At 43.8% G+C, this 55300-nt stretch carries 65 protein-coding genes (2 of these 65 only partly in view); 49 read left to right on the forward strand and 16 right to left on the reverse strand.

Going from position 1 to position 55300, the window contains the following annotated elements; all coding sequences use genetic code 11:
* A protein-coding gene (locus R7E42_RS07315) for a PhzF family phenazine biosynthesis protein (RefSeq protein WP_154204411.1) crosses the window boundary here: on the forward strand, nt 1–129 show its 3' portion. Its footprint begins 672 nt before the window's first position; only the last 129 of its 801 coding nucleotides appear in the window; its start codon lies off the left edge, out of view; the stop codon is at nt 127–129.
* Nucleotides 130–268: 139 nt separating this feature from the next.
* Nucleotides 269–967 carry an aspartate/glutamate racemase family protein gene (locus tag R7E42_RS07320; protein ID WP_154204410.1) on the forward strand — a complete coding sequence of 233 codons (699 nt, stop codon included), beginning with the start codon at nt 269–271 and terminating at the stop codon, nt 965–967.
* A 67-nt stretch (nt 968–1034) separates the two neighbouring features.
* Here R7E42_RS07320 and R7E42_RS07325 read toward each other — a convergent pair whose 3' ends face one another.
* Nucleotides 1035–2738 (reverse strand): FAD-dependent oxidoreductase, encoded by a 1704-nt coding sequence (locus R7E42_RS07325; RefSeq protein WP_017820173.1) that lies wholly within the window; start codon nt 2736–2738, stop codon nt 1035–1037.
* Nucleotides 2739–2889: 151 nt separating this feature from the next.
* On the opposite strand from R7E42_RS07325, the gene R7E42_RS07330 reads away from it, so the two are divergent.
* Genes R7E42_RS07330 through R7E42_RS07340 form a run of 3 tightly spaced genes read left to right on the forward strand, consistent with a single transcriptional unit; the run spans nt 2890 to nt 4054 of the window.
* On the forward strand, nt 2890–3180 hold the full coding sequence (locus R7E42_RS07330) for an ArsR/SmtB family transcription factor (protein WP_005376206.1): 291 nt from the start codon (nt 2890–2892) through the stop codon (nt 3178–3180).
* A gap of 5 nt (nt 3181–3185) precedes the next feature.
* Nucleotides 3186–3599 carry a YeeE/YedE family protein gene (locus tag R7E42_RS07335; protein ID WP_372058356.1) on the forward strand — a complete coding sequence of 138 codons (414 nt, stop codon included), beginning with the start codon at nt 3186–3188 and terminating at the stop codon, nt 3597–3599.
* Nucleotides 3600–3613: 14 nt separating this feature from the next.
* Complete coding sequence (locus R7E42_RS07340) at nt 3614–4054, forward strand: YeeE/YedE family protein (protein WP_239932700.1); 441 nt, start codon at nt 3614–3616, stop codon at nt 4052–4054.
* 36 nt (nt 4055–4090) lie between these two features.
* Here the strand turns inward: R7E42_RS07340 and R7E42_RS07345 are convergent, their stop codons facing one another.
* Nucleotides 4091–4954, reverse strand: coding sequence for an endonuclease/exonuclease/phosphatase family protein (locus tag R7E42_RS07345; protein WP_318072545.1), 864 nt, complete (start codon nt 4952–4954; stop codon nt 4091–4093).
* 309 nt (nt 4955–5263) lie between these two features.
* On the opposite strand from R7E42_RS07345, the gene nrdD reads away from it, so the two are divergent.
* On the forward strand, nt 5264–7384 hold the full coding sequence (gene nrdD, locus R7E42_RS07350; protein WP_005388026.1) for an anaerobic ribonucleoside-triphosphate reductase: 2121 nt from the start codon (nt 5264–5266) through the stop codon (nt 7382–7384).
* Between the two features lie 83 nt (nt 7385–7467).
* Complete coding sequence (nrdG, locus tag R7E42_RS07355) at nt 7468–7938, forward strand: anaerobic ribonucleoside-triphosphate reductase-activating protein (RefSeq protein WP_005376213.1); 471 nt, start codon at nt 7468–7470, stop codon at nt 7936–7938.
* A gap of 84 nt (nt 7939–8022) precedes the next feature.
* Here nrdG and R7E42_RS07360 read toward each other — a convergent pair whose 3' ends face one another.
* Nucleotides 8023–9408, reverse strand: coding sequence for an MATE family efflux transporter (locus R7E42_RS07360; RefSeq protein ID WP_017634627.1), 1386 nt, complete (start codon nt 9406–9408; stop codon nt 8023–8025).
* A gap of 121 nt (nt 9409–9529) precedes the next feature.
* On the opposite strand from R7E42_RS07360, the gene R7E42_RS07365 reads away from it, so the two are divergent.
* The 3 genes from R7E42_RS07365 (at nt 9530) to R7E42_RS07375 (ending at nt 12425) form a co-directional block, all read left to right on the forward strand.
* Nucleotides 9530–10387, forward strand: a complete 858-nt coding sequence (locus R7E42_RS07365) for an AraC family transcriptional regulator (protein ID WP_017634626.1) — start codon at nt 9530–9532, stop codon at nt 10385–10387.
* Between the two features lie 155 nt (nt 10388–10542).
* Entirely contained in the window at nt 10543–11730 is a 1188-nt protein-coding gene (locus tag R7E42_RS07370; RefSeq protein ID WP_213961295.1) for an aromatic amino acid transaminase, read from the forward strand.
* 11 nt (nt 11731–11741) lie between these two features.
* A complete protein-coding gene (locus R7E42_RS07375; protein WP_005388032.1) occupies nt 11742–12425 on the forward strand; it encodes an ATP-dependent zinc protease in 684 nt (227 codons plus the stop codon).
* A 141-nt stretch (nt 12426–12566) separates the two neighbouring features.
* Here R7E42_RS07375 and R7E42_RS07380 read toward each other — a convergent pair whose 3' ends face one another.
* The gene (locus R7E42_RS07380; protein ID WP_017634623.1) at nt 12567–13103 is read right to left on the reverse strand and encodes a hypothetical protein; all 537 of its coding nucleotides are present in this window, start codon (nt 13101–13103) and stop codon (nt 12567–12569) included.
* A 154-nt stretch (nt 13104–13257) separates the two neighbouring features.
* Nucleotides 13258–13632 (reverse strand): YgiW/YdeI family stress tolerance OB fold protein, encoded by a 375-nt coding sequence (locus R7E42_RS07385; RefSeq protein ID WP_005376220.1) that lies wholly within the window; start codon nt 13630–13632, stop codon nt 13258–13260.
* Between the two features lie 155 nt (nt 13633–13787).
* Here R7E42_RS07385 and R7E42_RS07390 point away from each other — a divergent pair, with 155 nt between their 5' ends.
* The 4 genes from R7E42_RS07390 (at nt 13788) to modC (ending at nt 17884) form a co-directional block, all read left to right on the forward strand.
* Nucleotides 13788–15239 carry a cobyric acid synthase gene (locus tag R7E42_RS07390; RefSeq protein ID WP_318072546.1) on the forward strand — a complete coding sequence of 484 codons (1452 nt, stop codon included), beginning with the start codon at nt 13788–13790 and terminating at the stop codon, nt 15237–15239.
* 69 nt (nt 15240–15308) lie between these two features.
* A complete protein-coding gene (gene modA, locus R7E42_RS07395; protein ID WP_213866340.1) occupies nt 15309–16064 on the forward strand; it encodes a molybdate ABC transporter substrate-binding protein in 756 nt (251 codons plus the stop codon).
* Nucleotides 16065–16091: 27 nt separating this feature from the next.
* Entirely contained in the window at nt 16092–16781 is a 690-nt protein-coding gene (gene modB, locus R7E42_RS07400) for a molybdate ABC transporter permease subunit (protein ID WP_205391170.1), read from the forward strand.
* Nucleotides 16778–17884: a molybdenum ABC transporter ATP-binding protein ModC gene (gene modC, locus R7E42_RS07405; protein WP_318072547.1), complete on the forward strand. Its 1107-nt coding sequence runs from the start codon at nt 16778–16780 to the stop codon at nt 17882–17884. The genes modB and modC overlap by 4 nt, the downstream gene beginning before the upstream one ends.
* A gap of 76 nt (nt 17885–17960) precedes the next feature.
* Here modC and R7E42_RS07410 read toward each other — a convergent pair whose 3' ends face one another.
* A complete protein-coding gene (locus R7E42_RS07410) occupies nt 17961–18398 on the reverse strand; it encodes a DUF3069 domain-containing protein (RefSeq protein ID WP_005376232.1) in 438 nt (145 codons plus the stop codon).
* A gap of 273 nt (nt 18399–18671) precedes the next feature.
* On the opposite strand from R7E42_RS07410, the gene R7E42_RS07415 reads away from it, so the two are divergent.
* Nucleotides 18672–19631, forward strand: a complete 960-nt coding sequence (locus R7E42_RS07415) for a diguanylate cyclase (protein WP_171053575.1) — start codon at nt 18672–18674, stop codon at nt 19629–19631.
* A gap of 252 nt (nt 19632–19883) precedes the next feature.
* On the opposite strand, the gene R7E42_RS07420 is transcribed toward R7E42_RS07415, so the two are convergent.
* Nucleotides 19884–21122: a sensor domain-containing diguanylate cyclase gene (locus R7E42_RS07420; protein WP_065275318.1), complete on the reverse strand. Its 1239-nt coding sequence runs from the start codon at nt 21120–21122 to the stop codon at nt 19884–19886.
* A 253-nt stretch (nt 21123–21375) separates the two neighbouring features.
* Here R7E42_RS07420 and R7E42_RS07425 point away from each other — a divergent pair, with 253 nt between their 5' ends.
* The 10 genes from R7E42_RS07425 to R7E42_RS07470 all read left to right on the forward strand — a co-directional run bounded on the left by R7E42_RS07425 (nt 21376) and on the right by R7E42_RS07470 (nt 31225).
* A complete protein-coding gene (locus R7E42_RS07425; protein ID WP_318072548.1) occupies nt 21376–21744 on the forward strand; it encodes a late competence development ComFB family protein in 369 nt (122 codons plus the stop codon).
* 41 nt (nt 21745–21785) lie between these two features.
* Nucleotides 21786–22067, forward strand: coding sequence for an HlyU family transcriptional regulator (locus R7E42_RS07430; RefSeq protein WP_318072549.1), 282 nt, complete (start codon nt 21786–21788; stop codon nt 22065–22067).
* Nucleotides 22068–22500: 433 nt separating this feature from the next.
* The gene (locus R7E42_RS07435; RefSeq protein ID WP_054575447.1) at nt 22501–24057 is read left to right on the forward strand and encodes a Re/Si-specific NAD(P)(+) transhydrogenase subunit alpha; all 1557 of its coding nucleotides are present in this window, start codon (nt 22501–22503) and stop codon (nt 24055–24057) included.
* An 8-nt stretch (nt 24058–24065) separates the two neighbouring features.
* A complete protein-coding gene (gene pntB, locus R7E42_RS07440) occupies nt 24066–25442 on the forward strand; it encodes a Re/Si-specific NAD(P)(+) transhydrogenase subunit beta (RefSeq protein WP_005376248.1) in 1377 nt (458 codons plus the stop codon).
* A 155-nt stretch (nt 25443–25597) separates the two neighbouring features.
* Nucleotides 25598–27052, forward strand: a complete 1455-nt coding sequence (vxrA, locus tag R7E42_RS07445) for a sensor histidine kinase VxrA (protein ID WP_025767766.1) — start codon at nt 25598–25600, stop codon at nt 27050–27052.
* Nucleotides 27027–27689: a response regulator transcription factor VxrB gene (vxrB, locus tag R7E42_RS07450; RefSeq protein ID WP_005376251.1), complete on the forward strand. Its 663-nt coding sequence runs from the start codon at nt 27027–27029 to the stop codon at nt 27687–27689. Before vxrA ends, vxrB begins: the two co-directional genes overlap by 26 nt.
* A 6-nt stretch (nt 27690–27695) precedes the next feature.
* On the forward strand, nt 27696–28577 hold the full coding sequence (locus R7E42_RS07455) for a DUF2861 family protein (RefSeq protein WP_318072550.1): 882 nt from the start codon (nt 27696–27698) through the stop codon (nt 28575–28577).
* A gap of 60 nt (nt 28578–28637) precedes the next feature.
* Nucleotides 28638–29759 (forward strand): conjugal transfer protein TraF, encoded by a 1122-nt coding sequence (locus R7E42_RS07460; RefSeq protein WP_318072551.1) that lies wholly within the window; start codon nt 28638–28640, stop codon nt 29757–29759.
* A gap of 41 nt (nt 29760–29800) precedes the next feature.
* Nucleotides 29801–29962 carry a YoaH family protein gene (locus R7E42_RS07465; protein WP_005376257.1) on the forward strand — a complete coding sequence of 54 codons (162 nt, stop codon included), beginning with the start codon at nt 29801–29803 and terminating at the stop codon, nt 29960–29962.
* Nucleotides 29963–30835: 873 nt separating this feature from the next.
* On the forward strand, nt 30836–31225 hold the full coding sequence (locus tag R7E42_RS07470; RefSeq protein WP_017634770.1) for a universal stress protein: 390 nt from the start codon (nt 30836–30838) through the stop codon (nt 31223–31225).
* A 90-nt stretch (nt 31226–31315) separates the two neighbouring features.
* Here R7E42_RS07470 and R7E42_RS07475 read toward each other — a convergent pair whose 3' ends face one another.
* The 3 genes from R7E42_RS07475 to R7E42_RS07485 all read right to left on the reverse strand — a co-directional run bounded on the left by R7E42_RS07475 (nt 31316) and on the right by R7E42_RS07485 (nt 33835).
* On the reverse strand, nt 31316–31528 hold the full coding sequence (locus tag R7E42_RS07475) for a hypothetical protein (RefSeq protein WP_005376260.1): 213 nt from the start codon (nt 31526–31528) through the stop codon (nt 31316–31318).
* 296 nt (nt 31529–31824) lie between these two features.
* Entirely contained in the window at nt 31825–32664 is an 840-nt protein-coding gene (locus tag R7E42_RS07480) for a LysR family transcriptional regulator (RefSeq protein WP_053349988.1), read from the reverse strand.
* A gap of 904 nt (nt 32665–33568) precedes the next feature.
* On the reverse strand, nt 33569–33835 hold the full coding sequence (locus R7E42_RS07485; protein WP_005388732.1) for a helix-turn-helix domain-containing protein: 267 nt from the start codon (nt 33833–33835) through the stop codon (nt 33569–33571).
* A gap of 142 nt (nt 33836–33977) precedes the next feature.
* Between R7E42_RS07485 and R7E42_RS07490 the strand changes: the two genes are divergently transcribed.
* The 22 genes from R7E42_RS07490 to R7E42_RS07595 all read left to right on the forward strand — a co-directional run bounded on the left by R7E42_RS07490 (nt 33978) and on the right by R7E42_RS07595 (nt 46042).
* Nucleotides 33978–34169: a hypothetical protein gene (locus R7E42_RS07490; RefSeq protein WP_005457445.1), complete on the forward strand. Its 192-nt coding sequence runs from the start codon at nt 33978–33980 to the stop codon at nt 34167–34169.
* The gene (locus tag R7E42_RS07495) at nt 34166–34462 is read left to right on the forward strand and encodes a hypothetical protein (protein ID WP_274342561.1); all 297 of its coding nucleotides are present in this window, start codon (nt 34166–34168) and stop codon (nt 34460–34462) included. The genes R7E42_RS07490 and R7E42_RS07495 overlap by 4 nt, the downstream gene beginning before the upstream one ends.
* Nucleotides 34463–34475: 13 nt before the next feature.
* Nucleotides 34476–34826, forward strand: coding sequence for a zinc ribbon domain-containing protein (locus R7E42_RS07500; RefSeq protein ID WP_258626776.1), 351 nt, complete (start codon nt 34476–34478; stop codon nt 34824–34826).
* The gene (locus tag R7E42_RS07505) at nt 34823–36679 is read left to right on the forward strand and encodes a hypothetical protein (RefSeq protein ID WP_268844695.1); all 1857 of its coding nucleotides are present in this window, start codon (nt 34823–34825) and stop codon (nt 36677–36679) included. The genes R7E42_RS07500 and R7E42_RS07505 overlap by 4 nt, the downstream gene beginning before the upstream one ends.
* Nucleotides 36654–36890, forward strand: coding sequence for a hypothetical protein (locus tag R7E42_RS07510; protein ID WP_274342560.1), 237 nt, complete (start codon nt 36654–36656; stop codon nt 36888–36890). Before R7E42_RS07505 ends, R7E42_RS07510 begins: the two co-directional genes overlap by 26 nt.
* A 3-nt stretch (nt 36891–36893) precedes the next feature.
* Complete coding sequence (locus R7E42_RS07515; protein ID WP_005457413.1) at nt 36894–37205, forward strand: hypothetical protein; 312 nt, start codon at nt 36894–36896, stop codon at nt 37203–37205.
* Nucleotides 37198–37743 carry a hypothetical protein gene (locus tag R7E42_RS07520; protein ID WP_318072552.1) on the forward strand — a complete coding sequence of 182 codons (546 nt, stop codon included), beginning with the start codon at nt 37198–37200 and terminating at the stop codon, nt 37741–37743. Before R7E42_RS07515 ends, R7E42_RS07520 begins: the two co-directional genes overlap by 8 nt.
* The gene (locus R7E42_RS07525; RefSeq protein ID WP_318072553.1) at nt 37733–38188 is read left to right on the forward strand and encodes a hypothetical protein; all 456 of its coding nucleotides are present in this window, start codon (nt 37733–37735) and stop codon (nt 38186–38188) included. Before R7E42_RS07520 ends, R7E42_RS07525 begins: the two co-directional genes overlap by 11 nt.
* Nucleotides 38160–38918: a hypothetical protein gene (locus tag R7E42_RS07530; RefSeq protein WP_258475394.1), complete on the forward strand. Its 759-nt coding sequence runs from the start codon at nt 38160–38162 to the stop codon at nt 38916–38918. The genes R7E42_RS07525 and R7E42_RS07530 overlap by 29 nt, the downstream gene beginning before the upstream one ends.
* A gap of 123 nt (nt 38919–39041) precedes the next feature.
* Nucleotides 39042–39170 (forward strand): hypothetical protein, encoded by a 129-nt coding sequence (locus tag R7E42_RS07535; protein ID WP_005457441.1) that lies wholly within the window; start codon nt 39042–39044, stop codon nt 39168–39170.
* Nucleotides 39170–39997: a major capsid protein P2 gene (locus R7E42_RS07540; RefSeq protein ID WP_318072554.1), complete on the forward strand. Its 828-nt coding sequence runs from the start codon at nt 39170–39172 to the stop codon at nt 39995–39997. Before R7E42_RS07535 ends, R7E42_RS07540 begins: the two co-directional genes overlap by 1 nt.
* 9 nt (nt 39998–40006) lie before the next feature.
* On the forward strand, nt 40007–40315 hold the full coding sequence (locus R7E42_RS07545; RefSeq protein ID WP_199803950.1) for a hypothetical protein: 309 nt from the start codon (nt 40007–40009) through the stop codon (nt 40313–40315).
* Nucleotides 40315–40458 carry a hypothetical protein gene (locus tag R7E42_RS07550; protein ID WP_005457439.1) on the forward strand — a complete coding sequence of 48 codons (144 nt, stop codon included), beginning with the start codon at nt 40315–40317 and terminating at the stop codon, nt 40456–40458. The genes R7E42_RS07545 and R7E42_RS07550 overlap by 1 nt, the downstream gene beginning before the upstream one ends.
* Nucleotides 40455–40652, forward strand: a complete 198-nt coding sequence (locus R7E42_RS07555) for a hypothetical protein (protein ID WP_005457419.1) — start codon at nt 40455–40457, stop codon at nt 40650–40652. The genes R7E42_RS07550 and R7E42_RS07555 overlap by 4 nt, the downstream gene beginning before the upstream one ends.
* Nucleotides 40637–41023 carry a hypothetical protein gene (locus tag R7E42_RS07560; protein WP_053303629.1) on the forward strand — a complete coding sequence of 129 codons (387 nt, stop codon included), beginning with the start codon at nt 40637–40639 and terminating at the stop codon, nt 41021–41023. The genes R7E42_RS07555 and R7E42_RS07560 overlap by 16 nt, the downstream gene beginning before the upstream one ends.
* The gene (locus R7E42_RS07565) at nt 41024–41551 is read left to right on the forward strand and encodes a hypothetical protein (protein ID WP_017636232.1); all 528 of its coding nucleotides are present in this window, start codon (nt 41024–41026) and stop codon (nt 41549–41551) included.
* Nucleotides 41548–42312, forward strand: coding sequence for a hypothetical protein (locus tag R7E42_RS07570; RefSeq protein ID WP_318072555.1), 765 nt, complete (start codon nt 41548–41550; stop codon nt 42310–42312). Before R7E42_RS07565 ends, R7E42_RS07570 begins: the two co-directional genes overlap by 4 nt.
* Nucleotides 42313–42314: 2 nt before the next feature.
* Complete coding sequence (locus R7E42_RS07575; RefSeq protein WP_046876230.1) at nt 42315–42785, forward strand: structural protein; 471 nt, start codon at nt 42315–42317, stop codon at nt 42783–42785.
* 13 nt (nt 42786–42798) lie between these two features.
* The gene (locus tag R7E42_RS07580) at nt 42799–43026 is read left to right on the forward strand and encodes a hypothetical protein (RefSeq protein WP_017636136.1); all 228 of its coding nucleotides are present in this window, start codon (nt 42799–42801) and stop codon (nt 43024–43026) included.
* Nucleotides 43007–43186, forward strand: a complete 180-nt coding sequence (locus R7E42_RS07585) for a hypothetical protein (RefSeq protein ID WP_017636135.1) — start codon at nt 43007–43009, stop codon at nt 43184–43186. The genes R7E42_RS07580 and R7E42_RS07585 overlap by 20 nt, the downstream gene beginning before the upstream one ends.
* 12 nt (nt 43187–43198) lie before the next feature.
* Nucleotides 43199–44263, forward strand: coding sequence for a hypothetical protein (locus R7E42_RS07590; RefSeq protein ID WP_213906441.1), 1065 nt, complete (start codon nt 43199–43201; stop codon nt 44261–44263).
* Between the two features lie 279 nt (nt 44264–44542).
* The gene (locus R7E42_RS07595) at nt 44543–46042 is read left to right on the forward strand and encodes a KAP family NTPase (RefSeq protein WP_301947999.1); all 1500 of its coding nucleotides are present in this window, start codon (nt 44543–44545) and stop codon (nt 46040–46042) included.
* On the opposite strand, the gene R7E42_RS07600 is transcribed toward R7E42_RS07595, so the two are convergent.
* From R7E42_RS07600 to R7E42_RS07620, 5 genes are all read right to left on the reverse strand, one after another.
* Nucleotides 46043–46468 (reverse strand): phage protein, encoded by a 426-nt coding sequence (locus R7E42_RS07600; RefSeq protein WP_318072556.1) that lies wholly within the window; start codon nt 46466–46468, stop codon nt 46043–46045. It abuts the gene before it with no gap.
* Between the two features lie 495 nt (nt 46469–46963).
* The gene (gene yciH / locus R7E42_RS07605; protein ID WP_005376292.1) at nt 46964–47275 is read right to left on the reverse strand and encodes a stress response translation initiation inhibitor YciH; all 312 of its coding nucleotides are present in this window, start codon (nt 47273–47275) and stop codon (nt 46964–46966) included.
* 1 nt (nt 47276) lies between these two features.
* A complete protein-coding gene (locus R7E42_RS07610; RefSeq protein WP_005376294.1) occupies nt 47277–47663 on the reverse strand; it encodes a DUF3319 domain-containing protein in 387 nt (128 codons plus the stop codon).
* Between the two features lie 128 nt (nt 47664–47791).
* Nucleotides 47792–48781 carry a D-alanine--D-alanine ligase gene (locus R7E42_RS07615; protein WP_033907069.1) on the reverse strand — a complete coding sequence of 330 codons (990 nt, stop codon included), beginning with the start codon at nt 48779–48781 and terminating at the stop codon, nt 47792–47794.
* A gap of 149 nt (nt 48782–48930) precedes the next feature.
* Complete coding sequence (locus R7E42_RS07620) at nt 48931–49500, reverse strand: SPOR domain-containing protein (RefSeq protein WP_005390018.1); 570 nt, start codon at nt 49498–49500, stop codon at nt 48931–48933.
* Nucleotides 49501–49736: 236 nt separating this feature from the next.
* Between R7E42_RS07620 and R7E42_RS07625 the strand changes: the two genes are divergently transcribed.
* Entirely contained in the window at nt 49737–52370 is a 2634-nt protein-coding gene (locus R7E42_RS07625) for a bifunctional acetate--CoA ligase family protein/GNAT family N-acetyltransferase (protein ID WP_213960968.1), read from the forward strand.
* Between the two features lie 77 nt (nt 52371–52447).
* On the opposite strand, the gene R7E42_RS07630 is transcribed toward R7E42_RS07625, so the two are convergent.
* Nucleotides 52448–53335: a LysR family transcriptional regulator gene (locus tag R7E42_RS07630; RefSeq protein WP_017634152.1), complete on the reverse strand. Its 888-nt coding sequence runs from the start codon at nt 53333–53335 to the stop codon at nt 52448–52450.
* Nucleotides 53336–53566: 231 nt separating this feature from the next.
* On the opposite strand from R7E42_RS07630, the gene R7E42_RS07635 reads away from it, so the two are divergent.
* A protein-coding gene (locus R7E42_RS07635) for a TonB-dependent hemoglobin/transferrin/lactoferrin family receptor (RefSeq protein WP_005376305.1) crosses the window boundary here: on the forward strand, nt 53567–55300 show its 5' portion. 405 nt of this gene lie beyond the right edge of the window; 1734 of the gene's 2139 nt are visible here — the first part of the coding sequence; its start codon is at nt 53567–53569; its stop codon lies off the right edge, out of view.

Consider the following 55300-nt stretch of genomic DNA (forward strand, 5'->3'; position numbering starts at 1 on the left):
AAGCAACTGAAAGGCTTCCAAGCCTCCAAGAGAAGTGGGGTCGTCCATACAGAGTTGTTAAGCACTGAGCACGTTAAGCTTTCTGGAAATGCAGTAACGATATTGCGAGGATTTATGAGAATCGCGTAGCGGTCCCTGTGGGAATGATTTTATTTTCGTGTTACCCAATGCTCAATAGTGAAGACGCTTGAATGCTGCTTATTTAAGTGGCTGATTTTTTTTGTAAAAACACCCCTGGCACGGTGGTGTATAACGATTGGAGAGTTATATGAAAACTATCGGTCTTCTAGGTGGTATGAGCTGGGAGTCGACGCTTAGTTATTACAAATTGATCAACGAAGGAGTCAAAGAGGCGTTAGGCGGCCTAAATTCCGCAAAAATTTGTATGTATAGCGTGAATTTTTCGGAGATAGAGAAACTTCAACATCAAGGTAAATGGGAAGAAACGGCAAGCATTTTATCTGATGCTGCATCTTCAATAGAAAAAGGGGGCGCTGACTTCATTCTTATTTGTACTAACACAATGCACAAAGTTGCGCCTCAAATTGAAGCCAGTACTAATATCCCTATACTACATATCGCAGACGCGACTGCTGAGTTACTTCGTGAGAAAGGGGTTCAAAAGATCGGACTCCTTGGTACTCAATTCACAATGGAGCAAGACTTTTATAAAGGAAGGCTTTCAGACCTCTATGGGCTTGATGTCATCATTCCCGATCAAGACGACCGCTCTAAAGTACATAACATTATTTATAAAGAGTTATGCCAAGGTGAAATCAAAGAGGAGTCAAGGACGATATACTTGCAAATTATTGAAAAACTAAAAGAGCACGGAGCTGAAGCTGTGATTCTCGGGTGTACTGAAATTGCCTTACTTGTAAACCAAAGTCACACCGATGTTACACTACTCGATACCACTTCTATCCATGCTCAAGCAGCAGTCCGTTTGGCAATTGAAGGTGAATGATCTACGCTTTCTTTCCTGCAAAAAAAGAGAAAACCAAGCACGTGGTTTTCTCTTTTTTATTATCAAGTTATAAGCGAGCAAATTTGAGAGTTCTGTATCCACCAATCAAGTTGCGGGCTTTGTAACCATTGTTGACCAGCTGACGGTATGCTACGTTACCGCGTAACCCAACTTGACAGTAAATCACGATCTCTTTGTCTTTAGGAAGTTCGTGCATGCGACGACGTAGTTGATCGACAGGAATATTAATTGCACCTTCAAGATAACCAACGGACTCCAATTCACCAGGATTACGAACATCAAGTAACAGTTGGTCTTCTGTCAGTGAATCCATTTCATCATAATGAATCGCGGTCGCATCGCCTTTGATGATGTTATTTGCCACAAACGCCGCTTGGTTAATTACATCTTTAGCAGAGCCATAAGGTGGCGCGTAAGTTAGCTCGAGGTGTTGCAGTTGCTCTACCGTCATACCAGCACGCTGAGCAACTGCCATTACGTCGATACGTTTATCAACACCGTCTTTACCTACTGCTTGCGCACCTAATATTTTACCTGTTACTGGATCAAACAGCATTTTGAATGACACGGTTTCTGCACCTGGGTAGTAACTCGCGTGACTTGCTGTATGCACATACACTTTTTCATAAGCGATGTTTTCACGTTTCAGCTGTTTCTCGTTTTTACCAGTAGAAGCGACGGCTAAATCAAAAATCTTACAGATCGCCGTGCCTTGCGTACCTTGGTAAGTTTCTTGGCGGCCAAGCATGTTGTCTGCTGCCATTCGGCCTTGACGGTTTGCCGGGCCCGCAAGTGGCACTAGAGTTTGCTCGCCAGTCACGAAGTCTTTCTCTTCTACCGCGTCGCCGACAGCGTAGATCGAAGGATCGCTGGTTTGCATGTATTCATTGGTATAAATACCACCAAGAGCGCCGATTTCTAAGCCAGCTTCTTTTGCTAATTTGGTCTCGGGGCGAACACCAATTGCCATAATCAGAATATCGGTGGTGAGTCTTTCACCATTGTTTAGTGTTAATTCCAATTCACCTTCTAGATGTTGGTGTTTTTCGCTTTCACCAGAGTCGAAACTTGCCACGTGCTCGTTAGGTACGAATTTCACCGACTCAAGTGCGACGCCAAGTTTAAGGTCGATGCCTTTCTCACGAATTTCAGCATGTGCGAAGCCAGCCATTTCACGGTCAACGGGCGTCATCACTTGATCCGCCATTTCAACTAATGTGGTTTTTATGCCTAGCTGGTGGAAGGCTTCCATCATTTCCAAACCGATAAAACCACCACCAACGACCGTAGCGTGTTCAACTTTGTTGGTTTCGATCGTTTTAATGATGCGATCCATATCTGGAATATTGCGCAGCGAGTGTGTTAACGGGTTATCAATACCCGGAATAGGCGGCACAACTGGACCTGCGCCAGGGCTAAGTAGAAGAAAGTCGTAGCTCTCTTGGTATTCCGAGCCATCAAGCAAATTGTTAACCGTAACCGTTTTGTCTTGACGGTTAATAGAAACCACTTCGTTCATCACACGGACATCAACATTGAAACGCGCTAGAAAGCTCTCAGGCGTTTGAAGAAGCAGTTTGCTGCGCTCTTGGATATCGCCACCAATGTGATAGGGTAAGCCACAGTTTGCAAATGACACAAATGGACCGCGTTCAAACATAATGATTTCTGCGTCTTCACTAAGACGACGAGCGCGAGCTGCTGCAGATGCACCGCCAGCAACCCCACCAATAATCACGATTTTGCTCATGGATTTCTCCTGCTGAATGATCGAAAACGCCTACACCTTACTTAAATAAATTAGCTACGTCTAATGTTATTTAATCTACATTAGCATTGACTTAATAATATTAATTAGTAATATCTAATAAAATGTAATGTAGTAATGAAGAGGCATAAGAATGGGCGACAGTATGCTACAAAGTGCGACCGAAGCGAGTGAGCTGCTTAAAATTATGGCTCATCCAGAGCGCCTAATCGTGATGTGTAAGCTGATTGAAGGCGAGAAAGGGGTCGGTGAACTGTTTGAAGGTTCATCATTAAGCCAATCTGCTTTTTCACAACATCTCACCGTATTGAGAAAGCACGACATTATTAAAGCTAGAAAAGTTTCTCAGCAGGTATTTTATTCAATTTCTGATGAAAGAGTTGGTCCGCTGGTTGAGGCCTTTAAGCAAGTTTTCTGTAAGTAATTAGTTTGGCGGTTGCTATGTTTGAAGTTCCTTGGATGTCGCTGTTGGGCGGCATAATAGTTGGCGTATCAGCGATAACACTGATGCTATTTACTGGCAAGACTGCTGGGATCAGTGGGATCTTAAACGGTGCCGTTGAGAACGCAGATCGCGTTTGGCGCATTGTTTTTTTAATTGCGATGGTATTAGGTGGCGTGTTTGCTGTTTATGTTCTTGGCGGGCATGTACCAGAACAGTACAGCGGCTCTGTTGTTTTAGTTATCGTTGCTGGCTTGTTAGTCGGTGTCGGTACGCGTATCGGCAATGGTTGTACTAGTGGTCATGGCATTTGTGGGATAGGGCGTTTCTCAATCCGTTCTGTGGTCGCGACGTGTACTTTTATGGCCACAGCCATGTTAACCGTCTTGCTAGTATCGTGAGGAATAGTGCCGTTATGAAAACTCATGTAATGAAAAGTATTAAGCAAATGTCCGTTGTTGCATTTTCTGGTGTGCTCTTTGGTATTGGTATGGTGGTCTCTGGTATGGCTGAACCGGCAAAAGTGATTGGCTTTCTCGATATTACTGGAGCATGGGATCCAAGCTTAGCCTTTGTAATGGGCGGAGCACTTGCGGTGTTCGTTCCAGCTTATCTTTTATTAATAAAGCCAAGAAGCGAATCTGTGTTTGGTGATGAGATTGTACGCCCAACTTCTAAAGCGATAGACAAAAAGTTAGTCGGTGGTGCTGTACTGTTTGGTATTGGTTGGGGGTTACTGGGTGTGTGTCCTGGTCCTGCGGTTGCCAGCCTTTTCACTGGCAACACACAAGTTCTGCTCTTTATAGTGGCAATGTTGGCTGGGTCATTCACCGCTAAAAGAGTGGTTCGTCAATAAAGAAAGTACTTCAACGTTAAAAATAGTACTTAAACGCTAAAAAGTGAGTGTCGTAGAAACCGGGCAATGGTCACTCAGTTTGTAGTCGAGTACATCTTGTGTTTTGAAAACGGTTTGAACACCAGACGACGCCTTTAAATCACCACTCACAATAATGTGGTCTATCACCGAGCGGAATTGGTGGGTTTTATTCGGATTACGATTAGAACGCACTTTACATTCCGCTTTAGTCTCTTTAGTCACTAGCTTTGCACTAGTATTGTCCGATATCACGTCCCACAACCAATCTCCTTGATAACCCAAGTTGTGGTTAAAGTCGCCAAGCACGACATAATGTTGTTTGTTGTCCTCGCGCGCCTTTATCCACTTAGCTAGTGCCTGTCCTTGTTGTTTCACTATCTTACAATCGCGGTTATTACGATACGCGCCACTGCAACCCGCTTTCAGATGTACAGAGAGTAGGTGAGTCTCGTTTTCTTGGTTTGGATTTAAAACAAGGTAGCTCGCGAAGCGCAGCTTGCTGTTGCCTCGTGTGATAGAGAAGTCTGGCTTGTCTAATACGCTTACGCCATTGCGCACGGCAAAGCCTGTGTATTGGTTGGTGTCGTTAAACTGAAGGTGTCGGTTGGAGGCGTTTGAACGAGCGGAAAGATAGATAGTGAAGTCATTGCCAACAGCTTTTTGCATTGCAGCGACGCTTTCGACTTCTTGAAAAGCAAGAATGTCGGCTTGTGTTTTATCCACATAGTGGGTCAGTTTTTCAAAATCTTGTGGTGTTCTCGACACTTTTCCACCATCTATAGATAACCATTCTATGTTCCAACTGGTTAGATTGATGGAGTTTTGAGCAAATGAAAGAGAACTAAAAAGTAATATTAACGTAACAAAAAGTGATCGCATTTTGGCCTGTTGCACTCCTATCTTTTAGCGTATTCCTTTCCATCCTTTATCCTACAAGACCTCCAAAAATAGCAAGTAGATTTAGTACCAATTTTGCAATTTTCATGGTTTTCTTCGCAACTGAGATCAACGCCAATAAGATCGATTTCTTCTTGTTCGCTAGCCAATCTTTATTGATCAAAATCAATGTTTTCGAGTGGTGCTTCTCGTTAAATACGCCACAATATATTGTGTTGCCAGAATAAAAAATAACCCCATATAGTGTGTTTGTGGATAACTCTGTGAGTATGCTCGGGTAAGGAGAACAAAGTGAAACCAATCGTAATCAAACGCGACGGATCAAGAGCTCCGTTCAACAGGGATCGTATCCAAGCAGCAGTTGAAGCAGCAGCGGAAAACAAAGATAAAGATGTCGCTATTTATGCTCTTAATGTGGCTCTTGCTGTCGAGTTACAGTTAAGAGAACACGATGAAGTTCACATCCATGAGATTCAAGACTTAGTCGAAAATGAACTCATGCAAGGTCCTTACAAAGCCCTAGCGCGTTCTTACATTGAATATCGCCACGATCGCGACATCGCTCGTGAGAAGCAAAGTGCACTAACTCGCGAAATCGAAGGTTTGATTGAAGAAAGTAATCTGGATCTAATCAACGAGAACGCGAACAAAGACGGCAAAGTAATTCCGACTCAACGTGACTTGTTGGCTGGTATCGTAGCGAAACACTACGCGAAGACGCACATTCTTCCTCGCGATGTGGTTCAAGCGCACGAAGTGGGTGACATTCACTACCACGATTTAGACTACGCACCGTTCTTCCCAATGTTTAACTGTATGCTTATCGATCTTAAAGGCATGCTGACGCATGGTTTTAAAATGGGTAACGCTGAGATTGATACGCCAAAATCAATTTCGACTGCAACAGCGGTAACAGCACAAATCATTGCTCAAGTCGCGAGCCACATTTACGGCGGTACAACCATCAACCGTATTGATGAGGTTCTAGAACCGTACGTAATCACAAGCTACGAGAAACACCTAGAGATTGCAAAAGAGTGGAACATTGCTGAGCCAGAAGAGTTCGCAAAAGCGCGCACTGAGAAAGAGTGTTACGACGCATTTCAATCTCTAGAATACGAAGTAAACACGCTGCATACAGCGAACGGTCAAACCCCATTCGTTACGTTCGGTTTTGGTCTTGGTACAAGCTGGGCATCCCGCCTGATCCAGAAATCGATTCTGAAGAATCGTATTGCAGGTCTAGGCAAGAACCGTAAAACAGCGGTATTCCCTAAACTTGTATTCGGCATCAAAGATGGTTTGAACCACAAATCAGAAGATCCAAACTACGACATCAAGCAACTTGCGCTTGAGTGTGCGTCTAAGCGTATGTACCCAGACATTCTTAACTACGACAAAGTAGTGGAAGTAACCGGTTCATTCAAAACGCCAATGGGTTGCCGTAGCTTCCTTGGTACTTACGAAGAAAACGGTGAGCTGATTCACGAAGGTCGTAACAACCTTGGCGTCGTGAGCTTGAACCTTCCTCGTATCGCTATCCGTGCAAACGGAAGCGAAGAGAAATTCTACGAGCTTCTAAATGACCGCCTACGTCTTGCTCGTAAAGCACTAGAGACACGTATCTCTCGCCTTGAAAACGTGAAAGCACGTGTGGCCCCAATCCTATACATGGAAGGCGCATGTGGTGTTCGCTTGAAAGCAGACGACTCAATCGCAGATATCTTCAAGAACGGTCGTGCGTCTATTTCTCTTGGTTACATCGGTGTACACGAGACAATTAACGCGCTATTCGGTACAGAAGCGCACGTTTATGATGACGCTGTTTTGCGTGAAAAAGCGGTCGCGATCATCAAGCATCTAAAAGATGCTGTGAATCAATGGGCTGACGAAACAGGTTATGGCTTCAGCTTATATGCAACGCCAAGTGAAAACCTATGTAGCCGTTTCTGCCGCATCGATGCGAAAGAGTTCGGCGTAATTGAAGGCGTAACAGACAAAGGTTACTACACCAACAGCTTCCACCTAGATGTTGAGAAGAAGGTGAACCCATACGACAAGATCGACTTTGAGATGCCTTACCCAGAAATCTCAAGCGGCGGCTTTATCTGTTACGGCGAGTTCCCGAACATGCAACGTAACGTTGAAGCACTAGAAAACGTATGGGACTACAGTTACACCCGAGTGCCTTACTACGGAACTAACACGCCAATTGATGAGTGTTACGAGTGTGGTTACAACGGTGAGTTTGACTGTACAAGTAAAGGCTTCACTTGCCCAAGCTGTGGCAACCATGATTCAACCAAAGTGTCAGTGACACGTCGTGTTTGTGGCTACCTAGGCAGCCCAGATGCACGCCCGTTTAACTTCGGTAAGCAAGAAGAAGTGAAGCGCCGAGTTAAACACCTGTAAGGTTAACTACCACTCGTTTTACACTTTGAAAATCAACTTTAAACAGGTTGATTTTCTCTTTCTCGATAACACAGAGACGCATTATGAATTACCACCAATACTATCCAATTGACGTTGTTAACGGACCGGGTACGCGCTGCACGCTGTTTGTGTCGGGTTGTGTGCATCAGTGCCGTGGCTGTTATAACCAGTCGACGCAACGTTTGGATTCTGGTGTACTTTTCACGCAAGAAGCGGAAGACAAAATCATCGCTGACTTAAACGACACGCGTATCAAACGCCGTGGCTTGTCGTTGTCGGGTGGAGATCCGCTTCACCCTGCTAATGTGCCTCATATTTTGAAGATAGTGAAAAGGGTGAGAGAGGAGTGCCCAGGTAAAGACATTTGGGTTTGGACTGGCTACACGCTGACGGAACTGAATGACGCGCAAAGGGAAGTGGTGCAATACATCGATGTTTTGATTGATGGTAAGTTTGAACAAGACAAGAAAGACCTCAATCTCGAATGGCGTGGCAGTTCAAACCAAATCATTCATCGCTTTACGGACATCTAATCAAGTATTCTCCGCACATAAAAAGGGCTCACGCGTGCATAACGGGTGAGCCCTTTTGGTGTGAGTTCGTTAATGTCTTTTTGGTTACGCTGTCACCGATTGGTCATCTTCAACCATATTATTTATCCAACGTTTAGATTGAATACGGTAAGTCGTCAGTACGCCTTTCACTAACTCTTCCGCGAGCAGAGACATCAAGACAAAATGCAAAGGCAGCCCTAGCACCATGCCTGTGTAATAAGTAAGGGGGATGCCAATAGCCCACTGACCGAACGTGTCGATGAAAATGCTATAGCGAATATCAGCGCCACTCTTTAGTACGCCGCCAATCCCAACCATGTTAAACACCCTCAAAATCATACCTAGCGCCATGACTAAACATACGTTAAGTGCCATGTCTGCATCGGTTAACGGGCTCAGTACCAATAGGTGATGAATCATGGGCGAGCTCAACCACACTAGGAAAAACAGCAAGGTGGCTAAGATTGCGCTGGTTAACACATACCACCACGCCGTTTTCTCGACTCGGTCATAATGTTTTGCACCAATATCATTCCCAAGAAGAACGGATGCAGCGACCGCAAATCCCATAAAGGTTGAAATCAGTACCCCTTCAATCGGTGATAAGAATGAGATGATCGCCAGTTCTGAAACGCCCAATTGACCATAGATGATGCTGTAAACGATCAATCCACCAGTCCAAAGCGCATCGTGGACCAACATGGGTAAAGAAACCTTAAAGTACTTTTTTCGATACTGTTTTAAGCGGCCTTGTACCCAATCGAACTTAGTCGGAATTAGGTAAGCATATCGTTTGTAGAAAAAATAAATCAAGACGGCGGTTTGGAAAAATCGAGAAACAAAACTACCTACGGCTGCACCAAATACGCCCCATTGAGGGAAACCAAATAAACCAAAAATCAAAACATAATTAAGCGCGACGTTAACGACAATGGCGGAGATACTAACGTTGGTTGCCAGTTTGGTTTGGCCCACGGAGCGCAATACCGCTTCAATCGGTACTACTATCGCCGTAGCAATGAGGCTAAAGCCCGTAACCACAAGATAATCACGTGCATAAGTGACGTATTCAGGATCGTCTGACATAAAAGAGACGATCTCTTCATCAAAAATCGCATAAAGAACGATAAACGGCAGCGTCACCAAAATGGAAATAAACCAAGATTGCGCCAACGTTCTGCGAATTCCGGCTAGGTTTCCTGAGCCGTAGTATTGAGAAGCAAGTACGGTAACTGCACCGCATAGGCCAAAGACAACCGCTAGGTTGAAGAAAAAGATACGATTTCCAACTCCAACTGCTGCCGTTGCAGATTCACCGAGTAGGCTTACCATGAAAATATCCACGACGCCGAGCAAAGCAAAAAGCATGGACTGAAGTGAAACAGGTAGGCCAATCGTAATCAGTTTTTGCCAAAATACTTTATCGATGTATTCGCGTGTTAAGAGCATCGCATTTCTCCTTAAAGATTAATGCGAGTAGTTTATCCTCATGATTTGGCGGTGTATTTTTCAAAGGAATCCAAAACCTTTGTAAAACTCTCTACTAACAGCACATGTGAGCCAATAAATCATGGAAGATAAACAAGAACGCTACGCGATTTCAGAAAAAACTTATCAAGAGTTTATTGATCACAGTCGAGTATTAGCACTTGAGGAGAGAGGCATTGTGCAGTGCGGCATTGCCACTTGTCGTGACTTCTTCTCTGTTTATCGTAAAAACCAAAAGAAACACATGCTGCTCTATACGGTGCGTGGTAAAGGGTGGCTAGAGAGTGGGACTTATCGATACGATTTGGAACCGGGCTCGTTGATTACAGTACCCGCAGGTGTTGAAAACGGTTTTGGTATAGAAGAAGAACCTTGGCAGATCGCGTGGCTTTTTCTTGCTCCTGATAGAGAGTGGCCGATATTAGAATGCGATGTTCGCTACCAGCTTTCATCTACACCTGAAGTGATGTATGCATGTATCCAAACACTACTACGCAGCATTCACCTTCCAATCGATTATGGTGGTGCGGTAGGTGAGCATAGTGTGGCTCAGTTAGAGCTGATGTTAAACATGCCGCCCTCAGAGTCGATATCACGCAGCCAATTGAGGCTTCGGCGTGTATTTGACCTTGTCCAACGTCAGCTCCATAAGGATTGGAGCGTTGAGCAGGTGGCGGCTCTATATCCATGTTCGGAGCCTCATTTGCATCGACTGACTCAAAAGCAGTTTGGTCGAAGCCCAATGGCACATTTAACGCGTATGCGCATGGAATATGCTGCTAGGTTACTTCGTTCAACAGAATGGCCAATTCAGCATATTGGAGAAATAGTCGGATATCCGACAAGCGCTAACTTTAGTACACGTTTTAAAGCGTGGTCGACCATGACACCAAGAGAGTTTAGAAAAAACGGTAGAGTGGATTGGTACGACAAGGAGTGAATCGTTCTTTTTCTGAACGATAGAGCGCACAAAACTCACCGTAAGCCAGAATTTTGTTCTCTAATTGATGAAATAAGTGAAAAATCATTTCGTCATTTTTTGCGATGGTGTTAACGTGAGGTTCGGTACTTGAATTTCAAAGGGTTATGACTTTCATGTTTTCTAATCTCCCAACTCCCGTATTAGATCCTATTTTATCTCTATCCGTTGCATACCGTAACGATGAACGTCCAAACAAGGTTGACCTTGGCATTGGCGTATACAAAAACAGCGCAGGCGAAACGCCGATTATGAAAGCCATTCAAATGGCGCAGGATGTCGTTTTTGAAACTCAAAAAACCAAGTCTTACGTTGGTCTTGCGGGTTGCGAAGAATTTAATAAAAGCATGATCGATTTGCTGCTGACGGGAACGTCTGCAATGGATCGTGTTGCAGCAATTCAAACGCCAGGTGCAAGTGGTGCGCTGCGTATGCTCGGTGATCTGATGAAGATCGCACAGCCAGATACGACGGTTTGGATTTCCAACCCAAGCTACGTAAACCACAAGCCAGTAATGGAAGCAGCAGGCCTTAAAGTTAAGTTCTACCACTATTTCTCTTCGGAAACGAAACAAGTAGACACCGCAAAAATGATGGATGATCTTGCGAAAGCTGGGCCTTCAGATGTGGTACTTCTTCATGGTTGTTGCCACAATCCAACTGGTGCGGATATTGACTTATCTGCTTGGCAAGCCATTACAGAATTGTCGCAGAAGAACGGTTTCATCCCATTTGTGGACATTGCCTACCAAGGCTTCGGTGATGGCCTAGAAGAAGACGCAAAAGGTCTTCGTTTTATGGCAGATAACGTTGAAGAGATGTTGATTACTACTTCATGTTCGAAGAACTTTGGTTTGTACCGTGAACGAACTGGTGCAGCGATTGTGGTTGGTAAGAACATGCATGATGTAACCAATGCAAAAGGTAAACTCCTCACTCTAGCTCGCTCGACTTACACGATGCCACCCGACCATGGTGCAGCTTTAGTCAAGACCATTCTGCAAGATGACAAGCTCACTTCCGTTTGGAAGCAAGAATTGAGTGAAATGCAACATCGTTTGGTTAGCCTTCGTCAAAGTTTGTGTAACGAGTTGAGAAACAACCATAATACAGATCAATTTGATTTCATTGAGGGTCACAAAGGCATGTTTACTGTGCTAGGCTTTAGTGGAAACCAAATGGCGCAACTGCGTGAAGATTATGGCATTTATGGTGTTGGCGATGGTCGAATTAACATTGCCGGACTTACCGAAACTCATATTCCATACGTAGCGGACGCAATTAAGAAAGTATCTCAAGCTTAATTGGAGTGTGGATGAAAAACTGGAAACTGATTCTGCCGCTTATGATGAGCGGCAGTTTAATTGCTTGTACGTCAACTCAAACGACGCAGGAACCTGTTGAGCCAGAGTCGCCAAAGGTCGAAGAGCCCGTTAAAGTCGAGCCAGAAGTGAAACCTGATGTAGATCCAAAGCCAGAGGTGGAGCCCAAACCAGAAGCGAAACCTGAGAAAAAGCCGGAACCAAAGCCTAAGAAGCCAGTCAAGGTCACAAAAACACCCGATGGCATGTTAATTCTTGGTTCTGAAGAATGGGTTTATGTTCCTGAAATTGACCAGACTTTCAAGGCTAGAGTCGATACAGGTGCGACAACATCATCAATTAGTGCGACTGACATTGTTCCGTTTGAGCGTGATGGTAAAGACTGGGTTAAATTTAAGATAGATTTAGGTGACAAAGACACCAAAGAATTTAAAGTACCCGTTGAGCGCTGGGCTAAAGTTAAGCAGTCTTCGTCAGAAGAGGTGGATAAACGAGCGGTGGTAAAAGCCTACATTACCGTTGGGGATCACAAAGAAAAGACAGAGTTTACGTTAGCGGATCGCGGACATATGACGTTTCCAATTTTGCTTGGTCGAAGCTTTTTTAGAGATATCGCCGTTGTAGATGTATCGAAAAAATATGTGCAAGATAAACCTAAAAAAACCGCTAAAAACTGATGTATTACAGCTAGTTTCTGCTACAAGCTAATAATTCGTGATTAACAAAAAATGGCCTCCAAAATCGGAGGCTATTTTTATTGAATCATATGATTGCTTGTGATGCCCTGGTAGTCATAGTCATAGTCATAGTCATATCCACTAAAATGCAAAACGAGCAGACATTACAATTTGCTGGCCATAGACACCATTATTTTTAAAATCTGCACCAAGCGATAGTTGCTGAGTTGAGTGGAATCGTGCGCCTAGATTGTAAATGGTATTCGAATCGTCATTATCTATGATTTGGCCGATACGGCCATGTAGCTCAACATTTTGCATAAACCAAATACGAGTGCCAATATTCACTTCCGTGCGCCACTCGTCGCCCACTTTATCACTGCCGTTCTCTTTAATGTTGTGTACCAACATTTGGCCATAAATATCTGCAAATTGGCCTGCTGGCCCATTAAAGCCTATACCACCAGCAATGTCCCAGTCTCCGCTGAATTCACTGTCTGCGCGAGCAATGAAATGGGTATTCTCTGTAAAGTAGGTATTGAACTCGCCACCAAATGTACCAGGGCTAGTGCCCATGCGAAATTCCATCGTGTTGTAGTTGAAATTATTTGCATGTGCGGAAAGTGGCAAAATAGCACACAAACCAAAGGCTGCAACCTTTAGAGCTTTACCTAGCATGGTGTCTCCGGGCAAGATGAATAAAATGAACAAAAAAATGGTCTGCAAAAAGCAGACCAAGATTGATAAAGCTATCATTTTAAGTGCTTGCCGTCACTATTTAGCTGTAATCGTCACTACATCATGTTGATATGCACAGCAATCGGGGTTTGTTTTACATGACCACGAGTTGTTCGACTTCAATCTCTGGTTTGTTCCCGCCTTCAAATTCGCCAAACAGACGGACTTTAGTCGTGTGATCAATCGGAGTGTTTAGCTGAATATCGTCATCGAGTTCGACCATCACTTCACCGGAACCATCGCTAAAGACAAACTTATCCGCGCGAACTTGACGCAATAAGTTACCTTCAACGACCACATCTTTTTCAGTAAACATATTGGAGTCGTTTAGCAAGGCATCCAATTTTTCCACAGTGACAGGACCGTTAAACTGCAAGTTTGATTGGTTTTGAGCGTTATCTTTCGCGAACGCGATAGAAGGAGCAATAGCTAAGGCGGCGATTGTTGCGATAATTGTATTCTTTTTCATGTTACATCCTCATCGGTTTGTTTTGATGGGGTCATTAAAGCAGGGCTTGTTTGAACCAATGATGATTTCAACATTCATATTCTATTCATTTGCTTGAGTAAGTGGGGACGATGACGTTATGATTGTTCATCTTCCTCTATTCCTTACAAATGTTCATGAAATCAGCGATCCCATCTTTAATGGTTCAAGGCACCACTTCGGATGCCGGAAAAAGTGTCCTTGTGGCAGGTTTATGCCGTGTATTAGCACGAAAAGGGATAAATGTTGCCCCATTTAAGCCACAAAACATGGCACTAAATAGTGCGGTAACCAAAGATGGCGGTGAAATAGGTCGAGCACAGGCCGTTCAGGCACAGGCGTGTAATATTGAGCCAACTGTACATATGAATCCGGTTTTAATTAAACCTAACAGTGATACAGGTGCTCAGATCATTTTGCAGGGTAAGGCGATTTCCAATATGGATGCGGCTGGCTTTCATGATTACAAGAAAGTGGCGATGGACACGGTGTTAGATTCCTTCTCTCGTCTGACTCAAGAATTTGATTCGATCATTATCGAGGGCGCGGGGAGTCCTGCTGAAATCAATTTACGAGAAGGCGATATTGCAAACATGGGTTTTGCTGAGGCCGCTGATGTACCAGTGATCATTGTCGCTGATATTGATCGTGGTGGAGTGTTTGCACATTTGTACGGAACACTTGCGTTACTTTCTGAATCTGAACAAGCGCGAGTAAAAGGATTTGTTATCAACCGTTTTCGAGGTGATATTCGTTTATTGCAATCGGGCCTCGATTGGCTAGAAGAAAAAACAGGTAAACCTGTACTTGGTGTACTTCCTTTTCTTCATGGTTTGAATTTAGAAGCAGAAGACGCGATCACTGCGCAGCAAGAGTTGCACTCTGAGGTAAAACTGAATGTTGTTGTGCCTGTTTTAACCCGGATTAGTAATCATACTGATTTTGATGTGCTGCGATTGAATCCAGATATCAATCTACGTTATGTGGGTAAAGGCGAAAAAATAGATAAAGCCGACCTGGTTATTTTGCCTGGGACCAAATCAGTGAGAGACGACTTAGAGTATCTAAGAAGCCAAGAGTGGGATAAAGATATCTTGCGTCATATTCGTCTTGGTGGAAAAGTGATTGGTATCTGTGGCGGCTACCAGATGCTTGGAAACTTGATTGATGATTCAAACGGCGTCGAAGGCCAACCAGGTCAAAGCGAAGGGCTTGGCTTGCTTGATATCACTACGACGCTAACTAACAGCAAACAGCTTACAAACACACAAGCACAGCTTTCTCTTAACGGCAAAACAGCCAATGTAAAGGGTTATGAAATCCACGTAGGGCAAAGTGAAGTACGGGGCCTGCAACCTCTTACATTCAGTTCCGGTGAAGCGGAGGGGGCGATCAGCGAGTGTGGCCAAATCATGGGAACCTACCTTCACGGGTTCTTTGACGAGGCAGATGCCTTAAGCCTGGTATCAGAATGGGTAAACGGCACCCAAATCAAACAACAAGACTTTGAAGAGTTAAAGGAGCAAGGCATTAATCGCATCGCAGATGCGATAGAACAACATATGCGCCTTGATTTTTTGTTTAAATAGCACATTAACTGATTGAACTTTATATTCAAATAACCTGTTCTTTCGCTTGCCTTGTATTGGAGTATCTCTATGAAAGCATGGAAACAGCATGCTTGCCTTGCGGCAGTATTAAGCATTTCATTTTCAGCAAACGCAGCAACGAACCTAAAAGTGTATGCAGCCTCTTCTATGACGAATGCGATTAACGAGATCGCGCAAAACTTTGAAGAAAAGTATGACGTTTCTATCACTCCCGTTTATGGGGGTTCTTCTTCTATCGCTCGACAAATTATCAATGGCGCACCAGCGGATGTATTCATTTCTGCGAACACGAAATGGATGGATTATTTGGTCGATAAAGACGTCATTTATCGTGACAATGTCATAAATCTAGTGCGCAATAGCTTAGTGTTGATTGCTCCTCAGTCTTCAGAATTAACCTCATTTAACTTTTCTGATGCAAAGGCATGGGAGAAGGCATTGCATGGAAATCGTCTTGCGTTAGGCAATCCGACGTCAGTACCTGCTGGTATGTACGCGAAAGAGTCATTGACTACACTGGGTGTATGGAAAGCGGTTCAAACTCACGTCGCACCAGCAAAGAATGTGCGCTTAGCTTTGGCGTTGGTTGAACGTGGAGAAGCGCCTTTAGGTGTGGTCTACAAAACCGATGCTCAGTTAACTGATAAAGTCAAAATTGTCGGCGAATTTGCGAGTGATACGCATGCGGCTATTGTTTACCCGGCTGCAATTGTGAATGATTCTACTGAGTCGGAGCAGTTCTTCCAGTACCTAAAATCGGACGAAGCCGCACGCGTTTTTGCTCAATATGGCTTTCAGCAATAAACCGGCCTTCAATTATAGGAGCGAAGCGTGACAGAACTGGAATACCAAGCCTTAATGTTAAGCCTCAAAGTAGGCGCGTACGCAGTACTTTGGCTGATTCCTCTCGGCGTTTTTCTTGCTTGGCTACTTTCTCGAAAAACGTTCTTTGGTAAATCGATTCTCGATAGCTTAATTCATTTACCACTGGTATTGCCGCCAGTGGTAATCGGCTATTTATTGTTGATTTCTTTAGGACGACAAGGGGTCCTTGGAAAGTGGCTCTATGAAAACTTAGGGGTAGTCTTTAGCTTTAATTGGAAAGGGGCAGTAGTCGCTTGTATTGTCGTGGCTTTGCCTTTGATGGTTCGTTCAGTACGCTTAAGCTTAGATAGCGTCGACCCTAAATTGGAGCACGCAGCCTCTACGTTAGGCGCTTCTCCTTTAAAAGTGTTTCTCACCGTCACGTTACCACTGACCATTCCCGGAATTATTACGGGCACGATGCTGTCATTTGCTCGTAGTCTTGGCGAATTCGGGGCGACGATCAGTTTCGTCTCTAACATTCCGGGTGAGACCCAAACGATTCCGCTGGCGATGTACAACTTTATTGAAACGCCAGGTGCAGAAATGCAGGCGGCTCGTCTGTGTATCATTTCTATCGCGTTAGCCTTGTCTACATTAATGATCTCTGAATGGCTAAATCGTAAAGCGGCAAGCAGATTGGGTGCGAAGCAATGACGATTAAAGTCCAATTTAAACAAATGCTTGGTGAGACTGACTTCGACATCAAACTTAAGTTACCCTGTAACGGAATTAGTGCCTTGTTTGGACGATCTGGTGCAGGTAAAACGACGTTGATTAACATCATCAGCGGATTGGTCACTCCAAGGCAAGGGTATGTTGCGGTTGGTGAGCATGTTTTGTTTGACAGTGAACAGGGAATCAACCTACCAACGCACAAGCGTGGTATTGGTTATGTGTTTCAGGATTCACGTTTGTTTCCTCACTATTCGGTTCAAGGCAATTTGTTATATGGCGTTAAAGAAAAAGATGACGAGTATTTTGATGCAGTCACCGAACTCTTGTCTATCAAACCGTTACTAAAGCGCTTTCCGGTATCACTTTCTGGTGGTGAAAAGCAACGTGTTGCGATTGCGCGCGCATTGCTATCTAAGCCCAATTTGCTTTTGATGGATGAGCCACTTGCCTCACTCGATATGCCAAGAAAGCGTGAGGTAATGCCTTTTCTTGAGGAGTTGTCGGAGAAGGTAAATATTCCTATTATCTATGTCACACACAGTCTCCAGGAAATTTTAAGGCTTGCTCAGCACCTTGTAATTATTGACCAAGGTAAAATTTCGAGTTCAGGTAAGCTTGAGGAAGTGTGGGCTTCTCATGCTATGCGTCCATGGCAATCTTTCTCAGACCAAAGCAGCTTATTTGAAGGCCGGATTGCTGAACATCATGAACGTTATGCACTGACTTGTATCAACCTTGCACCTAATGTATTCCTGTGGGTGCAAAAGATTGACGGAACACCAGACACGCCAATACGCTTGCAAGTGCGTGCCAATGACGTTTCTATCACGCTCGAGCAGCCCAAGGCGACGTCGATTCGAAATATTCTGCCTGCTATTGTCGATTCCATCGAAGTGTTTAACGCAGCCGATGACAAACAGAGTATTAATGTATCACTCAAGCTAGACGAGAAATGTTATTTGTGGGCAACGATCACACCGTGGGCCCTTGACGATCTCAACCTAAAAGTTGGTAGCCGTGTTTTTGCACAAATTAAAGGTGTCAGTGTGACACAAAAAGATATGGCACTAGCGCCTCATTAACCGTTTAGACTGATTTACGCTTCATGATCAAAAAAGGCCGCAAAGTGCGGCCTTTTTTACTAGAAGAATGCCGGAATTACTTCGCGAATACTTCTTTGAATTCACGCTTAAGAAGTGGGTCACGACGTGCTTTCTTAAGTTGCTTAACCATGTCTTTCACACAGTTGTGAAGCACATTATCAAGTAGTTGAGCACGGTATTCTTCTTTATCTTCATCTGTCATGTTTTCTGGCAGATTAAGAGTAGGAAACTCTTCCATCACATTAATACCAGCGAATGCTTGGCCTACAGAAACTAGAGCATGAAACTGTTCAAAGTTGTCTAGAATGTTCTGTGCGCTTGCTGGCATTTCGTCCCATGATTCACGTACCGCTTCTTCAGACACTTCATGGATAGAGGTAACCATTTCGAACATTTGCTCTGGAACTTCGTCAAATTCGATAACTTTACGTAGCTCTGGAGAAATGCTGGCTAGATCGATTTTTTTGCTTTCGCTGTTAGTTGCTTCTGACATGGTGTGTCTCTCATTACAAAAAGGCGGGAATATTAATACCAAATGCATCAAATAGCTATACCCATTAATCCACAAGATGACCAAAGTGAATGAGTTTGTTGAACTTCTGCTCACAGGCCATGATTAGATAGGGTAACGTCCAGTCTAACTGCTTTATGCAATGGATTCCGTGATATTCAAACAAAAATATAGCACTTAATTATGAGTCGAATGCAACAACTCTATGAGTATGGTATATGTTTAATAAAGACATAATTAAAAATGGAACGCGTTATGCAACCGACAGGGACATCGATGCGAATCCTTCTGGTTGACGATGTTCAGCTAGACAGGATGCAGTTGGCTATTCGTCTAAAGCAACTTGGACATATTGTAAAAGCCGTAGGTAGTGGACTAGAGGCGTTAAATACCTACGAGAGTTTTGATCCGGAACTGGTGTTGCTCGATATATCAATGCCAGATATGAACGGTTTTGAAGTCTCTCTTCATATAAGAGAAACGTTTCCGGATTGGATCCCAATTATTTTCTTGAGTAGTCACGAAGAGCCAGAAATGATTGCTAAAGCCATAGATGCGGGCGGTGATGACTATTTAATTAAGCCGGTAGATAAACTGGTACTAAACTCTAAACTTATCGCAATGCAGCGTATTGCTCATATGAGACGAGAGCTTAAGCAAGCGACAGCTCAATTAGAGCAAGTTAATCAACTTTTGACTCAGCAAGCGAATGAAGATGGCCTAACCAAACTCTATAACCGCCGTTATATCGACCATAAGTTGGAATCGATGGTTGCATGGCATGGCCGTCACAACATGCCAATGGCTTTGATTCTATTGGACGTCGATTTCTTTAAACCGTTTAATGATAATTACGGTCATATTGAAGGCGACCGTTGCTTGCAAGCGATTGCGAATCAACTAAAGGCGACGTTTTGTCGCTCTGGGGAATATGTAGGTCGATATGGTGGAGAAGAGTTTGTTGTGTTGCTAGGGTGTACCGACACTCAAACAGCAGAAAGAGAAGCCGAGCGTATACAAGAGGCTATGTATTTTCTCGATTACCCACATGAGTATTCTAGTGTGTCAAGTAGAGTGACGGTGTCACAGGGTGTTTTTGTTTTTCAACCGACAGGGAAAGAAGTGCAATCAGATTTGTATGCAACCGTTGATAAAGCACTATATACATCAAAGTCTTTGGGAAGAAACACACATACTGTGGTCAATTCTTTTTAAAAACAAAATCTTATGAATGTCACTCTTTTTGTTGCGTTGTCACTTTTTGGTGGTTGTTTTAAAGCTAACTCAAAGTAAGATAGGCAACACAGTTCGAACGGAATGTCGCAATCGGGCGTATACCTTATACCTTTGATTAGATAGATAACATCGGGATAGTGGCAACGATGATTGCAGTTATTATGCTGATGGGGAAGTTCGGTTTTGTTGTAAACCCAGACAAGCTTGTTAACTTTCACGATTGGTGAGGGTCTAACGAAGCTTTATACAGTTACGTCCGGCCTTTTTCGCTTTGTAAAGTGCTTCGTCCGCTGATTTAATAACGTCCAGAGGAGCTTGCCCATTCCGGCTATCAGCAACTCCGAAACTTGCGGTAACAAAAACCGACTTTCTTTTCGAACTGTTGCTACCACGACGTTTTTGTCCTTGTTTATGGTTCTCAGGGCGAGATTCTTCATCGCGTAATATCATCTCGTATTCTGCAATCGATTTGCGAGCTTCTTCCAAAAAGTTCTTACATTCGTCAGCGTATTTGCCTTTAAAAACGATGGTAAATTCTTCTCCGCCAAATCGATAAACTTTTGCGCCGCCTGGGGTTTTAGTGAGGCGCGAAGCGACCATTTTTAGAACGTCATCACCAGTATCGTGACCGTAGGTGTCGTTAAACTTTTTAAAATGGTCAACATCAAGCATTGCGATCGTGAACTTCTTACCCATGTGTTTTAGATCGAGATCAAGTGCACGTCTGCTCGGAATCAGCGTTAGGCTATCGGTGAAAGCCAGTTGATGGCTAGCGGAAGCGGCATAAATAATGATAAGCAGCCCTGTTAGCGTAAACATGGTGCTTGATATGTACTGCACATCAAAGAAAATGAACGTCGCAGACGCCAATACCATGGCAGAGTAGGTCATCGCATGGATAATTTCATTCTTCTTTAAAACAAGGATTCCAAGAAAACAGACAATACCCACGCAATATAAAACAAGAATTAAAGGCAGTTTAGAGACCGTAGGTACAATAAATAAAATACCGCTTGTCCATTGTTCAAACCCTCCTTCAACGTAATATGCTAGCGTTAGATAAGACCAAAGAACGAACATTGCTAACATCAAGATGTAAGTCAACATGGCTCTAGAGTCAAAACCTTCTTTACTAAACAAAAATACCGTAAGAAACGAGACAGGAAGTAACGTGGCTAAAATGGTTAGCTCAAGTAAAGCGGTACCACTTTGAAGCGGGACTTGTAGGCGGTGCTGTATCACGAAGTAGGCTAGCAACATTGCCAAGCACACCATGGACTCTCTGCCTTGCTTAAATGAATAACAAAGGAGTAGCGCACAACCTAATAGTATGTACGGCAAGTTTGCGGCAATGCCCCAGTTTGCCTGAGTCATCTGAATAATGCTGTCCATGCCCGAACTCACTATGCCCAGTAGCAAAAAAGGGAATGAGAATCTGAAGCCTGATGAAGTCATTGACGATGAGGACATCTATTACAAACTGCCTGAAAATAGTTGACTATATAATTGGTTAGGTAAATCGTTTTATCAATATGGATATTTATCCGTTATTGAATTTCGAACTTTGAGAACTAGCAAGAATACGTCTATTTGTTCCTTTTCCCAAGTATTTTGGAAGACATTACCGCAAAAAGAGAGAGATTGATTAAATTAAGAGCAATCAATAAGTTGTTATAAACAAGTCGTTGCTATACTCATTTCATAGGAAAAAGGAGATTTACAGATGCAGATAAGCTCAGATGTGCACAACTACATGGAAACATTAGTAGGCCAGGTTCTCAGTTTGCCCGAATTTTTAGAACAGTATGACAACGAACAGTTAGCCGATATTGCTTGCCTTGCGCTTATCCAGCTCAAGCCTGTCTATATCCGTCATGATATTGATTTTTTGTCTTCACTTCCTGAACAAAAATTAAGCCAGTTTAAGCAAAGCGCGGATATAGCGGTGAAAAACGCCGCAGAAATGGTGAAAGAAGACAGGCGTAAGAACCGAGAGTATGATATGCCTGTAATTTTTTCCCATACTAGTTATGATGATGACAAAGAGTTGGATTGGTATGAAAAACCGATCCTTAACGTTAATATTAAGTAAGAGTCGCTCAGTTGACTAGTGAGCTGACCCAAGGAGGAATCGTGGGATTTTTTTCGCGTTTGTTTGGTGGTAGTGAGAAAACGGTTGAAGCCAAAAATATCGAATCAGTTGAATATAAAGGTTTCCTTATTTACCCAGAGAGCCTTTCAGAGGGCGGACAATATCGCATCGCTGGTCGAATAGAAAAGCATGACGATGATGAAGTGAAAACACATCGGTTTATTCGCTCCGATTTGCTTGGCTCAGAGCAAGATGCCAATGACCTTATGTTGAAGAAATCTCAAATGTTTATTGATCAAATGGGCGATAAAATCTTCGACTAGCAATTTACTGCAATTTGATTCCAGTCATCTTAAAAAGAGCCATTAGTGTATATGCTAGTGGCTCTTTCTTTTTAACGCTTAAATCTCTGTTAAGTCAGTATTTAATCGTTACCTGGTTAGACCTCAGTCTAGTACGGTGTTGCGTTGTTATTTTTCGTGCACAGAGCGACAATCATTCATTACTTAGCGTTATATGTAATGAAATTTAGTATTTAAATTACAAAACACTTGAAGTAATGAGACGCGTTCGATACAAACAGAATAATAACAGGGCTGTTAGTCAAGGTGTTTTGTGCAAATGGGTGTCCCCAAACACCATCTTTCGTTTGCAATTGTCTTGCGTGGTAAACAGATAGAAATAAAAAAGAATTAGAGTAGAGCGACGCTCTGTTTTGGGACTAATTTATTGATATGTATACAAGGAGTATGCGTTTTGCAAATCGGTGTACCTAAAGAGATACTCGCAGGTGAATCGCGAGTGGCTGCATCGCCGAAGTCGGTTGAGCAGTTAATAAAATTGGGATTCGATGTCGCGATTGAATCCCAAGCGGGGGTGCTAGCGAGTTTCGATGATGCCGCTTATGAAGCAGCTGGTGCGAAAATCGTTTCTAGTGAAGAAGTTTGGGCATCTGGCCTTATTTTAAAAGTTAATGCGCCAATTGTGGATGATGAGCAAGGCATTGACGAAATTGCGTTACTGCAAGATGGAGCAACACTGGTTAGCTTTATTTGGCCGGCTCAAAATGCTGAGTTGATGGAACAACTTTCAAGTAAGAACATTAACGTTCTTGCCATGGATTCCGTTCCTCGTATCTCACGTGCACAAGCCTTAGACGCGCTATCTTCGATGGCTAATATCGCTGGTTATCGTGCAGTGGTTGAGGCAGCTCATGAGTTTGGTCGTTTCTTTACAGGTCAAATTACGGCTGCCGGTAAAGTACCTCCAGCGAAAGTATTGGTTGCGGGTGCTGGCGTCGCTGGCTTGGCGGCTATCGGTGCTGCAGGTAGCTTAGGTGCCATTGTCCGTGCGTTTGACGTCCGCCCAGAAGTAAAAGAGCAAGTTGAATCGATGGGCGCTGAGTTCCTGACCGTTGACTTTCAAGAAGAGTCAGGCTCTGGGGATGGCTACGCAAAAGAAATGTCTGATGACTTCAACAAAAAAGCGGCAGAGTTATACGCAGAGCAAGCTAAAGATGTTGATATCATTATTACGACCGCGCTCATCCCTGGTAAACCTGCGCCGAAGTTGATCACCAAAGAAATGGTCGACAGCATGAAAGCGGGCAGTGTAATTGTCGACTTGGCAGCTGCTAATGGCGGTAACTGTGAATATACAGTGAAAGACCAAGTTATCATGACGGATAACGGCGTAAAAATTGTTGGTTACACTGACATGGTTGGTCGTTTGCCAACACAATCTTCTCAGCTTTACGCGACAAACCTTGTTAACCTTCTAAAACTGCTGTGTAAAGAGAAAGATGGCAACATCAATATTGATTTTGAAGATGTTGTTATCCGAGGCGTTACCGTGGTGAAAGAAGGTGAAGTTACTTGGCCAGCGCCACCAATTCAGGTTTCAGCTCAGCCGCAAGTGAAACAAGAACAGCCTGTGAAGCCAGAGCCTAAAGTAGAAGAACCTACGTCTCCAACGAAGAAAATTATTGGTGTGGCAGCGGCTGTTGGAGCCTTTGCATGGGTTGCATCGGTTGCTCCGGCAGCGTTTCTTTCTCACTTTACTGTATTTGTTCTAGCGTGTGTTGTCGGATACTACGTAGTATGGAATGTTACCCATGCACTTCATACTCCACTAATGTCAGTAACGAATGCTATCTCTGGCATTATTGTCGTTGGTGCATTACTGCAAATTGGACAAGGTAATGGCGTCGTTTCATTCCTATCTTTTATTGCCGTATTGATCGCGAGTATCAATATCTTCGGTGGTTTCACCGTCACCAAGCGTATGCTTGAAATGTTCCGCAAAGATAAATAGGAGTCACAATGTCTGCAGGATTAGTACAAGCAGCTTACATTGTTGCTGCATTATTTTTCATCATGAGTTTGGCGGGGCTTTCAAAGCAAGAGTCTGCTCGTAATGGTAACTACTACGGTATCGCTGGTATGACGATCGCGCTAATAGCGACGATCTTTAGCCCAGATGCGCAAGGTTTTGGTTGGATCATTATCGCGATGGCGATAGGTGGTGCGATCGGTATTTTCTATGCGAAGAAAGTAGAAATGACCGAGATGCCAGAACTGGTTGCGATTCTACACAGCTTTGTAGGTTTAGCTGCGGTTTTAGTTGGCTACAACAGTTACCTAGATGCGCCAGAAGCAGCAACACATGCTGAGCATGTTATCCACCTTGTAGAAGTATTCTTGGGTGTGTTCATCGGTGCCGTAACTTTCACCGGTTCAATTGTCGCATTTGGTAAGCTGCGTGGTGTGATTTCTTCGTCGCCACTTAACCTACCTCATAAGCACAAAATGAATCTCGCAGCGGTTGTTATCTCTACGCTTCTTATGATCTACTTCGTAAAAGCAGATGGCAGCATGTTCGCTCTTATTGTGATGACTTTGATTGCGTTCGCATTCGGCTACCATTTAGTCGCTTCAATTGGTGGTGCTGATATGCCAGTTGTTGTCTCTATGTTGAACTCATACTCAGGTTGGGCAGCAGCGGCAGCAGGTTTCATGCTAGCAAATGATCTATTGATTGTAACAGGTGCTTTGGTAGGTTCATCAGGTGCGATTCTTTCTTACATCATGTGTAAAGCAATGAACCGTTCGTTTATCAGTGTTATTGCCGGTGGTTTTGGTCAAGAGATAGTGATTTCAGGTGACGAAGAGCAGGGCGAATATCGTGAAACAACGGCTGAAGAAGTTGCAGAGATGTTGAAGAACTCAAAATCAGTAATCATCACTCCAGGATATGGCATGGCAGTAGCTCAGGCACAATACCCTGTTCATGAAATTACTGATGTACTTCGTTCACAAGGTATTGAAGTTCGCTTTGGGATTCACCCAGTAGCGGGTCGTCTACCGGGGCATATGAATGTGTTACTCGCTGAAGCAAAAGTACCGTATGATATCGTTCTTGAAATGGATGAAATCAATGATGACTTTGCAGAAACCGATACCGTATTGGTTATCGGTGCTAACGATACGGTCAACCCAGCCGCACTGGAAGATCCGAACAGCCCAATCGCTGGTATGCCCGTATTGGAGGTATGGAACGCGAAAAACGTAGTGGTATTCAAGCGCTCAATGAATACTGGTTACGCAGGAGTACAGAACCCACTGTTCTTCAAAGAAAATACATCAATGCTATTTGGTGATGCGAAAGAAAGTGTTGAGTCTATTTTTAAAGCACTTTAACCATTCTTGATTTAAAACTATACAGGGTCAGCAATCGCTGGCCCTTTTTTGTTCCGTTTCAATGTTATAGTAATGCAAATCCTTCTGTTAGCAGATGTCAATTGCTTGTAGATTGATGTATAGTTTTGGCTAATGTAACAAGTGACGGTAACAGTTTGATTAAAAAGTTTTTGCTCGGTTTTGCAACTGTATTGCCGCTTTTTTCGGCACCTGCATTTTCCGATTCACTACCAGAAAGAATAGATACGTTTACAGAGCTATTTAACTATGAAGTAGCTCTTAAGTCGTACGATATTCGTATTCTGCAATCAAATTATCCTACCAAGTTACTTGCGCCAGATTCGCTTCTGCCGCAAACGTCTGACTATCCGTTAAAAGATATCCAACAGCTTTACAGCTTGGCGAATACTTGTCGTGGCAAATTACCATTAAGTCCTTTAATTACTGAGCCTTTAGTATTTACAAGAGCGATTTGTAAAGGGACGCAGCTGACACCTCGTTGGTTCTCGCGTAGTGGTCTCATTCACCCTGGTGGTGGGACGTACGCGGCACGTTATGTGGATAAGTATCCAGAACTCAAACCCAAACTATCTCAGTACATGCATATAAAAGAGCGTGATAACGAGGAAGGGGATGAGTTGCTAGAAAGCTTGAAAAACATGGATGACGACGCCATTAATGCTTTGATTGCAGGCGCGAGCATGTTTATTGAAGGTAACGAACTTTGGCTAAGACGTGGTGACCGTTACTTTGTTTTCGAGAAAGATATCTGGCAAGAGAACGTAGCGAATGCGGGTCTGTCATACGCTCTAGCCTCTCAAAGCAAAAGTTGCTTTGTTAAACGAGGCAATATTTGTTGGGATGTAGAAGATCACTCGCAAGTTTTGCGGATCAGTATGATCATACTGGTAATCGCCAATATTCTTTTGGTGATTGGTTGGGCGGTGTACCGTTGGAATAGCAAGCGAGAAGAACTACGTAGTAGAATGCTCGTGTTGCAAATTTTAACGCATGAGCTCAGAACACCGATTGCATCTCTGTCACTAACGGTTGAAGGCTTTCGTCGAGAGTTCGAGCATTTGCCTGAAAGTGTGTATGACGAATTCCGCAGATTGTGTGAAGATACGCGCCGCCTGCGTCAATTGGCAGAAGCGAGTAAAGATTATTTGCAATCTGATAACCAAATGCTTGCAACAGACTGGGTACCATCCGTTGCAGATTGGTTAGAATTTAAGATCGAAGAAGAATTTGATAGTGCCGTGCTTTTTAACATCAATGAAGATGTGGCTGCTAAAGTTAATGTGTACTGGTTAGGAACTTGTATCGATAACTTGCTTCGTAATGCGCTTAAGTACGGTGTCGCACCGGTTGAATTGGATGTCTCAACTAGTGAAGAAAAAATAGTATTCCAAGTCCGAGATGCAGGAGGCCTAACGGCTAAAGATTGGGCAAATTTGAAGAAACCGTTCGTAAGTAAGAGCGGGTTAGGACTTGGATTAACAATCGTTGAATCTATGGTAGGCCGCATGGGCGGAAAAATGTCCTTAATGGGACCACCTACAACTTTTATATTGGAGATACCTTGTGAAACAGACACTGCTTCTCGTTGAGGACGATAAAAACTTGGCTGACGGCCTGTTAGTAAGCCTGGAACAAGCAGGATATGAGTGTTTACATGTGGAGCGTATTGCAGACGTAGAGCCACAATGGAAAAAAGCTGACTTGGTAATTCTCGATCGCCAACTCCCAGATGGTGACTCTGTACAATGTCTCCCAGAATGGAAACAGATTAAAGACGTACCAGTTATCTTGTTAACGGCACTTGTTACCGTAAAAGATAAAGTTGCAGGCCTGGATTCCGGCGCGAACGACTACTTAACAAAGCCTTTTGCTGAGGCGGAGCTTTTTGCGAGAATCCGTGCACAGCTACGAGCACCGGATTCAGCAGAACAAAGCAACGCTGATAAAGTGATTACAAAAGACTTAGAGATTGACCGCTCGACTCGTGAAGTGACTTATAAAGACGAGCTAATTACGCTTACTCGAACAGAGTTTGATTTGCTGCTATTTTTGGCGTCAAACTTAGGTCGCGTGTTTACTCGTGATGAGCTACTTGACCACGTTTGGGGTTACAATCACTTCCCGACAACACGTACGGTTGATACACATGTACTACAGCTTCGTCAAAAACTGCCAGGACTGGAAATTGAAACACTTCGTGGTGTTGGCTACAAGATGAAAGCATAAGTCGTAATGAAAATACTACTCCCTGTAGTTGTCTCATTAGCGTTAGTGAAACCAGTCCATGCGATGGACTGGTTTCAAACTAACACGCCTTTAACACAGGCACATCAACACTTACTTGAAGATGATCTTGCGGGTATGTTCAACTCTCTTGTTGAACTCTGGCAAACGGAACCAAGTAAAGATTTGACTCCTCACCTTAATGATCTTCTTGGTCAGTCACTATCCAAAAACTGTGGCAAGGCTCTCACTGGTGTAACGCTGCCTGATTGGATAAGTGGTGTGAACGTTATTCGTCAGACTATTCAAAGCCCTGGGCGAGATACATTTAGATTGGTGATCAAGCTAAGAGCTACAACTGACATCGAAAATATTTCATTTAATCGATGGGTGGATGAATCTATATCCGCGGACAGTTCATTCAGCTATGAACAACAGCCGAACGGGACAGAACTTGCCAACGAGCGTAGTTACTCGAAACGCTATAACTTAACAGGCAAGCTTGAAGCTGGTTTATATCACTTAACCGTTGTTTCTACTGATAAACAAGAGTATCGAACTTGGGTAATACTTGGAGATTCAAACTCTTCTCAATATGTTCGTTGGACATCTAAAGAGAATTGGAAAGTAGAAAAGAGCGCACTTCGTAATCCCCATTGTCCATTACCGCAACTTGAAGTTGGTTTGTATGACTACATTGATGGCCAGTACGAGCAAATGTGGAAAAAGACTTATGAGTCTAACTATCCAAATTCATTGGAGCTAGCGGGTGTCCCAAACGATAGATACGTATTGGCGGTAAGTATCAATAGTCGCCGTTGGCAGGGCGATATAATTGTTGAGCAGGCTCAAACTATTAGCCGAACCTATGATCTTTCCCAGGAAGAATAGTTAAAGAAATACTACTTGTGCCGATAAAGGTTCAGGACGAACTAAAATCACAAGTGTAGTATGAAAAACAAATATAAAATTCTTGCCACTTCTGTTGCTACTATTTTTTTCGCTAATGCTGCTTCTGCTGCTACTTATGCGATAGAGGCTCGTAGTGATGCAATGGGTGGCGTTGGTACCGTATCAGCAACTTATCTAACTGCGCCTTTTTTCAACCCCGCTCTTACTGCGATTTATCGCCGAAATGACGATGCAGGCATGATCGTGCCAAGTTTTGGTGGCAGCTACGATGATCAATATGATCTAGTTGATGAGATAGAACGCATCAGCAAATTGACAGACGTCGATGAAATCAAAAAATCGATGGATGCTATCGATGGGAAAAAGACAGACTTTGATCTTGGTGGTGTCGTTGCCATTGGTATCCCCAACAAATTCTTATCTGCAACTGCATACGGTAAGCTATACACTGAATCATTCGTACAACCAAATGTTGATACCTCAGGTACTAATCCATTAGATGATAGCTATGTACAAGGTGTTTCTATTGGCGTGGCTGAAGCTGGTATTTCACTTGCTAAATACACTAATTTCATGAACCAACACCTTTCTTTTGGTGTTACTCCTAAACTTCAGCGTATATACACATACTCATACGCCACGAGTTTTCAGAATTTTGATACTAAAGACTTACGTGAAAATGAGACCGCGGAAACGATGTTTAACTTAGACGCAGGCGCACTTTGGTTCTTTGGCCCATATCGTCTCGGTATTTCAGCGAAAAATTTGATCGGAAGAGACGTTAAAACAAAATCATTCCAATATGGCAGCGATACGATAAAATCATACGAATATAGCATGCGTCCTGTATACACCGTTGGGGCAGGGATTGTTGCCGATTACTTTACGATGAGTGTTGACTACGATCTTAACGAAGAAAAACGTTTTTCATCCTTTGATGATAATACGCAAATGATTCGAGCTGGTATTGAGTTTGATATTTTGCGTCAAATGGCATTACGAGCAGGGTATATGAAGAACTTAGCTCGAAGTAATGACGAAGGAACCATTACTGCTGGTATCGGGTTGTCCCCACTTAAGTTGTTCGAATTGGATATCGCAGCTCAGTACACAAACGAGAACGCTATGGGTGCATCCATTAATTTCCTTGCTACCTATTAATTGAATCGTTATAGTCAGCTCCTCAAAATGAGGAGCTTTTTATGTTTGACGATTTACCCCCTCTATCTCACCAAGAGCAACAACAAGCTGTAGAGAGAATTCAAGAATTGATGGCGAAGGGCACAAGTACTGCAGAAGCTATCAAAATTGTTGCCGAACGGATTCGTTCTGAGTACGCAGAAAAACAACAGCAACAAAACTAATCAATTCATGGACAGGGCATACGCCCTGTTTTTTGCCTTTCTATTTTCTATTCCTTTACACTCCCAAACACCACCCTGGTTACGCTGTAACTAAAATTTACTATACCTATATGATTTTAATCTTGTTCAATTGCCTTTAAGACTAAATAGCGAGTTGGTAAAATTTTACCTAATCGTGTTAACCTTAGTTTTCGTAGCACAGGTAATTAGGCATTTTTTAAAGAACTCATAAATTAAACTCAATAATATCAATTATTTACCGCGGGCATTTAATCTGCCAACCATATTGGTTGTGATTGATCTTGTAATTTAATTACAAAGCCCAAGAGAGCTTCGTTCTCAGACAGAAGATTATGCTAAAAAAAAGAAAAAAGAGACACCGTAACTTATAACGATAATTAAACTAGAGTTATTAAATAAGCGATATAAGAACAGTAAGCACTCGCAGACATATGTAATAGATGAATCGAAATTCATCTTATTGAGCTGCTTTTTTAGCCGAAATACGTCTCCTGGATTTGAGCGGAGCGTTACATATTGAATATGCTTAATCTAAAGTAGTTTTACTAAACTAGGCGACGTTGAAGTGGGTAATATGAATCCTCAAGAGTAGTAGAAATCAAGAGCAGTAACGCGCATTACAACGTAACGTTTTCTGGCATCCTTCCTGTTAAATAGTCCGATAATTAGAGAAGAAATTGGAAAAACATCGTTTATCTTTGGATGAGAGGAAGCAACAAGGTTGCAATGAAAACTATTTGCCTGTTTTAAACTAAACTCCTTTAACTATCATGTAGCAGTAGTTTTGATGTTGTGTTCGCTCTATGTGGACTAGACTTAATATGAGAACAAAAACTAACCTAGGGAGGAATGATGGGTTATAAGCACGTTTTGGTTGCTGTCGACTTATCTCAATCTAGCCAAGCCGTTATCGAAAAAGCAATAATGCAAGCAGATAACTCAAGCAGCAAACTCTCATTTGTTTACGTAGATGTTGATCGCATAGTCATGGAAGCGAAGGAAGAGCAAGAATTGGAAAGAAGGCTGCAAGAGCTCGCTGATAAATGCTTATATCCAGTAAACGAGACCATGGTAGTAATCGGCGATCTTCATATAAAACTATCGGGAATCGTCAAAAAAGAGGGGATAGACTTAGTTGTATGTGGTCATCATCACAACTTATTGAGTCGCTTTTTTTCATCGATACCAAAGGTTGTGAACGAAGTTGAAGCTGATTTATTAATCGTCTATTTAGACGAGTGATCGACAACTCTTGTTCGCACTCATCATTTTTTGTCACTAAAAAGCCGAACGTTTATGTTCGGCTTGGTGTATCGGTGATAATAAAAGTTTTTAGCCAGGAATGATTGATGCCTCATGAGATAAAACAGATGCAGACTCCGCGTTTGACTGCAGATCAAAATGTACGTTAACTTGCACGCCTTCTCGCTCAAAAGTGACATCATCAAAATCGGTCATAGCGATTTTGAATCCATTTCTAGCAAAAAAGCCAGTCACCATAGTTCGCTGCTTAATTTCTAATGCAGACGCGAGTAGCTTATCCATGGCATTCTCCTTGGTTATTGTGGGGATATGGGTAGAAGATACACATAGATTGGTATGAAATCAATTTTATATAAAGTTGCTTTTGATTAAAATTTTAATGTAAGTCAATCTATCGTTTACCCCACGTGATTTATTCCACGCAAAACCTTGATAACAAGACGGCAGAGCATCTCACATTGTGATAGCAAGCATAAAGATGGTGGTGTTAATAAATACCGCCGAAACAATATGTTACAAAGATTAGCGTTAGGCCTAGTTGAGTAGACAACGCAAAATTCTAAACCTGAACAACCGCCCTAAAATGACTCACTCTTCAATACTTGTGATAACTCAGACCTAATAAAAGTAGATATCTCAGCTAGCTTTCTTGGCAAAGGGTTTTGATAAGGGTAGGCAATATACATGGAACGTTCTATATCAAAAGTTTGCGATATTCGGATATTTTTGTCTATATAGTTACTTTTAATAAGATAGTTTGGAATGACACCAACCCCAACTCCCTCAGAAACAAAGTTTATTAAAATAGAGGTGTTATCAACTTCGATAACATCAGTATATTGATTTTTAATTGATTCCTTATTCGAATGATGTTTGTAGATTAATAGTGTTTTGTTGTTGGCATTACTTACCCTAGATATCAAAACATCACTATAATCACCAATTTTATGTGCAATAAGAGTGTCATCAATAACATTATTAAGCCTAATCGCTAAATCTACGTTGCTTTCTAATAAATTTTCCACATTGTTACTTGACGATATTTCAAAATCAACTTTTGGATATCGTTCTTTTAAGTCTTTAAGAACAGAACCAAAAATAGAAGAGGCTATAGAGTTGGGCATTGTGATTTTAAACTTTCCATCAATGCATTCACTCAACGAGCTAGCTCTGTAATTTAACTCGTGCAAACTCTCTAACGTCTTGATAGCAAGCTCTCTAATGCTTTCGCCATGATCAGTTAAAACGAGTTTCCTTGTTGTTCTGTGGACGAGTGTTACGCCAAGTTGTTTTTCTAATGCTGCTAGCTGCCTGCTGACTTGAGCTTTAGACTTTCCAAGTTCTTTTGATGCCTCTGTAAGAGAGAGGTGTTTACAAATGGCTGCAAAGCAGATCAGCTCATTGTTCATCAATTCCATGATTGTTACCTTTTTGCAACTCTGAGTCACGTTGTCTTTTAACTGGTGGGAAAGTATAACTTGCATCATCGGAGGGGGACAATGATATTTAAAAGCCGCCATGAAATAATGGCAGACTACTATCTTAATAAAACCATATTGGATATTAAGTTAAACCGATATCCTGAAGGAATTAACTCAATCGGATTAAATATATAAAATAAAGATTTAAAAATAAAAAGTTTGTCTCGTGAAATTACTAAGTTGGATTCGGGTGATTTAATTATTTATTGTGCATCATTGATAATGACTCATTCCATATCGGAAAAAGTAATAATAAACGTTGAAATTGATTCTTAAATTATAAAGTTAAACGTGTGAGGATATTTAAATATGAAGACTGCAATACAAAATTCGAAAAGATCTGTTTATCAGAAAGATACATTGTATAGAATAATAAATAATCTTAGTACTTTGTATACCAAATCACTAGTAAAATTATTTGGTGAAGAGTTGAGAATCCATCATTGCAAACATAAGATTAATGTAAGAACCACTAACGAGTTGAGTGAACATATGAAGAAAGATCTAGGTATAGATTGAAAAGTAGAGAGTTTACATCTGTTAGATTCCTTGTTCCTATAAAGATAATCTAGTACTTACACGTTAGGGTTAGGCAAACGCGTATCCATGTTGACTCATATTGAATGAGCAAGATGCAAAACCAACGTGCATGGTGTCGGACGTAACCAAAGATACAGTTCAAGTGGTCGCTGTGGTGGAATCGAAGTTCATGGCCCATACAAGACAGCTGATGAAGCTTGCAAGGAAGCAAAAGCCAAATACGGTGTAACTAAACTGACTTCACCAATGCTAATCTTCTAACCCTTAAGTTCGCATTATGTATAAGCTGGTAAATGAGAGGTTAGGCTGGCGCCCCTGCTTGTAAGGCATTGATTAGGCGGGGGTTTATAGACTTATCTTCGAGTAAACCGTATACCACATCTTGATCATCTAACCCCAATAAGTCGGCGATTTTAAAGGCAATTTCCCAATCAAGAACACTGCGACCATTGCGGTAATTGCTAATTCTACTTGTGCCAACGTCCAAAACTTTAGCTAACTGATAGTCAGAGGTAAGCTCTAACTGGGTTTTCAGTCTATCTAAAAGCACATTTGTGTAATTAGTCATGTTCCCGCATCCTTTCGCAATATTGTTAAATTTTAGTGGATAGTCTGGCTTCTTTCACTACCGCAAGCCACTTGCGTGCTTAAAAAGATTTCCTTAACGTTATTTTTGAGACAGGAAATCAATAGCTTGCGGAGGCTACAACATGGAACGTATCGTTACCGACCCAATTCACTTACCTTGCCCAGATATGGCAGGGTGTACCAATCCTGACCCAGCTAAAACAGCAAACTCACTTCTTAAGATTGCACAATTACGAGAAAAGTTCGCTGAACAATTCCCAAAGAAGAAGCAAACCTACATTCCTACACGTTTTCGTCAGGGGGTTGTAGCATGAATTTAAGTATCTGGAAAACGCGCCGCAATCAGCGCCAACTTGTTGCATCACAGTGCAACGGAACTCATATTTACTTCGACAGTTTTGAGCTTGAAGCCGTTGAAGCCTCTCTTTGGCTTTATCAGGGTATGACGCTTGTTGCTTGTATTAAAGCGAAAGACGCCACGCTCGCTGATATTACTATCGCCGCCCATCGCATGGAGACACTTGGTGCGCAAAACAACGGCGAACCACTACACGAAATCCGCAAGCAAGATGAAGCGCCCCAAGTGGGCGCGGATTCTTCCTTATAGGGAGACTTTGAGCATGAGTTTACCCCCTAAAGGATACCGCTACCTATGTTCTAGCTGCGGTCATGAGTTCCTCAAGCACATTAAGATTTTTGACATTGCACCATGTACAACGACTTGTACTCAGTGCGATAGAAAAGCGGCTGAACTTGTTTTCGACACCATTAAAGAAAAGCACGAAGCGCAACGCGTTAGTGTAAGGCGTGCAGGTAACTGCATTTCTGAAGCCTCGAAAGAAATAAGCGCTTGTATCTCAGTGGAGCAAGGCGCATTTGGGCAGAAAGTTCGTATTGATAAAATCAGTTTAGACATGGCACTAAGCAAACTTGCTCGCGCTGGTCAATCTTTGGAGAACTTACCAAAATGAGCCATCTTTATGACGTGCAATCGCCACGCGAATTTACCCAACTTTTAAGCCCGCATGATGTGGGCTTTATTACGGCGTTAGCGCAAGACGTTACCGTTACCGAGAAAAACATTGCCGCTGTCGAAAGCGGTTTTTTTAGTGCTCCAAACCGTGATTGGATGGAAAGTGAACTGCAAAAGTTCAAATCGTTTGACCAAATCCACCATTTACGCACCTTAAAAAGTGCTGAACTTGGGCGCGAAGCGCTGGACGAAGTCCAGAAAAGACTAGGCTCGTCAAAGGGCGCAAAAGTCGGACACGGAAAACGCAAGCAGATAGACCGCTTGATGACCCGTTCTCGACGTCTGCCGCCGCGCCATAAAACGGAATCGTTTTGTGGCGACAACGTGACCGATGAATATCGGGCACGCTCACAAGCGCAAACAGGTTGGATTCGCAACGAAAACAACCGCCTCGAATGGCAACCGATTGGCACTAGCCGAGCGTATTTGATGTCCCGTGGTTGGGCGCAACAGATGAAAATGCAGGTGAAATACCACCCAAGCCCGTCCGAAGCACCCGCGCCGCAAAGTGGTGAACGTTTCACTGACAAACTAAACCCTCGCGCTGTAAAGAAAATCTTTGAATCGGGCGCGTATGTCGCGGCGTGTCATGGTGGGTTTAGCACCTTTCTCACCCTGACGTTTACTCAAAAGCAACGCGACCGCATTTTTGGTGGCGAAGCGGTCACGGATGAGGGGCTGCCATATTGCCCAATCCAAACCACGATTGGTGCCGAGGTATCCCGTTTTCTAAATGGCCTCAAGAAAATGTACCAACGCGGGTTTGAATATTCCGCAAGCGAGGCGGGGTCACTTGGGTTAGATGGTGACAAAGTCAAAGTAAATGGCCGAATTGGCCGTCCACTTAAAGCCGCTTGGAAAGATGACGACGGCATCAAGCACGTTAAAGAAATTCATGGACCAACCGCCAACCCGTTTGATTTTCATTACATTTGGGTCGCGGAATCTCCGGCTAATGAAGATGGCGAACCTAATCCCCATGTGCATGTGCTGCTGAACTGGCGAGTGGAACAGCACCACTTTGCAGGATGGGCGAACCGCATCGAGCAGCTTTGGGGCAATGGCATGGCACATCTGGAGAAAATCAAATTCAGCGAAGCGGCGGCGGGCTACCTCATCAAAGCCGTAGGTTACGCGGCCAAGGGCGATAACGCCGACCAAGGACTGATAAAAGGCAATCGCTACAACATCGCACGCTGTAGCCGTGCCCCTGATTGGGATGTGTTGGCATCGTTCGAAGTAGACAACATGACGGGCATCATCAAAGAGTGCGGTTACATGTTGGAGCAATGGCGCAAGCCAATGCAGCGAGAAATCCGACGCAAGGAAACCAAAAAGCAAGATGCGATTCGCGCTATCGACATCAACCGCAAACAAGGCAATCACGATGCCGTTCAAAAGCTTAACCATTTGATTAAGAAGCTAGACCACGAAGCACGCCAGATTCGCAACCAAATCAAGAGTCGCGGCACGTTCGCCAGTAGCTTGAACCAATTTTCTATCGTGTTTGAGGGCGAAAAATCCAAACACAAGGCGGGGGCGTTTTTGTATTGGGCACGCGGTGCGCGTGGTTGGTCGATGAAGTGTACCGCCGAGCGTGATGGTAATGATTTGACGTTAACTCGTGACGACGCCACCGACCTTTACAAAGAACAGTTTGAACGATTTCAACTACGACAAGCTGACTGGAAAAATCAGTTAGCACAAGAGCGGCCGCCAGAGCCGGACATCAACATAATCAAGAGCAATGACATGGCGATTTACCATGATTATTGCCACTACGTTCATTAGCCCGTTTGGGCATTGCTTGCGACAACGATTTCAGCAACTAGGTAAGGACAACCCAATGAGCAACATCGACAAAATCACCCAAGAAATGGAAGCCGAAGTAAAGCGCGCTAAAGGCGGCGTGTTTTGGCGTCTATTGCTGGTCTGGATGAAGGAAGTCAACAAACAGATTCAGAAAAAACCGAACACCGATGAAGAACTAGCCGAGGCTTAAACAATGGAAATGCTATCTCTTAAAGAATGTCAGCAAGCAATGGCCGCGCTCGATGCGGCCGACAAACTCAACGCCAGTGTGGAAAAGGAGTTGAGCCAGTTTAAAAACATGGACACCAACGCGATTATCAAGCGCGCAAGCAAGATGCTCATGACGGGCAACTTTTCGCTTGAAGCGTTTGGTTTGAATCCGACGTTGTTCGACCAAATCGAGCAGCTCACCAAGCTCAACAACAAGGTGCGTGAAAAGTATCGCGGCTGTGTCAAAGGCAACATGCAGCAATTGGAAACCGTCGAGGCGGCCGCCGATGAGTAAACACCCAAACCCAATTCGCGGGCACGTATCGTGCCCCGTTTGTAGCTCGGCTTCAACCGTGCATCGTGTCGGTGAGGGTAAGCTGATTGCCGAGGGCGAACCCACCAAAAACGGGCGCAATTTAGGGCTGCTGTATTACAAGTGTCCGAGCTGTGGCAACAGCCCAATGAGCAAGAGCATTAACGCTTTTGTGGAAACCAACATGGTTGACTCGGTTGAACAGTTAGAAGTGAGTGACGCCGTCACAATTAAGGCTGAATCGCCAACGGTTGAACCAGTACCCGAAACAGTTGCAAGCACTGATACGCCTAGCGTTGAAGTAATTGAACAAGTGGAAGAGCCAAGCGTTGAAACCGAGCAAGCAACCGAACCGGAACCCGTTCCAACGCCCGTTAAAAAGCCGCCATTTCCGGTTAAAAAAGTCTTAGCGGGGATAGCCTTTGTCGCCTTGTTGATTTGGGCGATTCGTCAACTGATGCCAACCAAGAAACCAACCGAACCAGACACCGAACAAGGAGAGCCAATCAATGCAGGATGAAATGGAAAACCAACCAGAATTAGATGATTGGGGCGACTTTTCCGCGGTTATCAGTGGACTGGAACAAACCGAAGTCAGTGAACTAACCGACTTACCAACCGAAGCGGCCAACGACGACAACCACCAACCCGCGGGTGAAATGTTCGAGGGCGCATTGTCGGTGCTGTTCACCATTACCGAACAAGCCACGTCGATTATTTCCGGTGTCGATTTTGAGTTTGATGAAAAAGGCAAAGCGGCGGTGATTGATGCGGCGTTGCCTGTCTTGGAAAAACACAGTGATAGCGTGTCGTCGCTGTTTGGGGATTACATGCAAGAAGCCGTTCTCGGCTTGGCGGTGTTGTCGCTGGTCTACAGTGCCAAGAAAACCATGGCACACCAAAAAGAGCTATTGGCCATCGAGGAGGAAAAACAGCGTGAGCAAAAAGAAAAAGACGCCGCTTAAATTCCCCAATCCGGTCAACTCCAATCCGTCACACGATGCCGAACATGTCATCTACGTGGCGGGCACGGGCGGGGGTAAAACCTCCGCCGTTAAGCACTTAGGTTTGGTGCCAAAAGCCGCGCAAGCGGTTTTTTTTGACCCTTACCGCAACTACGCGGGGGCGAAATTCCGCGGCCAACAATGTCTTGAAACCAGTTCTCGCGTGGCGTTCGTCAAAGCTTTGGTGATGGCACGTAAACGCGGCAAGTCATTCAAGTTGGCGTATATCCCTAAAGATGGGGCTTGCTCGGAAGAATTGGAGTTCTTCAGTGCCGCGGTGTGGGCGGTGGGCAATGGCGACGCCCAACAACTGCATGTGATCATCGAAGAGCTTGCAAGCTGCGTGGAGACGTCCGGCAAACTCAAAGGCAAAGCGGGCGAATTGTGGCGCGGTGGGCGTCAATATGGGCTTGTGCTGCATTCGATTTTCCAACGCGGGCAAGAAGTGCCCAAGACCGTCACCGAGCAATCGCCTGTGTGGTGGATTGGTGCGGTGAACTCGATGGCCGATGCACGATGGCTCGCCGATAAAAAAGGCTTGTGCGTCGATACCTTAGCAGGATTGAAATCAGCCAAGAACAACAAAGCCGCGATTGGTAAGCCGATTGCCGAATATCTATTGGTTCGGGATGGTATCGGCAACGTGGAAAAGTCCTCATTTAACTGTCTGACGGGCACCATTCACCGTTAATTTCAACGCTCATTCAACCTATAGGTTAACCACTTAACCTATAGGTTGCGCCCGCTTTCGCTTCCTCTCAAATCCCTGTTTCATGAAATCACTTTTTAACCGTGTACAACCGAAAGGGACAACATGAAACAGCAACACAAAAACCTACTGATGGCACTGATTATCACGTTAATCGTGATTGCCGCTATCAACAACATCAGCGTACTCAACCCAGTGCGTGAAACTCTTAACGGCGAAAATGGGTGGTTCTAATGGAAGCACTAAAACAACCTTTTAACCCGCGTCCACGTGAGCTTGACCCTGTTGAGGGTGTGAACTGGGGCAACCAAGCCACCTTGCGCTTGGTATCGGGTCCAACTTACCAAAACATTGTACTGGTGACGGACATTCTCGATGCGGCAGACATTGAGCGCATCACGGTGAAAGTAAACGGCCGTGAAATCGTCAACGTGACGGGTCAAGACCTGTTCGATTTACAAGAGCACAAGAAAGAATACGTGCAAGCGGGTCGCTACGTGTTGAACTTCTCGGATTTGTCGATGCGTACCAAACTGGGTATCCGTACAGGTGAGCTTGTGACGCTGCAAGGCGAAATCTGGTTCATGTACATCCAGCTAAAAGCCAAAACGGGTGCCGCGGCACCAATGATTCGCGCTCGTGCTCATACCACGGCGGCGCAAAGCCAACGTATCTACATGCCGCGCATCTATTCCCAAACGTGGTACGCCGCATCGAGTGGTCGCACACCGTTTGACTTTGCCGAGCGTAGCGCGGCGCTGTCTATCAAGCGTTTGCACCTCAAAGACGACACGATTGAACGCGTTCGCGTCCTGCGTGATGAACGTGAAGAACTCAACGTGAATAAGACCGATAACGCCTACGACTTAGCCGCGGCAGGTCGTGAGCAGAATGCGGGCTTCTTCTCGATGGACTTCACGCGTTGCGGGTTTGGTAGCGAAGCGCGCTTGCCAACGGCGGCCATGAAACAACTGGCGTTTGAAGTGGAAAAAACGGCACCGGGTAGCATTCCGGTGCTGATTGAAGCCATCGAACAAGTGGCGGTGCCTACCGCGCAGTAAGGGGGCGTTATGGCGCAAGAGCAAAGCATGTGGGGGTCTATTTGGGACGGCGTCTTAGAAACGGGCGGCGAACTGATAACCGACGTTACCGACTTGGGCAAGGACTGGCTTGGTGTGAAGATTGAAAACGAAGCCGACCGCGTCCAGTCGAGTAACCCAGATGAACAGCGAAAGCACAATAACGACTACCAACAACCCACGGGTGAGCCTGTGTACACCTCCGCCTTTGCGGGGGTGACCACGACGCACCTCATGATGGGGATGCTGTTCGTACTGTTGTTATTGGCGATGTTCTACGTCGCTAAGGGGAAGAAGTAATGCCGTTTATTCCATACCTAATTGCAGGTGCGGTGGGCGTATGGGCGGGCATCAAAATCACGGGCGGTTTTGACCGCATCGGATGGGTGCTCGGTCTGCTTCTGGTGTGTTATGTCCTGTACAAGAAAGGATTCAAATTATGATTGGTGGGCTTCTAGGAAATTCCGGCTCGATGCCAATTAGCGCCAACGGTGGTCCCGCGGTCAGCGGTGCCGATGGTGAATCAAGTGGCAGCCTATCGGTAGGCAATATCAATATGGGCGGGGGCAATTCCACCACGTTGATGATTCTTGTAGTGATTGTGATTGCGGCGGTGTTGCTATGGAAAAAGAAGTAATTGAAGTCGTGACGCAATCGAAACGTGCGCTTGGTGAACTCAAGCCCGCGTTTCGCGCTTGCCCTGATGCGTACGTTGAATTGTGCAAAGCGGTCAAGGATGGCCGCGTGAGTCTGTATCGCCTAATCAGCAATGAAAATGATCTCATCATTGCGGGTGAGCGTGATGGGGATAACTACTTTTTGTGGGGCGTCGCGGGTCGCGGTCTGCGTTCAGGGATTATCCAGTTATGCAAAGTGGTGAAAGCGGCGGGCATGTCATCCATGACCGCCGACACCGCCTTTGATGGTGTCGCCCGCTTGGTGCGTTCGATTGGCGTCACTGCCAAGCAAGACGGTGACTTTATTCGTTTGGATTTGGGGGTGCTGTAGATGGGTAGTTCTAAATCAAAATCGAGTAATACCAGTAACACCACTAACGTCAGCGGTCAGAATGCCATTAGTGGCGATAACCTCGGTGTGGCGATTTCGGGTGTGAACAACTCGACCATCAACACCACTATGACCGACCACGGCGCAGTGAATGCCGCCATGGAGCTTGGCGAAAAGGCGTTTGATGAAGCCTTTGCGTTTGGCGGCGAAATGCTCAACAGCAATGAGCGTATTTCGCTTGAAGCGATGGACACCACGCACGACATTGCCGAAACCGCCATTGACGAAGTGGCTGATTTTGCGGGCGATTCCTTGGCAACGTATGCCTCAACCAACAGCGAAAACCTCGATATGTTGGCGGGACTGGCGGGCAACCAAGCGGCGCAGAACTCGAAGAATCTGCAAGCCATGATGGACTTGGCGAAATTCAAACAAGACGGCGGGCAAGTCGAAACAAGCAAGATGATGGTGATGCTAGCAATCGTGCTTGTGTTGGTGCTTGGCTACGTAATGGTGAAGAAACGATGAACACGCAACTAATCGCGGGTCAAGCCATCCCGCTGACGCCAGATGGCAATTGGCTGTATCTGAAATCGGCGCAAGCTGAGATTGAAGTCTATCGGGAATCGTCCGGTGAACGCGTCACGCTTGGTAAGTCATCGGTGTTTAACGTGGGCGAGGGTAAACACCTTGGGCGTTTGCTTATCTCAAGCCGTACCGATAACCAGATTGAAATTCAATTTGGCTTTGGGATGTTCACGCCGCCCGTTGAGGGGCAAAGCGTGGTGGTGCAAGCACTGCCGAATGTGGTGATTGAGCGCATGCCAGGGGTGACGGTGGAACACTTACCCGCGGTAGAAATCGCGCCCAATCAACAACTGGCGGTGAATCAACTGCCTGCTGTGAAAATCGCAGCGAATCAACAGCTCGGCGTCACGACGTTACCGCCTGTTGAGTTCAAAGCGCCGCAACCCGTGACGGTTCAATCGTTGCCATCGGTGGAAGTGTCTGCATTACCTGCGGTCACGCTCGAAGCTGCGCAAGTGGTGAAAGTGGATGAGCAAGTCAGTCGCAACCTCATCACCGAAGCGGTGAGCGTGTTCCCGCACAACATTGCACAAAACGCCACGCGTAAAGCCATCACGATTAAGGCAGCGAAAGCCAACACCGCCTCGGTGTTCATTGATGCGTTTGAACTGGAAGCGGGCGAGCGCATCACCATTGAAAGCACGGCTGACATGACCTTAACGGGCGCGGAGGGTGACAGCGTCACACTGTTGGAGGTGTAACCATGCCGTTGTTTATCTTAATTATTTTTGTTTTTGGAATTGGAGCGTTCACCATGACGACATCAACGACATCAAGCGTTCGCGGGATTCGCATTAATAACCCGCTCAACATTCGCATCGCACCAAATGCATGGCAAGGTAAGGTGACACCGTCACGTGATAAGGCCTTTGAAACCTTTCAAGCGCCCGAATGGGGCTTTCGTGCGGGCGCCATTTTGCTGCGTAACTATCAGCGCCGCCATGAGCTGCACACCTTGACGGAAATCATTCACCGCTTTGCGCCACCAAACGAAAACCACACGGCCAACTATGCACGCTTTGTCGCGGGTCGCGTTGGTGTGGGTATGGATGAGCGCATTGACTTGGTGAACAACAAGCCGCTGTTGGTCGAAGTGCTTCACGCGATGAGCATCATGGAAGTGGGTCGCCACTACAGCAAAAACACGGTGCTGAAAGGCGTCAATCTGGTTTAGGGAGAAACACAACATGTTTGAACGTTCAACATTAAAAGGTTTAACGCTTCTCGGTTCCGTTATCGCTGCGGCGACGGGCTACGGCCATTTATTTAGCGTGGAGCTGACTGATACGGGCGTGAATTTTGGCGGCGCGGTTGGCTTAGCCATTCCCGCCGTGATTGGTGCGTATGAGTCGTTGCCGGACAAGTGGAAACCAAGCAAAAAAGTAGGGGGCTTGGATGGAAAACGCCCTTATTAACGCCTTATCGGGTCTGGGGTTTTCGTCCGAGTCGCTGGTCATGTTTGTGCTTATCGGCATGAATCTGAAGTACCAAATCGCCATCAATAAACAGCTTACCCAAGGGCTGCAAGATGTACGCGAAAGCGTGTTGGTGCTCACGGCCAAACAGACAGATTAAAGAGTATTTATCATGACAGATTCAGTTAAACCGCTTCCAACGGGAAGCACGGATAAAAAAGTCGAGCACATTGCCGACTACCTAGAGCGCGCCATGGCAGAAGTGGCGCTTGCTGGCAATGCGCCTGACAACCTATTGCGAAATCCAAGCTTTGCGGAGTATTACAGCGCAACGCTTTCGAATGATATTTTGTATGGCCACGCGGTAGACAAAGCCAAATCTTTTAACTTCATGAAAGGCATTGCAAAACCCATTTGTCCATCGTGGAGCATTGAGGTTCAACACGGCGGCAGTATCAGTTATTGCAAAGTGAAATCCGGCCGATATAGCAAAGCCGACCTGCACCAAAACAAGGATGGTAATGCCGTTATGTTTGGTGGTCTTGGTATGACGGGTAACGGTGCCAATGCGGTGTTGTTCCAAGAGTTTGATACACCAACGCTGATTGAAGATGGTGAGCAAAACTACTACGCCTATGTGCGCTGTTGTCAGGCAGGTGGCCCGCAAAAGATTCGCTTTGGTATTTGTGATTTGGACGGAGACGGCAACGCAACCAGTATCCGAGCGTCACGCACCATTGAACTTCCGGCGGGTTTGTACGACGTAAAAGAGTTCTGGCTTGAAATCCCAAGTCTGGCCGAAGGTGGCGCGACCATTAACTATCGTAAACGTGCGTTTTTCATCGAAAGCGCCGCGCGGGGCGTGTTGTCCGTGGAAGGTGCAGGGGTGTACTACGGTAAAGCCGGACAAGTGCCAAAACTCAATTACACCAATCAAGGCATCGGAAAAGAGTTCATTATCACCAAGAAGTTCTCAAAAGCAGACCCAACCTTTTTCCTACCTTGCGTTGAGGGCTGTTACCCAATTGATAAACACCTGTCGTTTATCATCATGGGCAACCAAGGCTTTGAGTTTGAATTCCAAGCGCGAGACACCGATTTCAGCTTGGGCGATGATGGCACCGTCACGATGTCGAACATTGGCATGGTGAGTTCAACCGCAAATGCGCAGGTTCGCGGCTTCTTTAGCCAAAACCTATACATGAACTTTTTCGATGTCGCACCGCCGTTAGTGTAAGCAATGAAAGCTAAGGCTTAAACCTTGCGAACTGGTTCGAAACGTCATTAATGACGATTTACACAGCGAGTAGGGAGCCGATACTTTTGGTGGGTCGATTGACCTCGACAGGCTTCAAATGACGCCACCAAAGCAGAAGCCTAAAAAAGCCGAACCCTTAGCGATGGGGTTCGGCTTTTTTTGTTTTATGCTCACAAATAAGCAAATTCGCAACAGCATTTTGTAAGCGGAAACATGATAATGAATCAACACACACATCATCATACTTGAGAATATTATATGTCACCGAACAAGCACGCCCCCAAATATGAAGAGTGGCAAGAGCAGTACAGTTGGGAGACTTGTAGGACTGGTCGAGAGCAATACGGTAAGTTTTTAATATCTATCCTTACGTCAGAGATGGATGGGCACGTTTTGAACTTAAACGGAGCGTGGGGGACTGGGAAAACAGAGTTCTTAAAGCGTATATACATATCATTAGCGGAGAGCGAATACCCCGTCGTTTACATTGATGCATGGGAAAGTGATTTTATTAAAGACCCTTTGACCGTAATATGTGCGGAGTTTTTAAATCAACTAGGATTTACTTTCGCTAATAATGATGAGGATAAGTTTGAAGAAATAAAAGAAAAGCTAAATACTTTAATGGCTAGAATTTCTAGCATATCTAAAATATTAAATCCTTTAGGAGCTCTATATAAGTCTTATGACCCTTCAGTATCGGAAGAAATAGATTTTGCTTCTACCTTGTTAGAGGTAAGTAATATTGATTTTAAAAAAGAGTGTGGTGTTATTGGTAATAACTCTTCACTTATGAAAAGAATGTTAGGCTCTCAAATGGAGCTTGTAGAAGGGATGAAAGACATACGCAAACAAATTACCGCCATTAGCGATATCTTAGAATGTGTATATGGACTTAAAACACCTATCATTGTTTTAGTCGATGAGTTGGACCGTTGTAGACCCGATTACGCCATCAAAATGCTTGAGGTTGTAAAGCATTTCTTTGATGTAAAGGGATGTAATTTCTTAATTGCAACCGATACAGAATCCCTCCAAGAATCAATTAAAGCTGTGTACGGGAGTAACTTTGACGCAGAGCGATACCTTCGTAGGTTCTTCAATCAAAAGATAGCCTTACAGCGACCGTCAATAAAAAACTACATTAAACAAAAAGAAATAAACTATTTAAGCTTATGTGAGAGAGTTAAGTTAGCGCCATTCTCGGCAGATAATGACGGGTTTGTTCACTTCCTTTCTTGCTTACTCGATCATCAAAAATTTGAGTTGCGTGATATTGAGCGCTTCATACATAAATTGACAGCTAGTCTTTGTTATATCAATAACAATAACTTAAAAAATGAAAAATATATTAATATCGCAGTTTTGTCTTATGCAATATTTGAACATGAAATATCTCCGAAAAATTTCTTTTCTAGGGAAAACAATACTCATAATGAAGCGATAATGTTGCAAGGTAGCTTGAGTCGAGAATTGGATTTAAAAGTTTTCATGGACACCCAACTAATGTTAGTTACTCTTCAATTATCAAATGTTTTGAATAATCTATCAGGACGAAAAATGAGAAGCATGCAAGCAAAAACAGTCCTGAAAGCACAAAGTACTAATCTCAATTTACGCCAGATGGATGGGTGGGGGAAAAAGCCAATAACAAATGAAACCTCAGAATTAACTGAGGCTTACAATAAAGACCCAGATTCATATTGGTTGTGGGAAGATTACAAAAAAATAGTAGGACTAACAGATGCAATTGAATAGCTAGCTTTTCAATTTTGATGGTACCCATTCGGCGGCTTTCATTCGACGGCCGCCACGAAACGGTAAGACGTTTTCTTTAGCAGGATAAGCTTTGGGATACTCAAAGTGTCCATACATTTCCACAAACTGACGATGTTCGTCACGCCAGAATACAAAACTTTCCAATTCTTTAGGGCTGAACTCACGGCCAGACGGTGTGATTAACACCGCGCGTTTCTCATCAACACGAAATCCAGACCAACGAATATCATTAGGTAAATAACCAAGAGATTTGATGAGTAGAAGTTTTTCCGCCATCGGATTGACCGGAACCGTGCCATCGAGCCAACGGGTAATCGTCGGTTTAGACACATGAAAATATTCAGCGCCTTGCTTGATGGAGGTAAACTCGCGCCAAAAGAGTGTGCGGAATGATTCGTGAAACATGACAACGCTCGCATATTGAATAACTGACTAAAAATATTTTTCTTGTTGTTTTGGGCGTTACCGAACGCAACATTATGTGGCGGTCAGGGTTTTAGTGGTTTTTCGTTGATTGCACAAAACGAACGTCACGAATAGTACAAGCAACTTGCGTTATGGAAATCGACAAAATAAAAAATTACGGCTTGGTTATCAGACACTTATGAAACGCTTAATCAAAGAGTTAGCCTTTGTTAACAAATCACCCCTTAGTGCGCATTATGTATATTATGTTAAATTGTCTATTGCCATACGCTAAATGTTGTCTGAGTATGCTCCTATTCCCCTGTAGATTTTAAATTTAAGGGCCTTACTGTAAGTATTAAACATAATGGTTATTTACCATAAAATAGCTAATATCGATCTATCAATCTACGATTGCTTGCTCTTCAATTAGCAACTTATAAAAAATGGCGTCTATTTCTTTAGACGCCATTTTTGTTTACTGGAAATATTAAATTAGCCACCGGCTAATTTGACTGTCATGCCTTTCTTTTCAAGATGTGCCTTGATCTTGTCTCTAGCATCACCTTGAATCTCGATATTGCCATCTTTTACAGAGCCACCACAGCCACAGACTTTTTTGAGTTCTGCCGCTAATAACTTTAAAGGTGCATCATCCAAGTCTAAACCTGTAACAATGCATACGCCTTTACCTTTACGGCCTTTCGTTTGGCGCTGAATCCGAACAACACCATCGCCTTTAGGGCGAGATACTTTTTCTTCTTCCGGTTTAATTCGACCGGTTTCTGTTGAATACACCAGAGTCATTCTATTGTTTCTTTTGTTGTTGAGCTTGCATCGCTTTTTGCTTTGCAACCAAATAAGCTTCGATATGGCGTTGAATAGCGGCTTTACTGCCCTTAATCAGTTTACCATTAAACATACAGTACCAAGAGTTAGGTTGGCCTGTATCGTTTTGAATAGTATAGCCGTTAAAGACCTCTGATTTTGCAACACCAGTTTGCTGCACTCTTTGTCCGAGTGAAGCAAACTCTTTGGGATCAATAATCGATGCGGTGTCACACCACCAATCAATGCTTTTCTTTACCGCCGTCAAACTGCCCTGTAAAACGTGGTTCTTGATTTTAACCTTCCAAACACTGCCATCTGATCCGACTGACTGCAGGTTAAAACCTCTATAATTTGAAATCGCCATACCACTGAGTCATCTGTTTAATGCGTTGATATAATCATAATTGCTACTGAGCAATATTCAAATACGGCTTGAATAATCCTTGCTCTAGAAAACAACTTGTATCATAAAACGCGTCTCGATAACGTTAATCACTTTGCACTGTTTATACAATCTTCCAAGAACTCATGAAATTTGTGCCCGTTGTTTTGAAGCATTTTAGGGAACATTGAGATCGGAGTCATTCCTGGAAATGTGTTTACTTCGTTTAAGTAAATCTCATCATCTTCCGTTAGGAAAAAGTCGATACGAGATAAATGACGAAGATTCATTTGTTTAAATACCGTCTCTGACGCGTGTTGGATGGAATCTAATTGTATTTGAGTTAGATTCTTCGCCTCAACTTCTGTGAGCGAGTGACTTGAACTGCTGTACTTTTCATCGTACGAGTAAAAAGCACCATCAGGCGCGATGACCTCGCCTGGCTTAGTGATATGTAGTTGGCCATTCATCTCATATGCAGCAACTTCAAGTTCTCGAGGTTTTACTGCTTTCTCAACCAACACTTGGTCAGAAAACCCAAAAGCATCATTTACTGCATTAGAAAGCTTGTCTTTTTCTGTGACACTGTAACAGCCAACGGAAGAACCTTGGCGAGCGGCTTTAACAAAAACTTTTCCCCACTTTTCAAAGGCTTTATGAGCTTGAACGTGAGCTTCTTCATCGTTTCGCGTTAAGAATAAGTATGGCGTATTGGGTATGCCAATAGCGTCGTACCAAAGCTTAGATGTGATTTTATTGAAACTATTGCTACTCGCTTCTGGCCCGCAGCCAAGATAAGGAATACCTGCGATTTCAAACAGAGATTGAATGTCGCCTGTTTCGCCAGGAAAACCATGTATACAAGGCACGATGAAATCAATGGTTTGATTAGATTCACTTGAGCACAACTGCTTGGTATTGAGATCCAAGTAAACCAACTCACCTTGGTTGGTCATCCAACCTTCGTTTTTTATTTCTACGCGTGTAACGTGAACGTCTTCAATAAGATTTAGTTGTTGTTCGACAAAGTTTGCAGACAATAATGAAATCTCGTGCTCAGAAGAGCCACCGCCGCATAGTAAAAGAATATTTTTAATCATGAATCCATCTTTCCGTGACCTACAAAAGATACTATTTATTATGATAAACCTTTGAAGTGTGACGTACAGTAATTTTAATGTGAGGAATGTTGTTCGAATAGGATTTGAGCAAATAAATAAGGGAGCTATTCGCTCCCTTATTTGATGTGTTAATTTAATTTGTTAAGCGTTGGGTAAGCTGAGTTTTTGATTGCATCAATGCTTTTAACAAATGGTCTTAACTGCTGAAATTGAGCTGGCAAAGTCGAAATCGCTTGCTTGGCTTCTGCGCTTGTTGCGTAGTCTCCGTATAAAACTGAGAACCACTTAGTACCGTTTACAACTTTGTAGTTTTCCCAAATTGGCTGACCGTTCTGTGGCAGCTTATTTGCAAACTGATCGACTTTAGCTTGGCTACCCACAGCTGCGACTTGAATGGTATAGCCGAATCGTTGAATGCCAGCTTGCTTTTTACTTGGTGGTACGATCTTAACTGGCTTCGCCTGCTCTTTTGGCGTTAGCTTGACTACTTTCTTTTCTTCAGGCTTTGCCGTCATTTTCACAACAGTTGGTTGTACGTCTTTTTCTACTACAGCGTTTTCAGACGCCATAATTGGTTTAGAGATACGATCTGATTTGTAGTCCTCTCGGTAACTTTCTGAGGTCACATCCGTGATGTAAGTTTCAGATGCACAAGCAGAAAGCAGAACTGACAAGCCGATGATTGCGATTTTTTTCATGAAGTAACAAATGCTCTGGATAAATATTACGATAAATCATGCCGATAGCAGGGCCGTTTATCAAGCATCAAATACAATAATCTGTGATTTTGATGTGATGAATAACACAAACTCCATAAGCATCGTACACATTTTCTGCAATGTCTGGTCTGAAGATGTTTTATCAGTAAATTATTCGTTTATGATTGATATGAAACCGAGAAGCCAACGTGACTTACAAACGGCCAGGAGTCAGCATGAATAAACTACATAAACTCTTTAAACCCAACTCTGTGGCCGTTATTGGGGCATCTCAAAAAGCATTGCGAGCAGGACATGTTGTGATGCGCAACCTTCTACAAAGTGGATTTGGTGGCGCGATTATGCCAGTAACGCCGCGATATAAAGCCGTATCTGGCGTGATCGCTTACCCTGATGTAGCTTCCCTGCCCTATACGCCAGATATTGCAATTTTGTGTACGAACGTTTCACGTAACGAGCAATTGCTTAAAGAGCTAGATGAGAGAGGCACACCGTTTGCGATTGTTATCTCTGATGACCCTAACCCTTTAGATATCTCATCATTGAACATTCGAGTCTTAGGCCCAAACAGCTTAGGTATCATCCTTCCTTGGCACAATTTTAACTGCACGTTTTCCCCTGTTGCAGCTAAACCCGGAAAAATTGCTTTCATCTCACAATCCGCGGCGGTTTGTACCACGGTTTTAGACTGGGCAAATGATAAGAACATTGGTTTTTCTTCGTTCATTTCGATTGGGCGCGGACAAGATATCGATTTTGCAGATTTGCTCGACTATTTGAGTATGGATGGAAACACTGAAGCTATTCTGCTTTATGTTGATAATATCCAAGACGCTCGCCGATTTATGTCTGCTGCGCGCGCCGCTTCACGTAACCGACGTATATTGGTGCTAAAAGCGGGCCGCTCTAAAGAGATGAATACTTTTGAGCAGCAAGACGGAGATACACTTGACGTAATTTACGATTCTGCTATTCGCAGAACTGGTATGTTACGAGTCAGCAATACGCATGAGCTTTTTGCCGCGGTAGAAACACTCACGCATTCTGTGCCACTTCGTGGAGAGCGTTTAGCGATCATCACCAATGGCGGCGGCCCTGCTGTTATGTCCGTTGATACTTTGATTGAACGTGGTGGCCAACTCGCAACGCTTGATAACGCTTCCATTGAGCAATTACAAGCAGTACTTCCATCCAACTGGCGTGCTCGAAATCCAATTGATCTGTCTGGTGACGCAACCCAAAAACGCTATATTGATACCATTAACGCACTGATGAATAACGACTGTGCAGATGCGATATTGATTATGCATAGTCCTTCTGCTGTTTCTGATCCTCTTGAAACTGCTCAAGTCGTTATTAATGCCATCAAATCTCACCCTCGGCATAAGCATTTTAATATCTTGACCAACTGGTCAGGAGAACAAACGTCGAGAGAAGCGCGACTGGCCTTTACTCAAGCAGGCATTCCAACCTATAGAACACCTGAAAGTGCGGTTGTAGCATACATGCACTTGGTCGAATACAGACGAAACCAGAAACAACTAATGGAAACGCCAACGACGGCAGAGCCATTACATTCTGGAAGTGTGAGTTCAGCAAAAGAATGGGTAAACGAACGACTACTGGATAAAAACACAGTCACCTTGGATACGCATCAAACCAGCCCATTATTTAAGCTGTTCGGGTTTAACGTTTTGCCTACGTGGATTGCATCTGACGACATTGAAGCCGTTCATATGGCAGAAAATATTGGATATCCTGTTGCGGTTAAATTGCGTTCTCCAGACATTCCTCATAAATCGGATGTTCACGGTGTCGCTCTAAATTTAAGAAACAGTCGAGAAGTTTCCAACGCAGCGCTATCCATTTTAGATACCGTAAAGCTCAGCTACCCTTCCGCCAATGTACATGGGCTGTTGGTACAAGGGATGGCAAAGCTCGGCAGCGCTGAAGAGCTACGGATTAGTATTGCAGTAGATAAAGTCTTTGGACCAGTGATCTTGCTTGGTCAAGGCGGCTCTGAGTGGAATATCGCCCAAGATGCCGTCGCTGCACTTCCTCCTTTGAACATGACGCTTGCGCGCTACCTTGTCGTTGTTGCCCTAAAGTCTGGAAAGATTCGCCTGCAGAAACACAAAGATGCGCTCGATATTACTGAGTTGTCGAAGTTCTTGGTTCGTATCTCCCAAATGGCAGTTGAGTTACCAGAAATACAAAGGCTGGATATCCATCCAGTGCTGGTATCCGGAAGCGATTTAACTATCCTTGATGCAGATGTCACACTGTGTAAATACGAAGGAGACGCCCAAAAACGGCTAGCGATTCGCCCTTTCCCGGCAGAGTTTGTCGAAACTGTAACGCTTCGAGATGGCCAACCTATCCTGCTTCGCCCTATCTTGCCTGAGGATGAACCGCTGCATGCTCAATTCATTAATAGCGTATCGAAAGAAGATCTCTATAAACGTTTCTTTTCTGAAGTTGGAGAGTTCAACCATGAGGCTTTGGCAAACTTTACTCAAATCGACTACGACCGCGAAATGGCGTTTGTTGCGGTAGCGTTTAATACTGACGGACCGTCTATCATAGGGGTAGCCCGCGCATTGATTACACCAGACAATAGTGACGCTGAGTTTGCTATTTTGGTTCGTTCAGATTTGAAAGGAAAAGGTTTAGGCAAAGTGCTGATGCAGAAAATAATCAGCTATTGCAAAGTTAAAGGCACAAAGCAAATGTCTGGAATGACCATGCCAACAAATAGAGGAATGTTGATGTTGGCTCAGAACTTGGGGTTTGAGATCGATGTCCAGTTTGCAGACGGTACGGCAGATATGGTGCTCCCTTTAAATTGAAAAGCTCAGCATTAGCGATGACTTTTACTTCTTACATTCGATAATCAATGGGAATTTAAGAAGTAAAAGTTACGTTGTTACTTTAGTTTCCAATTCTTTTTTAGGTACTGAATACACCAGGATTTTGCTTCACCCATAGTGTTCCGGCGCCATGCCAAAATAATATCCATCGGCTGTTCTTCAGTGCCTTCGATTCGTTTCAATACACCACTATCAATAAGAGGTTGCGCAATTTGGCTTGGTAATGTACCAATGCCTAAACCTGCAGTGAGCGCTTCTACTTTTGCCGTAAAGTTGGTGACGGTCAAGCGAGGCTGTTTTTGAATGATATTAATTGAGAGCGCGGGTTGCTCACGTGCGGTATCTGCAATAGCAATAATCCGATACTTTTCTCGCGCTGCTTCATCAAACTTACCACTACGCTTGTGAACATAGTGATCAGCGGAAGCTACCCAATACATACTCATTTTACCAATTTTTTCTGACTTAACTTCTTGAGGAAGCGTATCCAGTGATGGGCAAATCAGTAAATCAGCTCTCCCCGTATTCAACGACTCCCAGCTACCAGCCAGAATCTCCTCTTGCAGCCTGACTCGAGTTGAGCTGACCTCGGCCAGCGCATCAACCATCGGGAAAAAGTTGGATATAGGAATAATGCCATCGAAGGCAATGGTAATATCCAGTTCCCAGCCATTCGCCAATAACGTTGCATCGTTCACTAACTTTTCACTGGCTTGTAAAATGGCTCTTCCTCTTTCAAGAATAAGCTTACCTGCTTCAGTAAAATGGGCTTTGTGACCAGAGCGATCGAAGATAATAATGTCTAAGTCTTGCTCGAGTTTCTGGATTTGATAGCTCAGCGATGACGGGGCTCTGTCTAACTCATTCGCAGCAGCAGCAAAACTCCCTCTTCGATCAATAGCATCTAGAATATGGAGTGCTTCTAACGTAATTGGACTCTGCACACGGCCTCTCTTAATGTGACATTCATCACATTCGTTGTATTTGGATGAACTTATCAAGAACTAACGACAAATAATATAACATATTGATAACTAAAGACTAGGAATGCTCATAGCCTAAGAAGAAGATTCAATACAAATCAATAAATGACAATGGTAATGATAGTAATTACCATTTAGATCCATTAATATCCGCGTGTTGTTACCTATTATGGATCTAAGGTATTGAAGCCAATGTATAAAAAATCAATTTTGTCAGCCTCCATTTTAGTTGCCCTTTCCCATACTGCTTATGCGGAAGAAGCTTCTAAGTTTGAAGAAGTCGTTGTGTCGGCCACCCGTACCAACCAAACCATAAACACTGTTGCTGCTTCTGTTGCTGTTGTATCAGAGAAAGACATCGAAGAAAACATGGTAAAGGACTTGAATGATCTATTCGAGTATACGCCAGGTGTTACTGTTAATGGCACTCAACGCCAAGGCGTCCAAAGTATTAACATTCGCGGGATGGAAGGTAAACGAGTTAAAATCTTAGTAGACGGTGCATCTCAACCAGGTGTATTCAGCGGTGGACCATATTCGTTTATCAATTCTAGTGCCGTTACTGTCGACCCCGATATGCTAAAGAGTGTCGAAATTGTTAAAGGAGCAGCTTCTAGCCTACATGGTAGTGATGCAATTGGCGGTGTTGTCGCATTCGAAACAAAAGATCCGAAGGATTTTCTCAAAGATGGTAAAGACTTTGGTGGTCAAGCTAAACTCTCTTATTCATCGGAAGATAACTCTTTTAGTGAGCATGTAGCTTTAGCAAAGCGTTTCGGTAATACAGAAGCACTTATAGCCTTTACACGCCGTGATGGTGCAGAGCTACAAAACTTCTCTAAGGCGCCTTACGATAACTATTCTGTGGACAACCAAGATTATTACAAAAACGATCTATTGGTAAAACTTCAATCTCAATTGAATGACGCTCATCGCTTGGAGTTTTTGGGAGAAGTTATTTACAACGAGACTGACTCAGAGATCGCACATAAAAGTTACAAAAACTTCAACGCTGAAGACACAACCAAGCAAAATCGCATTGGGCTCAAGCACATTTGGTTTGCAGATGCAGCTATCTCGGATACGATCACGTCCAAGCTTACATGGATTGGTAAAGAAGAAAACGGCGTCTCTAATCGCTTTATCGAAGCCAGCCCTGGTTACCCACCTTACGTACCGCCTAGTGGTGACAACCAACAGAAAAAAGATTACGAATATACTGAAGACAAATTTGAATTCGAAACTCAGTTAGATAAAGAAATTCAAAATCACTATATTGTTTACGGAATATCGTACAAACATAGTGACATCAGTAATACCAATCGCGAGTTTAATTCCGATCCTGGCACGCCAGATACTGTTTACGTTTACACACCGGATGCAAAAGAAGAAAGCTTTGGTTTATTCTTGCAAGATGAAATTTCGCTTCTTAATGACAAGCTAATTCTGACTCCAGGTGTGCGTTACGATTACTTCTCTACTAATCCTTCAAATACTTCTGAAGAGTCATTCGAGAAGTTTAGCGACTCTGCATTAACTGGTCGTTTAGGAGCAACTTACTCTATATCGCAACCAGGCACGATCTTCGCGCAAGTGAGCCAAGGGTTCCGAGCGCCATCGTTCGACGAGCTTTACTACACCTACGATAATCCGGCTCATGGCTATACCAACCGCCCTAACCCAAATTTGGGATCTGAAAAGAGTTTGTCTTATGAGCTTGGTTACCGTCATAACACTGCAGCGTCGGCAACTGAAGTAGCGTTCTACTACAGTGATTACAGTGACTTTATTGAGCAAACGTCATCAAACAATGGTGGTTTAACTGAATTCACAAATATCAATATTAGTGAAGCAAACATTAAAGGGGTTGAGCTCTCTAACCGTCTTGATTGGCATGCTATTGCTGGTCTTCCATCAGGCGTAACA

It is taken from the genome of Vibrio sp. Vb1337 (genome assembly GCF_033338715.1).
In the GTDB taxonomy this organism is placed as follows: domain Bacteria; phylum Pseudomonadota; class Gammaproteobacteria; order Enterobacterales; family Vibrionaceae; genus Vibrio; species Vibrio alginolyticus.

What these genes read in the sequence shown, in the direction of transcription:
- R7E42_RS07585 (WP_017636135.1), top strand. Translation starts at nt 43,007, where the DNA reads ATGGAAAACGCCCTTATTAACGCCTTATCGGGTCTGGGGTTTTCGTCC.
- R7E42_RS07500 (WP_258626776.1), top strand. Translation starts at nt 34,476, where the DNA reads ATGAGTTTACCCCCTAAAGGATACCGCTACCTATGTTCTAGCTGCGGT.
- R7E42_RS07340 (WP_239932700.1), top strand. Translation starts at nt 3,614, where the DNA reads ATGAAAACTCATGTAATGAAAAGTATTAAGCAAATGTCCGTTGTTGCA.
- R7E42_RS07580 (WP_017636136.1), top strand. Translation starts at nt 42,799, where the DNA reads ATGTTTGAACGTTCAACATTAAAAGGTTTAACGCTTCTCGGTTCCGTT.
- R7E42_RS07420 (WP_065275318.1), bottom strand. Translation starts at nt 21,122, where the DNA reads ATGTCCTCATCGTCAATGACTTCATCAGGCTTCAGATTCTCATTCCCT.
- yciH (WP_005376292.1), bottom strand. Translation starts at nt 47,275, where the DNA reads ATGACTCTGGTGTATTCAACAGAAACCGGTCGAATTAAACCGGAAGAA.
- R7E42_RS07495 (WP_274342561.1), top strand. Translation starts at nt 34,166, where the DNA reads ATGAATTTAAGTATCTGGAAAACGCGCCGCAATCAGCGCCAACTTGTT.
- R7E42_RS07380 (WP_017634623.1), bottom strand. Translation starts at nt 13,103, where the DNA reads ATGCTAGGTAAAGCTCTAAAGGTTGCAGCCTTTGGTTTGTGTGCTATT.
- nrdG (WP_005376213.1), top strand. Translation starts at nt 7,468, where the DNA reads ATGAATTACCACCAATACTATCCAATTGACGTTGTTAACGGACCGGGT.
- R7E42_RS07550 (WP_005457439.1), top strand. Translation starts at nt 40,315, where the DNA reads ATGCCGTTTATTCCATACCTAATTGCAGGTGCGGTGGGCGTATGGGCG.
- R7E42_RS07525 (WP_318072553.1), top strand. Translation starts at nt 37,733, where the DNA reads ATGCAGGATGAAATGGAAAACCAACCAGAATTAGATGATTGGGGCGAC.
- R7E42_RS07625 (WP_213960968.1), top strand. Translation starts at nt 49,737, where the DNA reads ATGAATAAACTACATAAACTCTTTAAACCCAACTCTGTGGCCGTTATT.
- R7E42_RS07455 (WP_318072550.1), top strand. Translation starts at nt 27,696, where the DNA reads ATGAAAATACTACTCCCTGTAGTTGTCTCATTAGCGTTAGTGAAACCA.
- R7E42_RS07570 (WP_318072555.1), top strand. Translation starts at nt 41,548, where the DNA reads ATGAACACGCAACTAATCGCGGGTCAAGCCATCCCGCTGACGCCAGAT.
- R7E42_RS07375 (WP_005388032.1), top strand. Translation starts at nt 11,742, where the DNA reads ATGAAAAACTGGAAACTGATTCTGCCGCTTATGATGAGCGGCAGTTTA.
- R7E42_RS07565 (WP_017636232.1), top strand. Translation starts at nt 41,024, where the DNA reads ATGGGTAGTTCTAAATCAAAATCGAGTAATACCAGTAACACCACTAAC.
- R7E42_RS07560 (WP_053303629.1), top strand. Translation starts at nt 40,637, where the DNA reads ATGGAAAAAGAAGTAATTGAAGTCGTGACGCAATCGAAACGTGCGCTT.
- modC (WP_318072547.1), top strand. Translation starts at nt 16,778, where the DNA reads ATGACGATTAAAGTCCAATTTAAACAAATGCTTGGTGAGACTGACTTC.
- R7E42_RS07385 (WP_005376220.1), bottom strand. Translation starts at nt 13,632, where the DNA reads ATGAAAAAGAATACAATTATCGCAACAATCGCCGCCTTAGCTATTGCT.
- pntB (WP_005376248.1), top strand. Translation starts at nt 24,066, where the DNA reads ATGTCTGCAGGATTAGTACAAGCAGCTTACATTGTTGCTGCATTATTT.
- R7E42_RS07330 (WP_005376206.1), top strand. Translation starts at nt 2,890, where the DNA reads ATGGGCGACAGTATGCTACAAAGTGCGACCGAAGCGAGTGAGCTGCTT.
- R7E42_RS07460 (WP_318072551.1), top strand. Translation starts at nt 28,638, where the DNA reads ATGAAAAACAAATATAAAATTCTTGCCACTTCTGTTGCTACTATTTTT.
- R7E42_RS07595 (WP_301947999.1), top strand. Translation starts at nt 44,543, where the DNA reads ATGTCACCGAACAAGCACGCCCCCAAATATGAAGAGTGGCAAGAGCAG.
- modA (WP_213866340.1), top strand. Translation starts at nt 15,309, where the DNA reads ATGAAAGCATGGAAACAGCATGCTTGCCTTGCGGCAGTATTAAGCATT.
- R7E42_RS07520 (WP_318072552.1), top strand. Translation starts at nt 37,198, where the DNA reads ATGAGTAAACACCCAAACCCAATTCGCGGGCACGTATCGTGCCCCGTT.
- R7E42_RS07480 (WP_053349988.1), bottom strand. Translation starts at nt 32,664, where the DNA reads ATGGAATTGATGAACAATGAGCTGATCTGCTTTGCAGCCATTTGTAAA.
- R7E42_RS07360 (WP_017634627.1), bottom strand. Translation starts at nt 9,408, where the DNA reads ATGCTCTTAACACGCGAATACATCGATAAAGTATTTTGGCAAAAACTG.
- R7E42_RS07545 (WP_199803950.1), top strand. Translation starts at nt 40,007, where the DNA reads ATGGCGCAAGAGCAAAGCATGTGGGGGTCTATTTGGGACGGCGTCTTA.
- R7E42_RS07590 (WP_213906441.1), top strand. Translation starts at nt 43,199, where the DNA reads ATGACAGATTCAGTTAAACCGCTTCCAACGGGAAGCACGGATAAAAAA.
- R7E42_RS07415 (WP_171053575.1), top strand. Translation starts at nt 18,672, where the DNA reads ATGCAACCGACAGGGACATCGATGCGAATCCTTCTGGTTGACGATGTT.
- R7E42_RS07555 (WP_005457419.1), top strand. Translation starts at nt 40,455, where the DNA reads ATGATTGGTGGGCTTCTAGGAAATTCCGGCTCGATGCCAATTAGCGCC.
- R7E42_RS07505 (WP_268844695.1), top strand. Translation starts at nt 34,823, where the DNA reads ATGAGCCATCTTTATGACGTGCAATCGCCACGCGAATTTACCCAACTT.
- R7E42_RS07425 (WP_318072548.1), top strand. Translation starts at nt 21,376, where the DNA reads ATGCAGATAAGCTCAGATGTGCACAACTACATGGAAACATTAGTAGGC.
- R7E42_RS07600 (WP_318072556.1), bottom strand. Translation starts at nt 46,468, where the DNA reads ATGTTTCACGAATCATTCCGCACACTCTTTTGGCGCGAGTTTACCTCC.
- R7E42_RS07410 (WP_005376232.1), bottom strand. Translation starts at nt 18,398, where the DNA reads ATGTCAGAAGCAACTAACAGCGAAAGCAAAAAAATCGATCTAGCCAGC.
- R7E42_RS07320 (WP_154204410.1), top strand. Translation starts at nt 269, where the DNA reads ATGAAAACTATCGGTCTTCTAGGTGGTATGAGCTGGGAGTCGACGCTT.
- R7E42_RS07465 (WP_005376257.1), top strand. Translation starts at nt 29,801, where the DNA reads ATGTTTGACGATTTACCCCCTCTATCTCACCAAGAGCAACAACAAGCT.
- R7E42_RS07575 (WP_046876230.1), top strand. Translation starts at nt 42,315, where the DNA reads ATGCCGTTGTTTATCTTAATTATTTTTGTTTTTGGAATTGGAGCGTTC.
- R7E42_RS07610 (WP_005376294.1), bottom strand. Translation starts at nt 47,663, where the DNA reads ATGGCGATTTCAAATTATAGAGGTTTTAACCTGCAGTCAGTCGGATCA.
- R7E42_RS07345 (WP_318072545.1), bottom strand. Translation starts at nt 4,954, where the DNA reads ATGCGATCACTTTTTGTTACGTTAATATTACTTTTTAGTTCTCTTTCA.
- R7E42_RS07325 (WP_017820173.1), bottom strand. Translation starts at nt 2,738, where the DNA reads ATGAGCAAAATCGTGATTATTGGTGGGGTTGCTGGCGGTGCATCTGCA.
- R7E42_RS07470 (WP_017634770.1), top strand. Translation starts at nt 30,836, where the DNA reads ATGGGTTATAAGCACGTTTTGGTTGCTGTCGACTTATCTCAATCTAGC.
- R7E42_RS07620 (WP_005390018.1), bottom strand. Translation starts at nt 49,500, where the DNA reads ATGAAAAAAATCGCAATCATCGGCTTGTCAGTTCTGCTTTCTGCTTGT.
- R7E42_RS07390 (WP_318072546.1), top strand. Translation starts at nt 13,788, where the DNA reads ATGAAATCAGCGATCCCATCTTTAATGGTTCAAGGCACCACTTCGGAT.
- R7E42_RS07540 (WP_318072554.1), top strand. Translation starts at nt 39,170, where the DNA reads ATGGAAGCACTAAAACAACCTTTTAACCCGCGTCCACGTGAGCTTGAC.
- R7E42_RS07615 (WP_033907069.1), bottom strand. Translation starts at nt 48,781, where the DNA reads ATGATTAAAAATATTCTTTTACTATGCGGCGGTGGCTCTTCTGAGCAC.
- R7E42_RS07485 (WP_005388732.1), bottom strand. Translation starts at nt 33,835, where the DNA reads ATGACTAATTACACAAATGTGCTTTTAGATAGACTGAAAACCCAGTTA.
- R7E42_RS07490 (WP_005457445.1), top strand. Translation starts at nt 33,978, where the DNA reads ATGGAACGTATCGTTACCGACCCAATTCACTTACCTTGCCCAGATATG.
- R7E42_RS07370 (WP_213961295.1), top strand. Translation starts at nt 10,543, where the DNA reads ATGTTTTCTAATCTCCCAACTCCCGTATTAGATCCTATTTTATCTCTA.
- R7E42_RS07515 (WP_005457413.1), top strand. Translation starts at nt 36,894, where the DNA reads ATGGAAATGCTATCTCTTAAAGAATGTCAGCAAGCAATGGCCGCGCTC.
- R7E42_RS07365 (WP_017634626.1), top strand. Translation starts at nt 9,530, where the DNA reads ATGGAAGATAAACAAGAACGCTACGCGATTTCAGAAAAAACTTATCAA.
- R7E42_RS07510 (WP_274342560.1), top strand. Translation starts at nt 36,654, where the DNA reads ATGATTATTGCCACTACGTTCATTAGCCCGTTTGGGCATTGCTTGCGA.
- R7E42_RS07475 (WP_005376260.1), bottom strand. Translation starts at nt 31,528, where the DNA reads ATGGATAAGCTACTCGCGTCTGCATTAGAAATTAAGCAGCGAACTATG.
- R7E42_RS07535 (WP_005457441.1), top strand. Translation starts at nt 39,042, where the DNA reads ATGAAACAGCAACACAAAAACCTACTGATGGCACTGATTATCACGTTA.